The organism is Blautia sp. MSK18_10, assembly GCF_020553185.1.
Classification (GTDB): domain Bacteria; phylum Bacillota; class Clostridia; order Lachnospirales; family Lachnospiraceae; genus Blautia_A; species Blautia_A wexlerae.
The window spans coordinates 57,672-115,342 of the sequence record NZ_JAJCGT010000005.1; the positions used below are offsets into that span (position 1 = coordinate 57,672).

51 protein-coding genes, 1 tRNA gene and 1 pseudogene (1 of these 53 only partly in view) are annotated in these 57,671 nt (G+C 42.8%); 34 read left to right on the forward strand and 19 right to left on the reverse strand.

The window, feature by feature from the left end; translation table 11 throughout:
* The 5 genes from LI074_RS04005 to LI074_RS04025 all read left to right on the forward strand — a co-directional run.
* A protein-coding gene (locus LI074_RS04005) for an adenylyltransferase/cytidyltransferase family protein (RefSeq protein ID WP_118341630.1) crosses the window boundary here: on the forward strand, window positions 1-987 show its 3' portion. The gene continues 321 nt to the left of window position 1, outside the view; only the last 987 of its 1,308 coding nucleotides appear in the window; the start codon falls outside the window, past its left edge; it ends in the stop codon at window positions 985-987.
* The gene (locus LI074_RS04010; protein ID WP_173697780.1) at window positions 984-3,410 is read left to right on the forward strand and encodes a LicD family protein; all 2,427 of its coding nucleotides are present in this window, start codon (window positions 984-986) and stop codon (window positions 3,408-3,410) included. Before LI074_RS04005 ends, LI074_RS04010 begins: the two co-directional genes overlap by 4 nt.
* A 24-nt stretch (window positions 3,411-3,434) precedes the next feature.
* Entirely contained in the window at window positions 3,435-4,595 is a 1,161-nt protein-coding gene (locus LI074_RS04015; protein ID WP_173697781.1) for a LicD family protein, read from the forward strand.
* Window positions 4,596-4,606: 11 nt separating this feature from the next.
* The gene (locus tag LI074_RS04020; RefSeq protein WP_008705384.1) at window positions 4,607-6,349 is read left to right on the forward strand and encodes a thiamine pyrophosphate-binding protein; all 1,743 of its coding nucleotides are present in this window, start codon (window positions 4,607-4,609) and stop codon (window positions 6,347-6,349) included.
* Window positions 6,350-6,498: 149 nt separating this feature from the next.
* Window positions 6,499-7,236, forward strand: a complete 738-nt coding sequence (locus tag LI074_RS04025) for an SDR family NAD(P)-dependent oxidoreductase (RefSeq protein ID WP_008705382.1) — start codon at window positions 6,499-6,501, stop codon at window positions 7,234-7,236.
* A gap of 87 nt (window positions 7,237-7,323) precedes the next feature.
* Here LI074_RS04025 and LI074_RS17735 read toward each other — a convergent pair.
* Window positions 7,324-7,596: pseudogene (locus LI074_RS17735) on the reverse strand (DUF6783 domain-containing protein); the annotation flags it as partial.
* A 98-nt stretch (window positions 7,597-7,694) separates the two neighbouring features.
* Between LI074_RS17735 and rpmG the strand changes: the two are divergent.
* The 8 genes from rpmG (at window position 7,695) to LI074_RS04060 (ending at window position 12,003) form a co-directional block, all read left to right on the forward strand.
* Window positions 7,695-7,844 (forward strand): 50S ribosomal protein L33, encoded by a 150-nt coding sequence (gene rpmG / locus LI074_RS04030; RefSeq protein WP_025578252.1) that lies wholly within the window; start codon window positions 7,695-7,697, stop codon window positions 7,842-7,844.
* 52 nt (window positions 7,845-7,896) lie between these two features.
* Window positions 7,897-8,106 (forward strand): preprotein translocase subunit SecE, encoded by a 210-nt coding sequence (secE, locus tag LI074_RS04035; RefSeq protein ID WP_008705380.1) that lies wholly within the window; start codon window positions 7,897-7,899, stop codon window positions 8,104-8,106.
* Between the two features lie 15 nt (window positions 8,107-8,121).
* Window positions 8,122-8,637 (forward strand): transcription termination/antitermination protein NusG, encoded by a 516-nt coding sequence (gene nusG, locus LI074_RS04040; RefSeq protein ID WP_008705379.1) that lies wholly within the window; start codon window positions 8,122-8,124, stop codon window positions 8,635-8,637.
* A gap of 70 nt (window positions 8,638-8,707) precedes the next feature.
* Window positions 8,708-9,133 carry a 50S ribosomal protein L11 gene (gene rplK, locus LI074_RS04045; RefSeq protein WP_008705378.1) on the forward strand — a complete coding sequence of 142 codons (426 nt, stop codon included), beginning with the start codon at window positions 8,708-8,710 and terminating at the stop codon, window positions 9,131-9,133.
* A 61-nt stretch (window positions 9,134-9,194) separates the two neighbouring features.
* On the forward strand, window positions 9,195-9,887 hold the full coding sequence (gene rplA / locus LI074_RS04050) for a 50S ribosomal protein L1 (RefSeq protein WP_055200248.1): 693 nt from the start codon (window positions 9,195-9,197) through the stop codon (window positions 9,885-9,887).
* Window positions 9,888-10,359: 472 nt separating this feature from the next.
* On the forward strand, window positions 10,360-11,355 hold the full coding sequence (locus LI074_RS04055; RefSeq protein ID WP_265107643.1) for a D-alanyl-D-alanine carboxypeptidase family protein: 996 nt from the start codon (window positions 10,360-10,362) through the stop codon (window positions 11,353-11,355).
* On the forward strand, window positions 11,352-11,417 hold the full coding sequence (locus tag LI074_RS18100; protein ID WP_349826297.1) for a DUF6783 domain-containing protein: 66 nt from the start codon (window positions 11,352-11,354) through the stop codon (window positions 11,415-11,417). Before LI074_RS04055 ends, LI074_RS18100 begins: the two co-directional genes overlap by 4 nt.
* Window positions 11,418-11,658: 241 nt before the next feature.
* On the forward strand, window positions 11,659-12,003 hold the full coding sequence (locus tag LI074_RS04060) for a hypothetical protein (RefSeq protein WP_227295887.1): 345 nt from the start codon (window positions 11,659-11,661) through the stop codon (window positions 12,001-12,003).
* A gap of 92 nt (window positions 12,004-12,095) precedes the next feature.
* Here LI074_RS04060 and LI074_RS04065 read toward each other — a convergent pair whose 3' ends face one another.
* Window positions 12,096-12,641 (reverse strand): NADH peroxidase, encoded by a 546-nt coding sequence (locus tag LI074_RS04065; RefSeq protein WP_008705373.1) that lies wholly within the window; start codon window positions 12,639-12,641, stop codon window positions 12,096-12,098.
* 260 nt (window positions 12,642-12,901) lie between these two features.
* On the reverse strand, window positions 12,902-13,315 hold the full coding sequence (locus LI074_RS04070; RefSeq protein ID WP_008705371.1) for a Fur family transcriptional regulator: 414 nt from the start codon (window positions 13,313-13,315) through the stop codon (window positions 12,902-12,904).
* A gap of 907 nt (window positions 13,316-14,222) precedes the next feature.
* On the opposite strand from LI074_RS04070, the gene metG reads away from it, so the two are divergent.
* From metG to LI074_RS04095, 5 genes are all read left to right on the forward strand, one after another.
* Window positions 14,223-16,289: a methionine--tRNA ligase gene (gene metG / locus LI074_RS04075; protein WP_330597637.1), complete on the forward strand. Its 2,067-nt coding sequence runs from the start codon at window positions 14,223-14,225 to the stop codon at window positions 16,287-16,289.
* A 262-nt stretch (window positions 16,290-16,551) separates the two neighbouring features.
* Entirely contained in the window at window positions 16,552-17,028 is a 477-nt protein-coding gene (gene moaC, locus LI074_RS04080) for a cyclic pyranopterin monophosphate synthase MoaC (protein WP_022379965.1), read from the forward strand.
* A 126-nt stretch (window positions 17,029-17,154) separates the two neighbouring features.
* Window positions 17,155-17,643: a MogA/MoaB family molybdenum cofactor biosynthesis protein gene (locus LI074_RS04085; protein ID WP_022379966.1), complete on the forward strand. Its 489-nt coding sequence runs from the start codon at window positions 17,155-17,157 to the stop codon at window positions 17,641-17,643.
* Window positions 17,644-17,809: 166 nt separating this feature from the next.
* Window positions 17,810-18,238: an MOSC domain-containing protein gene (locus LI074_RS04090; RefSeq protein ID WP_008705366.1), complete on the forward strand. Its 429-nt coding sequence runs from the start codon at window positions 17,810-17,812 to the stop codon at window positions 18,236-18,238.
* 149 nt (window positions 18,239-18,387) lie between these two features.
* Window positions 18,388-19,167, forward strand: coding sequence for a TatD family hydrolase (locus LI074_RS04095; protein WP_173697782.1), 780 nt, complete (start codon window positions 18,388-18,390; stop codon window positions 19,165-19,167).
* Here the strand turns inward: LI074_RS04095 and LI074_RS04100 are convergent.
* Entirely contained in the window at window positions 19,161-20,687 is a 1,527-nt protein-coding gene (locus LI074_RS04100) for a CapA family protein (RefSeq protein ID WP_173697783.1), read from the reverse strand. The two genes, LI074_RS04095 and LI074_RS04100, sit on opposite strands and share 7 nt — an antisense overlap.
* A gap of 342 nt (window positions 20,688-21,029) precedes the next feature.
* On the opposite strand from LI074_RS04100, the gene LI074_RS04105 reads away from it, so the two are divergent.
* Genes LI074_RS04105 through LI074_RS04115 form a run of 3 tightly spaced genes read left to right on the forward strand, consistent with a single transcriptional unit; the run spans window position 21,030 to window position 23,639 of the window.
* Window positions 21,030-21,467, forward strand: coding sequence for a MarR family winged helix-turn-helix transcriptional regulator (locus LI074_RS04105; RefSeq protein WP_022380519.1), 438 nt, complete (start codon window positions 21,030-21,032; stop codon window positions 21,465-21,467).
* 11 nt (window positions 21,468-21,478) lie between these two features.
* Window positions 21,479-22,585 carry a phosphoribosyltransferase domain-containing protein gene (locus tag LI074_RS04110; RefSeq protein WP_173697784.1) on the forward strand — a complete coding sequence of 369 codons (1,107 nt, stop codon included), beginning with the start codon at window positions 21,479-21,481 and terminating at the stop codon, window positions 22,583-22,585.
* Window position 22,586: 1 nt separating this feature from the next.
* A complete protein-coding gene (locus LI074_RS04115) occupies window positions 22,587-23,639 on the forward strand; it encodes a cysteine protease StiP family protein (RefSeq protein WP_173697785.1) in 1,053 nt (350 codons plus the stop codon).
* A gap of 12 nt (window positions 23,640-23,651) precedes the next feature.
* Here the strand turns inward: LI074_RS04115 and LI074_RS04120 are convergent, their stop codons facing one another.
* Window positions 23,652-24,614: an HpcH/HpaI aldolase/citrate lyase family protein gene (locus tag LI074_RS04120; RefSeq protein WP_022380521.1), complete on the reverse strand. Its 963-nt coding sequence runs from the start codon at window positions 24,612-24,614 to the stop codon at window positions 23,652-23,654.
* A 321-nt stretch (window positions 24,615-24,935) separates the two neighbouring features.
* Here LI074_RS04120 and LI074_RS04125 point away from each other — a divergent pair, with 321 nt between their 5' ends.
* The 6 genes from LI074_RS04125 to LI074_RS04150 all read left to right on the forward strand — a co-directional run bounded on the left by LI074_RS04125 (window position 24,936) and on the right by LI074_RS04150 (window position 33,037).
* Entirely contained in the window at window positions 24,936-27,209 is a 2,274-nt protein-coding gene (locus LI074_RS04125; RefSeq protein WP_173697786.1) for a YceG family protein, read from the forward strand.
* A gap of 6 nt (window positions 27,210-27,215) precedes the next feature.
* Entirely contained in the window at window positions 27,216-28,370 is a 1,155-nt protein-coding gene (locus tag LI074_RS04130) for a toxic anion resistance protein (protein ID WP_020993224.1), read from the forward strand.
* Between the two features lie 29 nt (window positions 28,371-28,399).
* Window positions 28,400-28,981, forward strand: coding sequence for a TerD family protein (locus LI074_RS04135; RefSeq protein ID WP_055057770.1), 582 nt, complete (start codon window positions 28,400-28,402; stop codon window positions 28,979-28,981).
* A gap of 97 nt (window positions 28,982-29,078) precedes the next feature.
* Window positions 29,079-29,660, forward strand: a complete 582-nt coding sequence (locus LI074_RS04140) for a TerD family protein (protein WP_008705353.1) — start codon at window positions 29,079-29,081, stop codon at window positions 29,658-29,660.
* A gap of 27 nt (window positions 29,661-29,687) precedes the next feature.
* On the forward strand, window positions 29,688-30,296 hold the full coding sequence (locus LI074_RS04145) for a TerD family protein (RefSeq protein WP_008705352.1): 609 nt from the start codon (window positions 29,688-29,690) through the stop codon (window positions 30,294-30,296).
* A 104-nt stretch (window positions 30,297-30,400) separates the two neighbouring features.
* Entirely contained in the window at window positions 30,401-33,037 is a 2,637-nt protein-coding gene (locus LI074_RS04150) for a cation-translocating P-type ATPase (RefSeq protein WP_173697787.1), read from the forward strand.
* A 130-nt stretch (window positions 33,038-33,167) separates the two neighbouring features.
* Here LI074_RS04150 and LI074_RS04155 read toward each other — a convergent pair whose 3' ends face one another.
* A complete protein-coding gene (locus LI074_RS04155; RefSeq protein WP_173697788.1) occupies window positions 33,168-34,937 on the reverse strand; it encodes a DUF885 domain-containing protein in 1,770 nt (589 codons plus the stop codon).
* A gap of 280 nt (window positions 34,938-35,217) precedes the next feature.
* On the opposite strand from LI074_RS04155, the gene LI074_RS04160 reads away from it, so the two are divergent.
* Window positions 35,218-35,931, forward strand: coding sequence for a C40 family peptidase (locus LI074_RS04160; RefSeq protein ID WP_055200181.1), 714 nt, complete (start codon window positions 35,218-35,220; stop codon window positions 35,929-35,931).
* Between the two features lie 688 nt (window positions 35,932-36,619).
* Here LI074_RS04160 and LI074_RS04165 read toward each other — a convergent pair.
* The 9 genes from LI074_RS04165 to LI074_RS04205 all read right to left on the reverse strand — a co-directional run bounded on the left by LI074_RS04165 (window position 36,620) and on the right by LI074_RS04205 (window position 45,517).
* Window positions 36,620-37,237 carry a V-type ATP synthase subunit D gene (locus LI074_RS04165; RefSeq protein WP_008705345.1) on the reverse strand — a complete coding sequence of 206 codons (618 nt, stop codon included), beginning with the start codon at window positions 37,235-37,237 and terminating at the stop codon, window positions 36,620-36,622.
* 18 nt (window positions 37,238-37,255) lie between these two features.
* Complete coding sequence (locus tag LI074_RS04170; RefSeq protein ID WP_008705343.1) at window positions 37,256-38,638, reverse strand: V-type ATP synthase subunit B; 1,383 nt, start codon at window positions 38,636-38,638, stop codon at window positions 37,256-37,258.
* Window positions 38,639-38,700: 62 nt separating this feature from the next.
* Complete coding sequence (locus LI074_RS04175) at window positions 38,701-40,473, reverse strand: V-type ATP synthase subunit A (RefSeq protein ID WP_008705342.1); 1,773 nt, start codon at window positions 40,471-40,473, stop codon at window positions 38,701-38,703.
* On the reverse strand, window positions 40,466-41,053 hold the full coding sequence (locus LI074_RS04180) for a V-type ATP synthase subunit E (protein WP_025578303.1): 588 nt from the start codon (window positions 41,051-41,053) through the stop codon (window positions 40,466-40,468). The genes LI074_RS04175 and LI074_RS04180 overlap by 8 nt, the downstream gene beginning before the upstream one ends.
* A 162-nt stretch (window positions 41,054-41,215) precedes the next feature.
* Window positions 41,216-41,524, reverse strand: coding sequence for a V-type ATP synthase subunit F (locus LI074_RS04185; RefSeq protein WP_008705340.1), 309 nt, complete (start codon window positions 41,522-41,524; stop codon window positions 41,216-41,218).
* Between the two features lies 1 nt (window position 41,525).
* The gene (locus LI074_RS04190; RefSeq protein WP_008705339.1) at window positions 41,526-41,957 is read right to left on the reverse strand and encodes an ATP synthase subunit C; all 432 of its coding nucleotides are present in this window, start codon (window positions 41,955-41,957) and stop codon (window positions 41,526-41,528) included.
* Window positions 41,958-42,101: 144 nt separating this feature from the next.
* Window positions 42,102-44,042: a V-type ATP synthase subunit I gene (locus tag LI074_RS04195; protein WP_173697789.1), complete on the reverse strand. Its 1,941-nt coding sequence runs from the start codon at window positions 44,040-44,042 to the stop codon at window positions 42,102-42,104.
* A 67-nt stretch (window positions 44,043-44,109) separates the two neighbouring features.
* Window positions 44,110-45,153: a V0D/AC39 family V-type ATPase subunit gene (locus LI074_RS04200; RefSeq protein WP_022380359.1), complete on the reverse strand. Its 1,044-nt coding sequence runs from the start codon at window positions 45,151-45,153 to the stop codon at window positions 44,110-44,112.
* Between the two features lie 52 nt (window positions 45,154-45,205).
* On the reverse strand, window positions 45,206-45,517 hold the full coding sequence (locus tag LI074_RS04205; protein ID WP_055054320.1) for a hypothetical protein: 312 nt from the start codon (window positions 45,515-45,517) through the stop codon (window positions 45,206-45,208).
* A gap of 306 nt (window positions 45,518-45,823) precedes the next feature.
* Between LI074_RS04205 and trmB the strand changes: the two genes are divergently transcribed.
* The 5 genes from trmB to guaA all read left to right on the forward strand — a co-directional run bounded on the left by trmB (window position 45,824) and on the right by guaA (window position 54,024).
* Complete coding sequence (gene trmB, locus LI074_RS04210; protein WP_055057781.1) at window positions 45,824-46,489, forward strand: tRNA (guanosine(46)-N7)-methyltransferase TrmB; 666 nt, start codon at window positions 45,824-45,826, stop codon at window positions 46,487-46,489.
* Between the two features lie 424 nt (window positions 46,490-46,913).
* Window positions 46,914-46,986: transfer RNA gene (locus tag LI074_RS04215), tRNA-Lys, on the forward strand.
* A gap of 530 nt (window positions 46,987-47,516) precedes the next feature.
* Window positions 47,517-48,917 carry a phospholipase D-like domain-containing protein gene (locus LI074_RS04220; RefSeq protein WP_173697790.1) on the forward strand — a complete coding sequence of 467 codons (1,401 nt, stop codon included), beginning with the start codon at window positions 47,517-47,519 and terminating at the stop codon, window positions 48,915-48,917.
* A gap of 220 nt (window positions 48,918-49,137) precedes the next feature.
* Window positions 49,138-51,531: a glycoside hydrolase family 31 protein gene (locus LI074_RS04225; RefSeq protein ID WP_173697791.1), complete on the forward strand. Its 2,394-nt coding sequence runs from the start codon at window positions 49,138-49,140 to the stop codon at window positions 51,529-51,531.
* Between the two features lie 915 nt (window positions 51,532-52,446).
* Window positions 52,447-54,024: a glutamine-hydrolyzing GMP synthase gene (guaA, locus tag LI074_RS04230; protein ID WP_008705330.1), complete on the forward strand. Its 1,578-nt coding sequence runs from the start codon at window positions 52,447-52,449 to the stop codon at window positions 54,022-54,024.
* A 75-nt stretch (window positions 54,025-54,099) separates the two neighbouring features.
* Here guaA and LI074_RS04235 read toward each other — a convergent pair whose 3' ends face one another.
* From LI074_RS04235 to LI074_RS04250, 4 genes are all read right to left on the reverse strand, one after another.
* Window positions 54,100-55,290, reverse strand: a complete 1,191-nt coding sequence (locus LI074_RS04235; RefSeq protein ID WP_173697792.1) for a site-specific integrase — start codon at window positions 55,288-55,290, stop codon at window positions 54,100-54,102.
* 35 nt (window positions 55,291-55,325) lie between these two features.
* On the reverse strand, window positions 55,326-55,520 hold the full coding sequence (locus LI074_RS04240) for a DUF3173 domain-containing protein (RefSeq protein ID WP_009265203.1): 195 nt from the start codon (window positions 55,518-55,520) through the stop codon (window positions 55,326-55,328).
* A gap of 495 nt (window positions 55,521-56,015) precedes the next feature.
* Window positions 56,016-56,255 (reverse strand): helix-turn-helix domain-containing protein, encoded by a 240-nt coding sequence (locus LI074_RS04245; protein WP_005423216.1) that lies wholly within the window; start codon window positions 56,253-56,255, stop codon window positions 56,016-56,018.
* A complete protein-coding gene (locus LI074_RS04250) occupies window positions 56,245-56,676 on the reverse strand; it encodes an RNA polymerase sigma factor (RefSeq protein WP_044925118.1) in 432 nt (143 codons plus the stop codon). Before LI074_RS04250 ends, LI074_RS04245 begins: the two co-directional genes overlap by 11 nt.
* A gap of 498 nt (window positions 56,677-57,174) precedes the next feature.
* Between LI074_RS04250 and LI074_RS04255 the strand changes: the two genes are divergently transcribed.
* Window positions 57,175-57,534, forward strand: coding sequence for a helix-turn-helix transcriptional regulator (locus LI074_RS04255; RefSeq protein WP_005342894.1), 360 nt, complete (start codon window positions 57,175-57,177; stop codon window positions 57,532-57,534).
* Window positions 57,535-57,671 lie beyond the last annotated feature (137 nt).

The following is a 57,671-nucleotide window of genomic DNA, read 5'->3' on the forward strand; positions in this document are numbered from 1 at the left end:
GATGTAGTTTATCTGGAAAGGACCAAGAATATTTCCAGTACAAAGCTTCGCAGTGAAGGTGTTATCTTTAATATGGGAATCGTGACGGATGACATCCGGGATAATGATTTTGTGGAGGAATCCAAATATGTCAGCGGAGTTCATGTGGAACGTGTATTCAGCGAGGATCACGAGACTGCACAGAGATTCTGTGATAAATATGAGTTAGGTTCCTGCTGGAACAGCTATGATGAATTTCTGGCAGATGTAGATATTGTTTATATCAAGACATCGCTGAACCGGAGAGCTGAATATATTGAGCGAGCGCTGAAAAAAGGAAAATATGTGATCAGTGATTCGCCCATGACACTTTCCTCAGAGAAACTGCGCTACCTGTTTCAGGTGGCAAGGGAGAACAATGTGGTTCTCATTGAACGGACCACACTGGTCTACCTGCGGGCGTTTAATCAGCTGGTATGGCTGGTACACAGTAACCTGGTGGGAGATCTGGTAAGTGTCAAATGTGCAATCTCCCAGGATGATTTCGAGGGCGGCAGGACTTTTAATGAGACGGTCTGCACAGCTATCTGCGCAGTACTGAAACTGCTGGGAAAAAAATGCCAGGATATCAACACCAATGCGGTCCGCAATCAGGAAGGCCGTTTTGTATATGATATGATTTCCATGAAATACGCCGGTGCACTGGCGACTATTGAGATCGGAACAACGGTTGACATTGAGAATGAACTTGTGATCATCGGAAGCAACGGCAGGGTAACTATCCCTAATGACTGGTGGAACACCGGATACTTTGAAGCCAATATTTCAGGAAAAGAATTTCTGAAAAGGTACAGCTTTAACTTCGAGGGAAATGGTTTCCGCTATCTGCTGCAGGAGCTGATGATTATGATCAGAGACAAACGGACAGAATGTACCCGGCTTTTCTATGATGAGTCGGTAAAAATAATAGAAATTTTGGAAACAATCAACAGAAAGGACAATTCATGACGGAGAAACAGAAATACCTCCTGAAGCTTTTCAGGGAGGTTGATGAAATCTGCAGAGAACATAACCTCAGATACGTGTTGGCAGGAGGCTCCCTGATTGGAGCTCTCAGACATGAGGGATTTGTTCCCTGGGATGATGATGTAGACCTTTATATGCCACGTCCGGACTGGGAGAAATTCATAGAGATATGCAAAACAGAACTCCCGCCTGACAGAGAGATACAGTGTTCGGAGGTGGACAGAAACTATACAAATTCATTTCCGCGTTACGCATCCACAAATACCTGTGCCATCCATAAGAGCCAGATTATCGGGAAGGACTGCGGCGGAGAAATCATAGACATTCTTACACTGGATCCTATTCCGGCTGACGACAAAGAATACGAGAAATATAGAACACACATGATGATCTACTCAGATCTTATCAATATTTCTGTAGGCTACAGCGACCGCTGGGAGATACCTGCATCCATGTATCTGAAGTATCTTTTTTCTTATATTTTTCTTGGCAAAAAAAGGACACTGGCAAAGCTTGAGAAGATCATGTTCTCTTATAAAGAAGAGGAATGTGACCGTTATGCCATGCGCTGGGGCGGCTGCCCGTTTCTTTTTGATAAGGATATGATGTTCCCTGTAAAGGAGGGCATCTTTGAGGGAAAAAAGGCAATGATCCCAAATAAGTGCAGTGACTATCTGATCTGGCATTATGGAGACGAGTGGTCATATATGCCTCCTCATGATAAGAGGGAGGGTCATGTAGCAGTGTGTGTAGATGATCTTCCTTATCAGGAGCTACGTGAAGAATACATGCCGAAGATCAATAAGGAAAGATTGCGCTGGGACAGTGTGTTCCGAAAGTTCTACAATATGCGCATTGCGAAAAAAAACCATAAGGTCCGCCAGGATGGGCTTGCAATGAAAGCCCGCGCTGTTGCACTGGACCTGCAGAGAGCGATCGATGAATCAGGACTTAAGATCAGAGAGCTGGTGGAAAGCAGATCTTTCCGTAAGCTGAGTGCACTTTTTGGCTCTTATTATAAGAATCAGCTCAGTGCTGACTTTATCGGAAGAGAAGACTATACCAACATTTATGCTTTTTATCATCCAACACTTGTGGAGATACCTGACGATGTATTCTATGCGGCAATGCTTACTCTGTTTTATACAGAACGTGTGTCAAAGGCATATCGGATGATGCAGGTCCGTCAGCAGCTTGACCATTTGAGTCCTGAGATGGAGGGACTGAAAGAAGATATTGAGTTTTTCAGGAAAGCTGCGGATCATTATGAATTCCATCGGATAAAGGAGGCAGAACAGATCGTCAATGAGCTTCTGAAGAAATATCCGGGACATCCGGGATTTATGAAATTTAAGTGCAGGTTTCTGATGGAGGATGCGGGAGAGAACCGGGTCGAAGCAGAACGTTTTCTTGATAAGGCTCTTAAGATGTTTCCTGAGGATGGTTATTTCCTGAAATATAAGGCAGATATCTTCTGGATGGATGGCGAGATGCAGAAAGCGGCAGAGCTTTATCTTCAGGTAAAGAATAAGACAACTAACGGAATTGTATGGATGGAGATGGACAGATTCTTCAGAGGATACAAATCTGAAATCCTGAAAAGCTGTGAAGAGCTTATTGCAAACCACAACAAGAAGGAGGCTCTCGCATTGATGGAGCTGTGGAGTCGTCTGATACCTGAGGATGATGATATCCAGGGAGCATTATATCTGGCAAAAACAGTGTGTGCACGTACGCAGAGCGAGATAGAGAAAGAAATCGGTGAAATCCGGGCTGTGATCGGTACACAGATGATCACGCCAGTCAGTGTGGAGAAAAATCCGGGAAAAAGCAGAAAACAGATAAAATCAGATAGAACATCAGATGAAACATCGGCTGATGATGTGAATAAAAAAGTATCAGATCCGTCAGCAGAAACTGAAGAAGTTAAAGCGCCGGCGGATATACAGGTTAAAGTTTCAGAAGAACATAAGATGTACAGGAAAGCTCTTACAAGAGCATGGAAGCGGCTGGGGTATTCCGATGAGCTTGCAGAACTGCGCACCCAGATCATCTGTACAGGTGAGGAGAGCGAACTGGAGTGGCTTGCAGAACAGGTACGAAACCGTCAGTTCCGCAGAGAAGAGAAAGCCTGCGCTTATAAGCTGGTGGGTGATGTCAGGATGAAACAGGGACAGACCAGGGAGGCTTTTGCAAATTATAGGAAAGCACTGGAATATGAGATGCCTTCTTATGTAAGAACAGAGCTGTACCGTATTTTTATCAATGATCTGAACGATGGCAGCAGACAGGCGAAAAGCTTTGGAAAGAAGACGGATATTACAGTTGTGCTTGATAAATGGCTTGATAAATATGAAAGTATTGAAGATATTAAGAAGATCGTGCAGACTGTAACTGTTAAGTGACATCAATAGAAATGGAGTAAAGAGTTGAACAAAAAACAAAAGGTGATTTTATCATTATTACAGGAAATCGATGAAATATGCCGCCGGAATAAAATAGAATATTACCTCTCTCCACGACTGACACTCTGCGCAGTGGAAGGGCATCCTTTCCCACAGAATCCCATGTTTGGAGTTGTGCTGATGAAAACAGCGGATATGGAACGGTTCCGTCTGGCTGTGGATGAAGATCCAAGGGAAAAGAGAGCACTGGAATCCATGAAGAGCCACAAATGGTTCTCAGGATTTTATCTGAGATACACCAATACAGATACTCTGTGCCTGAATCTGGACAACACCAGAGACTACGCATTCCCGGGAATAGGAGTCAATATTTTTCCGCTCAGAACGCCGGCAGCTTCTGTAAAAGCAGAACGCAGATTATCCAGAGATGAGAATGCATGGACAGAGCTCTGTCATATCAATTATGCAGATAGAAATTTCAGGAGCAGGGTGAACCGTACAATTATGCGGCTGCAGTGCATGATAACCGGACGCCAGGGACAGGCTGCACATTTGTATGACAGACTTGTCAGATCCTGCCAGCAGCCCGGAGTAAATAAATATATCCTCAAAAGAAGAAAACAGACTACCGTTTTCCCTGCAGAAATTTTTGCGGAGAGTAGACGTGTCACTCTGGAAGGTGCAGAACTCCAGGTTCCGGCAAAAACCGCAGAGTATCTTACCATAAGCTATGGAAAGAATTATAAAGATGCAAAGGAACCCCGCTATGTGACACCCATTGCGCTGGTGGTCAGTGCGAGGGTAAGCTATACACAGTTCTGGAAAGAATCCGGAAACTTTGAGAAATACTGTAAAGAGCGAATGAAAAATGCCCGCAAACTTGCCAGAAGCAGGCGGCACAAAGACTACTTCAATGAATGCTGGGATTATGTAGAGTTCTGTGGGGAGCGCATGAATCTGAGTGTTTCCTATGAGAAGCAGAAAGACTACATTAAGAACTTGTATAAGAATGAAGATTATATGACACTTGAGAGGGTATTTCGTCCCTATTTCAAGATGATGCAGAAGAGTCTGCAGAAGAATGAACTCTTTGCAGAGGACGAAGAGATTTTTGACATTTATGTAGACGTACTGGAGAAAACAGGAAAGACAGTACAGAGAAGTAAGATCGGCACGCTGATCTGACGGGAGGGAACATGAAACTTTCAGATTATATTGTTACGTTTTTGCAGAAAAAAGGAATCCGCCATTTCTTCGGCTATCAGGGAACCATGATCGCACATCTGGTAGACTCCATTGAGAGAAATCCGGAGACAGAGAATCATTCCGGTTACAATGAACAGGGGGCAGCTTTTGCAGCCTGCGGATACGCACAGGCGAAGGAAGAATGTGCCTGCGCCTATGCTACCAGCGGACCGGGAGCCATCAATCTTCTGAGTGGTGTGGCAGATGCCTATTATGATTCCCTGCCTGTGATCTTTCTCACAGGACAGCTGAACACTTATGAGTATTCAGGGATTAAGGGGCTGCGTCAGCAGGGATTCCAGGAGACAGATATTGTGGCAATGGCGAAACCGATTACCAAATATGCTGTTCAGATACGAAACCCTGAGGACATTGTGGAGGAATTAAATAAAGCATACCATATTGCAACCACAGGACGCAGAGGACCGGTGCTCATCGATCTTCCCATGAATATCCAGAGAAGTGAAGTGGAGAATCCGGTCTATGACATGACTTTTGAGGACAAACATACAGATGCAGCTGCAGCACAGCAGGCGGCAGATACGATTCTGGAAGCACTGGAACAGGCAAAACGTCCGGTGATCATGCTGGGCCATGGCGTGGACAGCAGCTTCAGCCAGCAGAAACTGATCCGCTTTGCACAGAAGAGACAGATTCCGATCATCACCAGCGTTCTGGCGAAATCAGTTCTGGGATACGACCATCCGCTGAATTTCGGGTGCATCGGCGGTGCCTATGGACACCGTTATGCAAATATGATCGCCAATGCAAAAAGCGATCTGCTTCTCTGCTTTGGCATTTCTCTGTGTACCAGGCAGATCGGAACCAAAGTACATGAATTTGCCAGAGGTGCAAAGATCATACGTATAGATATTGATCCATACAATCTTCAGAGAGATATCCATGAGAATGGTATCAATGAAGTGAAGCTGCAGGCAGAGACAGGTGCAGTAATCGATTGTCTTGCAAAAGCAGCAGCTCCGGATACAGAGGGGATCAGTGACTGGCTGAATGTCTGCACAGAGATTAAGGAAAATCTTCAGGCAGTTGATGATGCCACGCCGGAAAGATATCCGAACCGTATGATCGCAGACCTCAGTGATATGCTGGAGGATACCTCCGCGATCGCAGTGGATGTAGGACAGCATATGGTGTGGAGTTACCAGTCATTCAAGAATCATGAAGGACAGAAACTTCTCTTCTCCGGCGGACATGGAGCTATGGGCTACGGGCTTCCGGCAGCTATCGGAGCGTATTATGCAACCGGAAAACCGACCGCCTGCATCTGCGGAGACGGTGCACTCCAAATGAATATCCAGGAACTGGAGTGGGTGAAGAGAGAGAATCTTCCTGTTAAGATCATGGTTATGAATAATGAAGCACTTGGCATGATCCGTCACCTGCAGAGAGATTATTTTGACTGTCTGTTCGCAGGAACCACAGACGGCTGCGGTTTTGCTTCCTGTAATTTCGCAGAGGTGGCAAAGGCTTACGGCATTCCCGCACTGAGAATGCTCTGCGATGCAGTCAGAGAAGAAGCACCGGAATTTCTGGAAGGGGAAGGTCCGAAACTTCTGGAAGTTATGCTGGAGCATGGAACTTTTGCATATCCCAAGACCTGTCTGGGTGAACCGATCCATAATCAGCAGCCATATGCACCGAAGGAAGTTTATGACAGACTGATGGAATTGTAGGAGTGAAGAATATATTTCGGTAATGTGGAATATATAATTATAGAAGGAATTTTTTTGCAGGCAGTCCGTTTTATGGAAGTGGGGAGACTCCCGCATGACAGAGAACAGATCTGTCTGTATTATAGATGAATAAAAAGAGGGAATATAAAATGAGCAAGGTAACAGTGATCACAGGCGGCACCTCCGGAATCGGACGCGGTATTGTGGAGAAGATACTAGCAAACTCAGCAGAAGATGATCTGATCTTTGCCACTTACGCTCACAATGCATATAAAGCCAATGAATTCTGGGACAGCCTGAAACCGGAAGACCAGGAGAAGCTTATTATTCTGAAAGCGGACATGTCTTCCTATGACGATATGATGAATTTCGTCGGAGAAGTAAAAGAGAAAGCAGGACACGTAGACTGGCTGATCAGCAATGCGGGAATCAGCACTTACGATAAATTTCAGGATTACACTTTCGAGGAATGGAATAAGATCGTAAATACCAACCTGTCTGTACCTGTATTTATGGTCAAAGAATTTATGCCTGTTATGACAGAGGGCGGAAGAGTACTCTTCATGGGTTCCTATGCAGGGCAGCAGGCATACTCCTCCTCTTTGGTATACGGCGTGACCAAGGCTGCCATCCACTTCCTTACCAAATCGCTGGTAAAGGAATTTGAGCCAAAAGGCATCACAGTCAATGCCATTGCCCCCGGTTTCATCCAGACGCCCTGGCATGAGAACCGCACACCGGAAAGCTACGAACGCATCAACCGCAAGATCGCACTGCACAGATTCGGTGAGATCAAAGACGTGGCAGATATGGCGTACAGTATACTTACCAATAACTACATGAATGGAAGTATTGTAGATATCCATGGAGGATATGATTACTTCTGATAAAGTTCAACAGAAGAAAAATATTTCTGGAGAGCTAGAGCGTGTCTGAAAAAGGCTTTCTGCAAGATGTGCGTCACAATTTGTGGGATATTTTGCCCGGATGAGGGCGCCGTAGCGGGCTACGGCAACTGAATTCGGGTGAAATATCCCGCAAAGTGGGGCGTGTAGATTGCGGGAATGATTTTTCAGACACACTCTATGGCAGATTGAAGAAAAGGATATGGGTATTTTCAGAAGAAATACCATACGGCGTCGGATAGCTGCGTTTCCTGTAAAAAATATGCGATGAAATATAGGCATAAATAATAAGAAAAGACTTGACTTAGGCATGCCATGTGTGATAAACTTGACAAGCGACATGGAAGTTAGGTCTTTTTTTTATGCCCGAAAAGATGACGGATACATCGTCCGGCATGAGGAAAATGACCATGCAAATGAAAACACTGGAGGTGGAAGTTGTGCGCGTTAAGATTACATTAGCATGTACCGAGTGCAAGCAGCGTAACTACAATATGACTAAGGAGAAAAAGAACCATCCTGAGAGAATGGAAACTCAGAAATATTGTAAGTTCTGCCGCAAACACACTCTGCATAAGGAAACAAAGTAATCCAAGGTAACTGGACGAAACAGTTACTCACAGAGAATTGTGAGGTCAGGCTATGCAAGGAAATGAAAAATCTGCTGGCAAGAGCCAGAAGAAGAGTTGGTTTCAGGGACTTCAGTCAGAATTCAGGAAGATTGTCTGGACAGACCGCAATGAACTGATTAAGCAGACTATCGTGGTAGTTTGCGTGTCGATCGTGCTTTGCGTACTGATCAGCGTCATGGATTCATTTATTCTCGAAGGCATTAATCTTTTAATGAAATAAGGATAAGGTGATTGTATGTCAGAAGCGAAATGGTATGTTGTTCATACTTATTCCGGGTATGAGAACAAAGTAAAAGTCGATATTGAAAAAACCATCGAAAACAGACACCTGGAAGACCAGATCCTTGAAGTTCGTGTTCCGCTGCAGGAAGTGGCTGAGCTGAAAAACGGGGCTCTGAAACAGGTTCAGAAGAAAATGTTTCCTGGCTATGTACTTCTCAACATGGTTATGAATGACGATACATGGTATGTTGTCCGTAACACCAGAGGTGTGACAGGCTTCGTTGGACCAGGGTCCAAGCCGGTACCGTTGACCGAGGAAGAGATGCTTCCTCTTGGTATCAAGAAAGAGGAAATTCAGGTCGATTTCGCAGAGGGTGATACAGTTGTTGTCACAGGCGGTGCCTGGAAAGATACCGTTGGTGTTATCACTGCCCTTAATGTGCAGAAACAGACAGCAACGATCAATGTTGAACTTTTCGGCCGCGAAACGCCGGTAGAAATTAGTTTCGCAGAAATCAAACAGATGTAACAAGCAAAGGTAACAATATCGTGGGAGGGACCATAAACCCCCGCCAATACCACATAGGAGGTGCCGAAAAATGGCAAAGAAAGTAACAGGATATATCAAATTACAGATTCCGGCTGGTAAAGCAACTCCAGCACCACCTGTAGGTCCAGCTCTTGGACAGCACGGTGTAAATATCGTTCAGTTCACAAAAGAGTTCAATGCAAGAACAGCAGATCAGGGAGACTTAATCATTCCTGTAGTTATCACTGTTTATGCAGACAGAAGTTTCAGCTTCATAACCAAAACTCCGCCGGCTGCAGTTCTTCTTAAGAAAGCTGCTAAGATCAAATCCGGTTCCGGCGTACCGAACAAAACAAAAGTTGCTAAGGTTACTAAAGCTCAGGTTCAGGAAATCGCTGAACTTAAGATGAAAGACTTAAATGCAGCATCCCTCGAAGCAGCTATGAGCATGATCGCTGGTACTGCAAGAAGTATGGGAATCGAAGTAGTTGATTAATTTTATTATTAAATAGTAAGTGGGAGGGCGTTCCCCGCAAATACCACAGGAGGTTATAGAAATGAAACGAGGAAAGAAATACGTGGAAGCTGCTAAAGCAGTAGACCGCGCTACATTATATGATACCGCAGAAGCTATCAGCTTAGTTAAAAAAGCTGCAGTTGCTAAATTTGACGAAACTATCGAAGTTCATATCCGTACAGGCTGCGATGGACGTCATGCAGACCAGCAGATCCGTGGTGCAGTAGTTCTGCCACATGGTACTGGTAAAAAAGTTCGTGTTTTAGTATTCGCTAAAGATGCTAAAGCTGAAGAAGCAAAAGCAGCAGGTGCTGAATTCGTAGGAGCTGAGGATCTTATTCCGAAGATCCAGAACGAAGGATGGTTAGACTTTGACGTTGTTGTTGCAACTCCAGATATGATGGGTGTTGTAGGTCGTCTTGGTCGTGTACTTGGACCGAAAGGTTTAATGCCAAACCCGAAAGCTGGTACAGTAACAATGGACGTTACTAAAGCAGTTCACGATATCAAAGCAGGTAAGATTGAGTACCGTCTTGATAAAACCAACATCATTCATGTTCCGGTTGGTAAAGCATCCTTTACAGAGGAACAGTTAAGCGACAACTTCCAGACGCTGATCGATGCTATCGTTAAGGCTAGACCAAGCACACTGAAAGGTCAGTATTTAAAGAGCGTTGTTATTACTCCGACAATGGGACCTGGTGTGAAGATCAACCCGATGAAATTAGCATAATAGATTTTAGCAATTTAAGACTCTCGGAGATGCTCCGGGGGTCTTTTTGCGTTTCTTTTTGGGGGTGGCGGGTATGGGGACGCACAGGAAAATATTTGTTTTCTGATACGGCTGCGGAGGCAGGAATACTAAGCTTCCGGAAATTTGCTAAAACCATGCCGGAAAAATTCAAACTCGCTTCGCTCAGACAGTGAATTTTTCCGGCATAACGCAAATTCCCGGAAGCTAAGTATTGCTACACCTCCTGTAGATGTATCAGAAAACAAATATTTTCCTGCGCTGTACAATGGTTTCGCGGGCGGGGGAAAACGGAAAGGTATTGGATATAGGGAGAAAGATACAATGTATGGGTGTGCAGGAATGGAAGATTACAGGATTTGGTAAGGGTGTGTTATAGTAGGGGGATGAATTAGAGATTTGTTAGATATATTTTTTCTGAGCAATGTTATAGAGGCAGACAGGAGGCGTTATTGTGGCTGGCAGGAGACAGAAAAAGAGCGGTGGAAGAAGTTATGCGTGGAGATACCGGGGCAGGATTGTGGCTTGTGTGTTTGTTGAGGTGATCATTATCTGTGCGCTGGTTATCATGATCGGATGGAATAAGGGCGTGAAGGAGTGGTTTGAGCAGTTTGAGCAGCCGGTTCTGAAGGAAGTGGATATCAGTGGTATCAACAGTCCGAATGCAATCCTGATGCAGGCCAGGGGAGGTAAGATTCTGGGTGAGATTAACGGGGAGGCTCAGATTTATCCGGCTTCTATGACGAAGATTATGACTGTGATACTGGGGATTGAGAATTTTGATGATCTGGATGAGAAGATTACTCTGACGAATGAGATGTTCTCCGGATTGTATGAGCAGGATGCTACACAGGCAGGTTTTCAGCCGGGGGAAGAGGTCCGGGTGATTGATCTTCTCTATGGTGCGATGTTGCCTTCGGGGGCAGAGTGCTGTATTGCGCTGGCAGATACGATCAGTGGTTCAGAGGCGGATTTTGCGGAGCTGATGAATAAGAAAGCAAGGAAGCTTGGAATGGAGAATACTCATTTCTGTGATTCTACAGGACTGCATAACCCGGATCATTACAGTACGGTTAAGGATATTGCTGTTTTGATGAAGTATTGCATTAAGAATGATACGTTTCGTGAGATTGTGGAGACCTCCAGACATTCTACCGGAGTTACAAATATCCACCCGGATGGAATTACTTACTACAGTACAATGTTTAAAAATCTGTCTGATCCGACAGTCACAGGTGGAAAAATCCTCGGTGGCAAGACCGGCTATACCAGTGAGGCAGGGCACTGTCTGGTGAGTTTTGCGGAGATTGAGGGCAGGGAATATATCTTTGTTTCCGCAGGTGCTTCAGGAGCAGATGGAAATACGATTCCGCATATTCAGGATGCTGTGACTGTTTATAACAGGGTTGGTGCGGCGGTTGAGGCGAAGATGAATGATAATAATAAATAAAATCTCCCACAAATTGTGACGCACATCTTGTGGGGAGCATTTTCGTTACTGTTCACTGGTAATATCCCGCGAGGTGTTTTTTGTGAGCAAAGATCACAGAAAACCCGAGACATACCGCGCGAATTTATGCGATCAGCATAAATTCTGTGCATCGCGAAGCGTGTTACTGCGAACGGAGTGAACAGTAACGCATTTTCCAAATACACTCTAATGTTTATAGATTTTTATAGACATATTTTTATGTATGTGATATAATCAATCACATACAAAAGAACGATACGGGCTACAGAGGAGGTGAAAGTGGTGACAGACAGACAAATACTGGAAGCTGTTTTGACAGAGGTCAGAGGATTTGGAACGCGAATGGATAAATTTGAAAGTCGAATGGATGGATTCGAAAGCCGAATGGACCGAATGGAAGAGCGTCAGAAGCGTTTTGAAGAAGAGACCAGAAATAACTTTGCAGATATCAAACTGCATTTGGAGAACATAACGGATAGGAATATTTCTATCCTTGCAGAGAATCATCTGAATCTTATCAATAAGATGGATGTGTCGGCTACCTGGATGAACAGGATTATGATTAATGAGGTTAAGATGAATGCTTTGACAGATCAGGTTGCCAGACTTCAGGCGAAATCCAGTTAAGCTTCCAGTGATGAAAATACGAACGGATAAAAAGGGAGAACCATTGAGGTTCTCCCTTTAAAAGGTTTATTTTATGCGATTTTCCGATAGAATTATTCTCCGAAGTATCTCTTAAGAAGACCTGCGAATGCTTTTCCGTGTCTTGCTTCGTCTCTTGCCATTTCATGAACTGTATCATGGATAGCGTCAAGGTTAGCAGCTTTTGCACGTTTGGCAAGGTCTGTTTTACCAGCTGTAGCACCGTTCTCGGCTTCTACACGCATCTGAAGGTTTTTCTTTGTGCTGTCTGTTACAACTTCACCTAATAATTCAGCGAATTTAGCAGCATGTTCTGCTTCTTCATAAGCTGCTTTTTCATAGTATAAACCGATTTCCGGATATCCTTCTCTGTGAGCAACTCTTGCCATTGCAAGATACATACCAACTTCAGAGCATTCACCCTGGAAGTTTGCTCTTAAATCAGCCATGATGTCTTCGCTGGATCCCTGAGCAACACCTACAACGTGTTCAGCAGCCCATGACATTTCGCCATCCTGCTTTACGAATTTATCAGCCGGTGCCTTACATACAGGACAGGCTTCCGGAGCTTTCTCACCTTCATAAACATAACCACATACACTACATACCCATTTTGTCATAATTAAAATCTCCTTTTCTTTTTAATGAATTTATTAGGGATGCCAGAAAATAAATTGATTATCTCAGCATCGTTTAGTTCTTACTGCTTTCCGTCTGTGCGGTAGAAAAAGTAAATTTTTAATAATAGTAATTATTACTGTTTTCTGTGATTTAAGATTACCATACTTGATTGAAAAAGTCAAGTTTAATTTTAGCTTTTTTGCAACTTTTTATCATTAGTTGTTATTCCCAATTTGGCCACTAATGATGTAAGCAAAAACTACTTTGAACTATCAGAGTTGCCTTCTGTCTCTTTCAGGCAGTCCTCACACAGGCCGAAGAATCTGGCACTGTAATCAGTAATTTTTCCTTTGAAGTTCTCACCTGCAAGATCCATAATGTGGTGAATTCCCTCGCTCTCAAGGTCGATGATCCGCTCACATCTGATACACATGAAGTGGCAGTGCCTCTCGGTCCGCCCGTCAAAGTGATCCGCTCCGGCGAAAGAGGAAAGCTTCTTAATCTCTCCCAGATCAGCCAGCAGAGATAAGTTGCGATATACCGTACCGAGGCTGATATTCGGATAGATGAGCTTCATATTCTCATATACCACATCGGCAGTAGGATGATCTGTTCTGGTTCTTAGAAACTCTTTAATCGATTCCCTCTGACGGCTGTATTTCAGTGTCGCCATGGTATTCCTCCCTTCCCTGTTTACTCGCAAATGATTTATCATAACTGTTCAGGATAGTTGCAGTTATAATCTATTCAATAACGATAATCATTACTGATATTGATACTATACAATATTGGATTGAAATTGTCAAGATATAAAATTATTATTTTATAGAATTGTTATAGTTTGGCTGCGTTACTGAGAACGGAGTGAACAATAACGATGTGGGTTTACAAATCCACCAAAATGTGCTATATTTTCCCTATAACAGGAAATAACTATTTCCTATAGCTAACAGTGTTCCACGATCACAGAGCGGAGTGCTGTCACGAAATAACACAAACTCATTGAAGAAGAGAGTAGATCCGCAGACCGTATTACAGAGAAATCCCCATGGATCACATATCACAGATTCAAAGGCTGAGAGGGATATGCAAGGAGCAGGTTGAAGATGGCTTCCGAGAGGCACTGCTGAGAGCCAACAGCTTTAGGCAGCGACAGGCACGCCTGTTACAGCGTAGAGGTATCATAACGTACCTCCCAAGGTTTCCCCGCGCGAGCCCGGAAACGAACAGAAGTGGTAACACGGGTAATACTCGTCTTCTCAGATAATCTGAGGAGACGTTTTTTATGTTATAGGAAATTACTCTGTAATGTTCCTATAACAAAAAAAGCCTTCCGGGCAGGATCACACTGCGACAGAGAGGAATTATTTCCCCCAACACCAGTTCCTTCCTACCATGAAGAATTTATGTTTTTCTTCCATAAATAAGGAGCAGTTGTTACCATTTTTAAACATCAGCTTCGGAAAATATAATTGTTTTCTGTGCATTTGCAGGGAGTGTAGCAACTCTTAGTGCCTGGAAATCTGCGTTATTCGAAAAAATCTCACTGTCTGAGCGAAGCGAGTTTGAGATTTTTTCGAATGGTTTTAGCTGATTTTCAGACACTTAGAGTTCCTAGCTCCCGAAACCGCACAGAAAACAATTATATTTTCCGGAGCGTCCACATTCAAAAAAGGAGACAACAAACCATGGAAAAACAGAAATACTACATCACCACCGCCATCGCCTACACATCCGGCAAACCCCATATCGGCAACACCTACGAAGTCGTCCTTGCCGATGCCATCGCCCGCTACAAACGTCAGCAGGGCTATGACGTATTCTTCCAGACAGGAACCGACGAACATGGTCAGAAAATCGAATTAAAAGCCGAAGAAGCCGGAATCACCCCAAAAGAATTCGTAGACAACGTATCCGGTGAGATCAAAAGAATCTGGGATCTGATGAACACATCCTACGACAAATTCATCCGTACCACAGATGAAGACCACGAAAAACAGGTCAAAAAAATCTTCAAAAAAATGTACGCAAAAGGCGACATCTACAAAGGACACTATGAAGGAATGTATTGTACACCATGTGAATCTTTCTTTACAGAATCCCAGCTTGTAGACGGCAAATGTCCGGACTGCGGCCGCCCATGTGTACCTGCAAAAGAAGAAGCATACTTCTTCAAAATGAGCAAATATGCCGACAAACTTATCGACTACATCAATACACACCCGGACTTCATCCAGCCGGAATCCCGTAAAAACGAGATGATGAACAACTTCCTTCTCCCGGGACTTCAGGATCTTTGCGTATCCAGAACTTCCTTCAAATGGGGAATCCCGGTAGACTTTGATCCGAAACACGTAGTATATGTATGGCTTGATGCCCTTACAAACTATATTACAGGAATCGGCTACGACTGCGATGGCGAAAGCACAGACCAGTTTAACAAACTCTGGCCTGCAGACCTGCATCTGATCGGTAAAGACATCATCCGTTTCCATACAATTTACTGGCCGATTTTCCTGATGTCACTGGATCTGCCGCTTCCGAAACAGGTATTCGGACATCCATGGCTTCTCCAGGGTGATGGAAAGATGAGTAAATCCAAAGGAAACGTAATCTATGCAGATGAACTGGTAGACTTCTTCGGTGTAGATGCAGTCCGCTACTTCGTACTTCATGAAATGCCATTCGAGAATGATGGTGTGATCACATGGGAACTGATGGTAGAGCGTCTCAATTCTGAACTCGCTAACACCCTTGGAAACCTTGTAAACCGTACCATTTCCATGTCAAACAAATATTTCGGCGGTGTGGTAGAAAACAAAGGCGTTACAGAACCTGTAGATGATGATCTGAAGAACTTCATTCTCTCCGTACCTGCCAAAGTAAACGAAAAAATGGATAAACTCCGCGTGGCAGATGCAATGACAGAAGTATTCACAATCTTCAAACGCTGCAACAAATACATCGACGAAACAATGCCATGGGCTCTTGCTAAGGATGAAGAGAAAAAAGACCGTCTTGCAACAGTTCTCTACAATCTGGTTGAGGGAATCTGCATTGGTGCGGTTCTGCTGAAATCCTTTATGCCGGAAACAACAGAGAGAATCCTTGCCCAGTTAAATGCACAGGACAGAGAACTGGAAGACCTTAAGACCTTTGGCCTCTATCCGTCAGGAAATAAAGTAACTGAAAAACCGGAGATCCTTTTCGCCCGCCTTGACCTGAAAGAGGTACTTGCAAAGGTGGCAGAGCTTCATCCGCCGAAAGCAGAAGAACCTGCAAAAGAAGAAAAAGAAGACGTAATTGATATCGAAGCAAAACCGGAGATCACATTTGAAGATTTCGGCAAGCTTCAGTTCCAGGTTGGTAAGATCATCAAATGTGAAGAAGTAAAGAAATCAAAGAAACTTCTCTGCTCACAGGTACAGATCGGAAGCCAGGTGCGTCAGATCGTATCCGGAATCAAAGCACACTACAGTGCAGAAGAAATGGTAGGTAAGAGGGTTATGGTAGTCACAAACCTGAAACCAGCCAAACTTGCCGGTGTACTCAGTGAAGGAATGATCCTCTGCGCAGAAGATGCAGACGGAAACCTTTCCCTGATGGTACCGGAAAAGGAAATGCCTGCAGGTGCAGAAATCTGCTGATCTTTGTATTACTGAGAACAAAGCGAATGGTAGCGAAAATGTGTGAAAACTTACGAATATTATCTTGACAAATACACTCTCAAAAGCTATATTAATATTTAGATAAAGGGGAGTGACTGACTCATGAGTATTCATGATGTCGTCAATTTCGGTGGGTAAAGACTCCAACCGTATCGTGATGAACAGGCGAGGCTTTTATTGTATGTTCCCGTACAATAAGAGCCTCGCTTTTTGTAAAAACTTAAACAGGGGGATTTTGATCATGTCACAGGGTTTTAATCATTTTGATGAGAACGGAAACGCAGTTATGGTAGACGTTTCCGGGAAAAATATCACTTACAGAACAGCAGTTGCCACAGGTGAGATTCATGTAGGAGAAGCAATCATGGAGGCTGTGAAAGAGGGTTCTGTGAAAAAGGGAGATGTGCTTGGAGTAGCACGTGTAGCGGGGATTATGGGAGTGAAAAGGACTTCTGAGTTGATTCCCATGTGCCATCCGCTTCCGATCCAGAAATGTTCCGTAGACTATGAACTGGATGAGATAAACGGAATTATCCGCGCTTTCTGTACAGTGAAAACAGAAGGCAAGACCGGTGTGGAAATGGAGGCACTGACAGGGGTTCAGGTGACGCTTCTGACGATTTATGATATGTGTAAGGCAATTGACAAGCATATGGTAATGTCCAATATTCATCTGGTTGAAAAGACGGGTGGTAAGAGTGGAGATTTTCATTTTTGATATCCACAAATTACTTTGCGATTTGCAAAATATTTGTTGGGTAAAATGAAAGAAATGTGTATAATGGAAATACAGAATGGCAGATAACGAAAAAAATTATCTGCCCGACAGGGAGGTTTTTATAAAATGAAAAGAGTAGCGATCATTACATCCAGTGATACGGGATATCGCGGAGAACGTGAGGATTTAAGCGGACCTGCGATCCGAGAGATTGTTGAGAAGAATGGATATGAGGTTGTGTCTGAAGATGTTCTGCCGGATGACAGAAAGATGTTGTCAGAGAGAATGGCGGAAATTGCAGACAGCGGCACAGCGGAACTGATCCTGACAACAGGCGGAACCGGTTTTTCACCCAGAGATATTACACCGGAGGCAACGGAGGATATTATTGACAGACGTGTACCGGGGATTCCGGAGGCAATGCGTGCGTACAGCATGACTATCACGAAACGCGCCATGCTCAGCCGTTCTACGGCAGGTATCCGAAAAAAAACACTGATCATCAATCTTCCGGGAAGTCCGAAAGCTGTAAAAGAGAGCCTGGAGTATATTATTGATGCGCTTGGACATGGCATTGAGATCATGACAGGGGAAGCAGGGAACTGCGCAAGATAACTGATGGCGATAACAGGGATAAGAAAGCAGAGTAGCGTCAGAATGTACTGACGAAAAGAGAAATCGGTGAGCCAAAGCAGAGAAGATAAGCTGACGGCAATAAACGGAAGAGCAGATACGAAAACAGTATCTGAAACTAAAACAGGAAGGTAAAAGGGATAATCTTATGGGAAAAGTAATTGCGGTTTGTACAAGTGAAAGAAAGGGAATACAGAAGACAAGTGTTCCGGAGATTAAAGTAATTGAGGATTGGGGAATCGAGGGTGATGCCCATGCCGGCAAATGGCACCGTCAGGTAAGTCTGCTCTCTTTTGACAAGATTGAAGATTTTCGCGCCAGAGGTGCAGAGGTAGAAGACGGGGCATTCGGAGAGAACCTTGTGGTTCAGGGAATCGACTTTGCCACACTTCCGATCGGCACGAAATTCCAGTGCAATGATGTAGTCCTGGAGCTGACACAGATTGGAAAAGAATGCCACAGCGGATGTGCGATCTTTAAGAAAATGGGAGAGTGCATTATGCCGAAACAGGGAGTTTTTACGAAGGTTCTCCACGGAGGTGTGATCCACCCGGGGGATGAGCTGGTAATTTTGTAACAGATCTTTTAACCGGATTATAGCAATCCTCATAAATAATGTATATTGATCCGGCTTATCAGAGCGCGAAATCCTGCGTCAGATATCCTTGACGTGTGTTGTTTACAGGGAGTGCTATAAATTAAGATTACATGAGGAGATTGGAAAAAATGATTATTGATACACATGCGCACTATGATGACGAGGCCTTTGACACAGACAGGGAAGCGCTTCTTATGTCTATGTACGATGGAGGGATTGAGAAGATTGTGAATGTCTGTGCATCTGTAGGCGGTTTTCAGGATACTGTGAAGCTGATGGAGAAATATCCTTTTGTATATGGAGCAGTGGGAATCCATCCGGATGATGCAGATAAGATGACACAGGAGACTCTGGATGAGATTCGCAGATTATCCCATATGGACAAGATGGTGGCAATCGGTGAGATCGGGCTGGACTATTACTGGCATAAGGAAGAAGAGGAACATCAGATCCAGAAGAAAATGTTTCGCGCCCAGCTTGACATTGCCAGAGAAGAGAAGCTTCCGTTTATGATCCACAGCAGAGAAGCTGCCGAGGATACTCTGAATATCGTCAGAGAATATATGCAGGGTGGTATGTATGGCGGTATCATTCATTGTTTTTCATACAGCAGGGAGATTGCGGCAGAATATCTGAAAATGGGACTGTATCTGGGAATCGGCGGAGTTGTCACTTTTAAGAACGCAAAGAAACTGAAAGAGACGGTTCAGTATGCACCCCTGTCTCAGCTTGTTCTGGAAACAGACTGTCCCTATATGTCTCCAGAGCCAAACAGAGGTAAGAGAAATTCGTCATTAAATCTGCCTTATGTAGCACAGGCAATCGCAGAACTGAAGGGAATTACAGCAGAGGAGGTTATTGATGTGACCAGACAGAATGCAGAGAAACTGCTGGGAATTCATCAATAACCACTGTCATATTCGTTTGAAGAATCATCTGAATTTTCATCCGAACTTTCGTCCGAACTTTCATCTGAACTTTCATCTGAACTTTCGTCCGAACTTTCATCCGAACTTTCATCTGAAGAGCTGTCAGAAACGTCGGAAGAGTCTTCGGTTCCGTCTGATGTGTCTGCCTGATATTCCCAGGAGTGGATGGATTCTGTATCTTCCACTACATTTCCGGTAGTTTTGTCGATCATGTTGCCCTCCCAGTCAAACTTGACGTTCAGCAGGTTTGTATTTGTGGAAGGCTTCACATTCATGGACATGATTTCCTTAAATTTAGCTTTCAGGTTATCGAGAGTAAACTCATCACCGATCACATTTCTTACACTGTGGGAAGAAGCAAGTTCTTCTGTATAATCATCCAGCATATATGGTCCGTATTCTCCGTTATCGTGATTATAATGCATGACCATAGGTTTCACTTCCGGAGAAAGGATCTGGATGGTTGATTTGCCGTTCAGAGTTGATTTCTGTATGGTAAAACTTGCCATTCCTTCCAGAAGTTCCGGGAGTTCCTGCTGGGTGGAAACGAAGTTTCCGAGGGAGTAGAATATGGTGGTATTGTGTCCCTGGTCATCAGAAAGCTGTCCGTAAGGCTGAAGCACATGCGGATGACCGCCAATGATCACATCAACACCCTGCTGCATCAGAAAAGCGGCCCATTGTTTCTCGTATTCATTTGGCATGGTTTCATCTTCTGTTCCCCAGTGAGCCACAAAGATGATGCAGTCGCTGATTTCTTTGGCTTTCTGGATCATTGTGGTGATCTTATCCTTATCAAAGATATCGATCATGTACTCATATCCTTCGCCTGCACCGGAATTATTGGTGCCGTATGTATAGTCAAGAAAAGCAATCTTAATACCATTCACTTCTTTTACTTTGACAGTGTCTGCATCTTCCTGGGTGGCGTGGATGCCAAGTACAGGAATATCCGGATAATTGGTGCTCCAGAAATCCAGAGTACTTTTCAGATAGTCATATCCATAATCATCGGCGTGATTTGTGGCAGATTCCACTACATCAAACCCTGCTTTGATAATGGCATCTCCCACTTCCTGGGGAGTGGCAAAAGAAGGATAAGTGCTGACAGCATCGTGGCTTGGAGCAAAAACCGTTTCCTGGTCGATCATGGCTACGTCTGCAGCCTGGATCTGGTCCAGAACATGAGTGTAGATATGGTCATAATTCCATATGCCGGAGTCATTTTCGCCGGATTCATACAGCTTGCTGTGATAAAGATTATCTCCAACAGCAATTACACTTGCAGTGGAGATGACAGGTGTTTCAGCTTTGATCTTATCCTGCTGTTCCTTGAGAGCCGCTGCTTCTGCTGCTTCTTTCTGCGGTTTACGGATCAGGGTGTAATCCATCTGATGCATCACCAGAACGAGCAGAACCAGAACAATAACAGAACACAGAAGACTGATCCGGGAGTTGATTCTCTCCCGTAAATTAAGTGGCATATTATTTTTTTTCATAGAAAATTCCCTTTAACTAAAATAGTTCTTAACAGTGAGAGTGCTGAACAGTTACAGCAATCTGCAGCCTGTATTGCTGTCCTCAGTACCGTATCTCAAATTCATTGCAGACTGCATACGGAAATGAGACAGGAGCGTATGAACTGTAATCTATCTATTCATTATAACAAATTTCATGGTTCAAAGAAAGAATTAAGAGAGAAATTCTTTGAAAACCTGCCAGAAATGCTTTGTGAGACAAAGTATTTTAGTGTATAATAGGTAGCAATATAACCATAATGTACAAACATGCTACAGCAATGCTATATGGAATTGCTTAAGCAAAAAGAGGGAGGTAACCGGATGAACCATTATGAGGCAATTAATGATGTACTGGTCAATTTATTTAATGAGATTCTGGACCTGGAAGAACGGGCATTGATTACGGGAGAATATAAGAATATTTCCGTCAATGATATGCACATTATTAATGCAGTAGGTATCCGGGAACAGAAGAATATGTCAACAGTAGCCAGAGAACTGAATGTGACTGTGGGTACATTGACGATCGCTGTGAATAATCTTGTAAAGAAGGGATATATCCAGCGTATGAGAAGTCAGGAGGACCGAAGGGTTGTGCTGATCTCCCTGACAGAACAGGGGAAGAAAGCTTATTACCATCATAAAGATTTCCATGAGAAAATGGTACTGGCTGTACTTAAAGGCCTAAATGTGGAGGAGACAGAGGCATTGACGAAAGCTCTGACCAAGCTGCAGGCATTTTTCAGATCATATCAGTAGAAGGAGTAAAGATGGAATATACTGAGAAGGATTTAGTAAAGATCGCAAAAAGGGAAAATAATACGAAGAGAAACTATCTGGTAGTGGATCCGCTTCAGGGAAAGCATATTCCGGTAGTGCCATCAAAGGCACTGGATTTATTTGCTGCTCTGGCAGATACTTTCAGGGAGAAATACAAAGATGAAAAACTTTTGCTGGTGGGCTTTGCGGAGACAGCAACTGCCATAGGTGCTCAGGCAGCGATTACTGTGGGGGCAGATTATATTCAGACCACCAGAGAAGTTATTCCCGGCGTGAATTATCTGTTTTTTTCCGAGGAACACAGCCATGCCACAGAGCAGAAGCTGGTAAAAGATGATATTGACAGAGCAGTGGCGGAGACGGATCGGATCATATTTATCGAGGATGAAGTAACTACCGGAAAAACAATTCGGAATATCATCAGTATTCTTGACAGGGAATATGACGGAAAATTTAAATATTCAGTAGCATCTCTGTTCAACGGAATGAGCGAGGAGAATCTGGAATGTTATAAGAGACAGGGGATTTCCCTGTATTATCTGGTAAAAACGGATCACAGTACTTACGGAGACAGAGCAGAAACATTTAAGGGAGACGGATTTTATTATAAATGTCCGGATAAGGTCGCAGAGTATACAACGATTTATGTTAAAAACCGGATGGATGCCCGCAGACTGATTGATTCCGGGAAATATGAAGAAGCATGTGAGAATCTGTGGAGAGAAATCCGGGAGAAAACCGGAAATATGGCTGATAATATATCTGGCAAAAGAATACTGGTGATCGGCACTGAGGAGTTTATGTTCCCTGCACTTTATATCGGAAGAAAGATGGAAAAAGAGGGAGCCGAAGTAAGGTGCCATTCGACTACAAGAAGTCCCATTGCTGTGAGTCTGGAAAAAGAGTATCCCCTTCACAGCAGATATGAACTGAAAAGTTTATATGATCCGGACAGGAGAACGTTTATTTACGATATAGGAAAATATGACAAGGTATTGATTGTCACAGATTCCCCGGAAATAAAGGAGAGTCAGGAAACGCTGATAAATGCTGTCCGGATGCAGAACAAGGATATTACAGTTGTAAGGTGGTGCTGATTTGAGAAGTTCCTATTCAGAAGAAGATGTGATTTTATTATTGAAGGATATTACCGGGCTGGTAGAACCTCAGCCTGCCAAAGTGCGGGAGAAACTGATTCAGTCCGGAAAACATTACAGCGAGATGCTGCCTGTTGAATATGTTCCTACAGATCAGTATATGCAGGTATATCATAATGCGCTGAAACATTATGCGAAGCCGGTTGCCAATGCAGTAGGAATGCTGGCAGATAAGATCATAGAGAATAAGGGAAAGAAAATTGTCCTGGTATCCCTTGCCAGAGCGGGAATCCCAATTGGTATCCTTGTGAAGCGATACATCAAATTCAAATATGGTATAAATGTGCCGCATTATTCCATTTCAATTATCAGAGGAAGAGGGATTGACGATAATGCCATGAAGTATCTGCTTGAAAAGTACAGACCGCAGCAGATTTTATTTGTGGACGGATGGATTGGCAAGGGTGCGATCCTGAATGAATTGAAGAAAGATATCTCTGCATATGAAGGGGTTTCTGCTGACATAGCGGTAGTGGCAGATCCGGCAAATGTTACGGAGCTTTGCGGAACACATGAAGATATCCTGATCCCAAGTTCTTGCCTGAACAGTACAGTATCCGGCCTTATCAGCCGTACTTTTCTGAGAGATGACATAATAGGCAGAGATGATTTCCATGGGGCAGTCTATTACGGAGAACTGACAGATTCTGATTTGTCATATGACTTTATTGAAACCATTGAAAAGAAATTTAATATGGAGAATACACCTGATCTGGAAGAAAGAGTGGAAAGTCAGGGTATTGATGAGGTAATAAATATAGGAAAGAATTTCGGTATTGACGATATTAATCTGATCAAACCGGGGATCGGAGAGACAACAAGAGTATTACTGAGGAGAATTCCCTGGAAGGTGCTGATCGATGAGCGATATAAGGGAAATCCTCAGTTGAAGCATATTGTCAGACTTGCCGAAGAGAAACATACACCTGTAGAATACTATCCACTTACACATTATAAATGCTGTGGAATCATTAAGAAGCTTGCGGATGCATGAGAAGGGTAATACTTATTCTGTTATTCCGAAAACTTCTGAAAGATAAACTGTTTTCTTAGCCCAGTTCAGATGGGTTTTATATTCATTCATTCTTTCTCTGGTTTTGCTTCCTGCAACAAGGGAAGCAGAATCAGCATTCCAGTTTAAAATCGCCCGTGCGTCAAGGTAGTCATTTCGTGAAACCTGATAAGCTCTGTTTACTACAGGGATCTGTGAAGGGTGGATAACGGTTTTTCCGATGAAACCGCAAAGTCTGTCCTCCCGGATTTCCTGAATCATTCCTTCTTTCCAGCTGTCACCGGCATAATATTCCCATACAGGACCGGAAATCACATAATCCATACCATATACAGTGATAATATCTGAGAAAATATCTGAAACAGGTCTGATGCTGTGAATAGATTCATTGGCATGTCTGCGAAACCCAAACATATGGCACAGATCATTTCCGCCAACACGTATATTCAATATAAGATCTTCAATTCTGGCTAAAGAATCCCTTAACAAATAGAGAATATCAATTCTGTTTCGCAAATCTATAATGGAAGGACTTTCGTAAATAGGCATCATGTAAAGCTTTTTTGCGACAAGTTCATTGACGAGGATCATCTGCTCAATATAACTTTGTGCGTTATCCGGGCTGAATTTAGGGACGATGAAACCGGTAACAATCTTAATGGATTGCCCAAGAGCTTTTGTTAATCTCTGAATCTGCTGTGGATTCCGAACCCGGATAAATATTTTGGGCAGATAGAATGGCTTTTGTTCATGCTGTATGAATATCTGGCTGAGAGAAGAAATCAGTATCTGCTCGGCTTCTTCAACATGATCGTCGTTTATGGTATCTTCAAGACAGAGAGCAAGAGAAAATCTGTTTCCGAATCTTTCATTTATCAGAGAATCAGTGATGGATATTCTGTTGGCAGGACAATAGAGTAATGGACCTACACTGTAATATAAAACATTATTTTTCATAACACTCCTTCTGACATATCTACAAAAATTCCCGTAAATAGGGTACCTTATAGAAATTCAATAAAATACTGCAGGTAATCCGGTCCATCACAGTGTGAAGGACCGAGTCAGCAGCTACATCATAGCACATTTCAGGGGAATAAGCCATAGAAAGAACAGGGGAATTTTCTTGAAATATAAATAGCAATATGATACAATTTTGAGGTAGAATTTATACGAAAATTTGGAGAAAATTATGGTTCCGCATTATTTTATGAAATTACTGTAGAACTTATCATGAACAGAAATAAGATAAGCAGATATTGAAGGTGAGATACTTATATGTTGGAACACAAAAAAATTCAAAACCTCAGTGATTATTTTGTCGAACTGAACAGCAGGCGGGAGAAAGGTGTTTATTTCTACCGTATCAACGGATATTCTGAAGAAGTCGGCGAATTTATAAAGAAATATTATGATACAGCAAGAAGAACCGGAGTGGTTATCGAAGGGAAGATACCTAATCCCGATGAGGGGAATCTTGCATATTATAATGAAATAATGGGAATGGATTTTCAGATGAGTATGGATTTTATCCATGTCAGTCTGAGAAAATGGCTGCCAAGGATGAATGAGTTTCAGAGACAGAATGTGGCAGCCTCCATTTATGACTCTCTGGATTCCCTGCGAAAAGCCGGGAAAACCGAGAATATGCTCAGGAACGCATATATCAAGTTCATGTGCTGGCTGTATTATAAATTTGAACGCATTGTAAATCAGCTTGGAGAGAACCATATCCCTAAAATATTATATGAAGGGCAGATAAGCAATTATGAGTTAATGCTCATATCGATTCTTTCCAATGCAGGCTGTGATGTAGTACTGCTTCAGTATGCAGGGGATCAGGGATATCTGAAAACAGATCCGGGTTCCGTTCTTTCAGACAGTTTGCAGATGGAAGGTTTGCAGCCATTTCCGCAGGGATATTGTGTGAAAAAGGTCAGAGATGAGATTCAGAATGAACTTAACAATGAGAGACTGTATGGAATCAGACCTTCGCTTACAAATTGTACAAATGCATGGATAAAGGGAAACGGCCTGGATGATATCCGCGAGAGCATTCTGTTAAGGGGAAATGACAGCCGTTTTTTTTATAACTGTTTCTGCAGGATAAACGGGGCAGAAGATAAGCTTACTTATGCAAATGAACTGTTCAGATTGCAGCAGGAACTGAGAAATTCAAAGAGAAATACGGTGGTCGTAAGTAAAGAGATTCCAAGACCAACGCCGCAGGAAATTTCAGAGATAAAGAGGTCAAACTATACATCCGGAGATCAGATGCTCCTGGGACTTGCGTGTAATATACAGTATGGAGCCAATCCGGAGCTTCAGCGGATCCTGCATAAAACATTTGTGGATGTTATGCTGGCTGAATCTCAGAAGGAAGGGGAAAATCTTAACAGACTGACAAACAGGGCAGTGTATCTGCTGTGCTGGATGAGAAGATATCTGCCGAAGCTGTTCATAAACTGGAAATCACCGGAGATTGGATGCTTTATTTATCTGGGGGGCTGCCGGAATGAAAACGAAGCTCTGTTTATGAGTTTCCTTGGGCGGCTGCCACTGGATGTGCTGATCTTATGTCCTGATCTGAACATTAAGTGCTGTCTGGAAGATAAACTTCTGTATGAGGTCAACTATCCGGAGAGTCTGGCGATCACAGAATATCCGGAAGAGAGTTCTCAGGTAAAGATTGGAACAGCCGCTTATCATGCGGAAAGAGAACTTGATACTCTGATGTATCAGGACAGTGGGATATACAGAAATCAGCAGTATGTGAAGGCGAATGTTATCAATCTGCAGACCATGTATGAAGAGATAAAACTACTGTGGGATCAGGAATTGAAATACAGACCTAATTTCAGCACAGTTAACGGTGTGGTAAATATTCCGGTTATTTTTTCAAAAATCTCAGGAGTGAAGGATGGAAGTGTTTCTCAGTACTGGGAATCAATAGCAGCACTGATCACAGAGGATACTGTTGTTGTGAAAAGTGCTCCGTACATTGAACCAACTGCCTCCGGTCCAATGAAAGCCTTTGCCGTAGAATTTTATAAAAACGGAAAGCTTCTGCGGAATAAAATAAAGAATCATCCCAGATATCCTTATCATCTTCTTCGGGAGGAAATGCAGGAATTTATACTTGACAAGCTGCAGCTTCTGATCGAGCGGAAACTGATAAAGGGTATTGGGGAAAATGGTACAGAATATACAGTGATCGCGCAGATTCTGGATCTGCCGAAGGAGATTCTGCGTCTGATCCAGAAATTTGATTTTACAAAAAAGAATCCGAAACTGATATATATTAATACAGGGGAGACGATGATTTCACTTCAGGATTCGATTCTTGTAACATTCCTGAACCTGGCAGGATTTGACATTCTGTTTTTTGTCCCTACAGGCTATCAGAGTGTGGAGAACTACTTTGCAGAAAAACTGATGGAAGAGCACCAGATCGGGGAATATAAATACGATATGCAGGTTCCGGATCTGAATAACATTTCGACAAACAGTACCCGCCCCTCATGGCGGAGAAAACTTTTCAGGAGAGGTTAGTAGATTATGGGACTTGATTTCGGTAAATCATCTATGGGAAATCCTGCTCAGGCCGGTAATGGTCTTCAGGAGAAAAATGAGATTGAAGTTGTGGAGAAATATGATATTGTCGCTGACAGGCAGCAGATGAATGCTGAGCTGGTCAATTCAAAAGAAGTGGACGATATTGTCAGCACGATCGAAGTTTACAATATGGATACCATTGTATCTTTTGGTGCGAAAGCAGCAGAGGAGATTTCCAAGGCATCTGATGTGGTCCTCAACAGCATGAATATGTCGCAGCTTAATGAGACAAGCGAGATGCTTAAATCGCTGGCAAAGATCATGGATCAGTTTGACATTAATGAAATTAAGGATAATCCGGGACTTTTCGGAAAGCTTTTCGGAAATTTCAGAAAACAGCTGGATAAGATACTGGCCAAGTATCACACAATGGGCGAAGAAGTTGATAAGATTTATGTTCAGCTTAAAGGATATGAGTCTGAAATCAAACAGTCCAATAAAAAGCTGGATACCATGTTTAAGACCAATGTGGATTATTATCATGAACTGGTGAAATATATCCTTGCAGGAGAACAGGCATGTAAAGAGATTGAAGCCTACATTGCCCAGAGACAGCAGGATATGGAGAATACGGGAGATCAGTCTATTCAGTTTGAACTTACCAGTCTGAATCAGGCACTGATGATGTTGGAACAGAGGACACAGGATCTGAGAACAGCAGAGAATGTGGCAATGCAGTCCATTCCCATGATAAAGACTATGGAGTTCAGCAATTACAATCTGGTGAGAAAGATCAATTCTGCGTTTATCGTTACGCTTCCTGTATTTAAGCAGGCACTTGCGCAGGCAATTCTTCTGAAAAGGCAGAAGATACAGGCAGAATCTATTGCAGAACTGGATAAGAAAACAAATGAGATGCTTCTTAAGAATGCCCAGAATACAGTAGATGTATCGAAGATGACAGCTAAAATGGCATCCGGAAGTTCCATTCAGATTGAGACTCTTGAGAAGACATGGGCAACCATTACAAATGGAATCGAAGAGACAAGAAGGATCCAGGAAGATGCCAGAAAGAAACGCCAGGAGGATCAGGTTCGTCTGGAGGCAATCAAACAGGATTTTAACAAACAATACAATGTGCCACCGGTAAGAAAATAAAAACACAGAAAAAAGGGAGGATGAATGATATGCCTATTAATTTATCAAAAGGACAGAAGGTAGATTTAACAAAGAAGAATCCGGGACTTAAGAAGATCATGGTAGGACTTGGATGGGATGTAAACGCTTTTGATTCAGGTTCGGATTTTGACCTGGATGCAGCAGCATTTATGCTTGGTGCCAACGGAAAATGCCCTACAGAGAAAGAATTCATTTTCTATGGCAATCTGAAGCATGCCAGTGAATCAGTCATCCACATGGGAGATAACCTTACCGGTGAGGGTGAAGGTGATGATGAGCAGATCATGATTGATCTGTCAAAGGTTCCGGCAAATATTGAGAGAATTGCGTTTACAGTTACCATTTATGATGCAGAAGCAAGACGTCAGAACTTCGGACAGGTTTCAAACTCTTACATCCGTCTGGTAGATGAATCCAATGAGGTGGAACTGATCCATTATGATCTTGGGGAGGACTTCTCCATTGAAACAGCAGTAGTTGTAGGAGAACTTTACAGACATAACGGAGAGTGGAAGTTTAATGCCATCGGAAGCGGATTCCAAGGTGGACTTGCAGCGCTCTGCGGTCATTATGGTATTGAAGTAGCGTAATATAAGAGACAGTCGGCTGTTTGGTAAAAATACTAAACAGTTATCAGGTATGGAGCTGTATAGCGAAGCGGATAAGACAATATGGGAGGAAAAATATATGCCAGTTAGTTTAAAAAAAGGACAGAAGGTCAGTCTTACAAAAGGTAACCCGGGACTTAAGAATGTAGTTGTAGGTATCGGATGGGATATCAATGCTTTTGACACAGGCGGGGATTTCGATCTGGATGCAGCAGCGTTCTGTCTGACAGATTCCGGAAGGGTTTCTGATTCGAACGATTTTGTATTCTATGGAAATCTTGTACATCCGTCCGGAGCAGTCCAGCATATGGGAGACAACCTTACAGGTGCCGGAGACGGAGATGATGAGCAGATTAAGATCGATCTGTCAAAGATTCCTGCCAATATCACAAAGATTGCATTTACAGTTACCATCTATGATGCAGAGGCAAGACGCCAGAATTTCGGACAGGTTTCTAATGCCTTTGTGAGAATCTTCAATGAAGTGACAGGAGAAGAAATCCTCAGATATGATCTTGGAGAAGATTTCTCTATTGAAACAGCAGTTGTATTTGGTGAACTGTACAAGAATGGTGACGAATGGAAATTTAATGCCATTGGAAGTGGTTATCAGGGTGGTCTGGCTGCTTTGTGCAACAGTTATGGTGTAGACGTAGAATAGTGCCGGAGGGCAACAGGAGGGACGAAAATGTCAGTAAGCTTACAGAAAGGACAGAAGGTAAATCTGTCAAAGGAGCATGCAGGATTAGCAAAGGTGATCGTGGGACTTGGCTGGGATGAGGCAAAGCCATCCGGCGGTGGTGGATTGTTTGGTGCATTATTTGGTTCTTCATCACATCAGGCAATCGACTGCGACGCTTCTGCAATCATGTTGAAAAATGGTAAATTTACAGATAAAACAGACCTGGTATATTTCGGCAACCTGAAACATAAATCCGGGACAGTCAATCATATGGGAGACAATCTTACAGGAGCAGGCGAGGGAGATGATGAGCAGATCGTTATTGATCTGTCAAGAGTTCCGGCTGAATATGATAAGATTGTCATTGTTGTCAATATCTATCAGGCAGTAAAGAGAAAACAGCATTTTGGAATGATCCAGAATGCATTTATCCGTCTGGTTGATGCCAGAAACAATAAAGAAATGTGCAAATATAATTTAACTGAGAATTATTCAGGTATGACTGCGATGATTTTTGGGGAAATATACAGGTATAACGGTGAATGGAAATTCAACGCCGTAGGAAATGGCACAACAGATCCCGGACTTGGGGAACTCTGCCAGAGATTTGTGTGAAAATAAAAAGAGGAGCTGTTATGGTTCCTCTTTTTATATAAAATCCGGTAACTGTCTGTCCATGATTGAACAGTTGCAAAACCCGAAAGAGGAGGTTAATTATTATGAATGAAATAAACAAAGAGGAGCGAATGCAGGGCCTGTCCGGACAGCAGGTCAGCGAGAGCAAGGCGAAGTACGGCACCAATGAGCTGGCGAAGAAAGAGACTGAATCACTCTGGTCCATGTTTATCGGTGCATTTGATGACATCTGGATTAAGGTATTATGTGCGGCTCTGGCTCTTAAAGTTATCCTGGCTGTGCTGGGAATCTTTGTCCCTGCATTATCCGGCGGAAATGATGTTGTGGAGATCATCAGTATTGTGATCGCAATCGCACTTGCTACCGGTTTCAGTACCCTGTCAGAGTACAGAAATACTTCAAGAAGTGAGGCGCTTCAGGAAGAATACAGCAAAACTTATGCCAAAGTTGTAAGAGACGGAAAGCTGGTCAATATTCTTACCAGTGAAATCGTTAAAGGTGATACGATCCTTATCCAGGCAGGAGATAAGGTTCCGGCAGATGGTCTGTTATTTGAAGGTAAGATCAAAGTATCTCAGGCGGCATTAAACGGTGAATCAAGAGATGAGAACAAAGCAGCAGTCACCAATATGGACGAGGCAGAATCTACGGATTACTCCTCACATGGAAAAGTCTTTATGGGTTCTGTTGTGACTTCAGGCGAAGGTTACATGATCGCAACTGTTATCGGAGACAGTTCTGAATTAGGAAAGATAAACAAAGCTCTGACAGATACCTCCGAGGAAGAAGAGCGAAAAGATACTTCCAGCCTGAAGCTGGAGGGTGTGGCAGCAGGTATCGGTAAACTGGGTGTGTCAGCTGCAGCGATCGCAGGTATCCTTCATGTTGTCCTGACTCTGATCAGGGCAGATCAGGCAATCACTGTTGTTTCCGTTCTCCTTGTAATAGCGGAAGCAGTTATGCTTATGGCTTCTATCGTGATCATGGCAGTTCCAGAGGGACTCCCGATGATGAACAGTTTGGTTCAGTCAATGAATACAGAGTCCATGTATAAAAAGAATATTCTTGTCAGCCACAAGGCGGCATTTTCAGATTCTGCTTATATGAACGTGCTGTTCAGTGATAAAACCGGAACGATCACACAGGGTAACCTGTCACTGGTAGAATTTATCACAGGTAACGGTGAGATTGTGGATTCCATTCAGAGCAGGGAGTTTATAGAAGCTATCACTCTGAATAACCTTGCAAAGATTTCCTCAGAGGGAAAGGCAATCGGAAGTAACAACATGGACAGAGCACTGCTCTCTTATGCCATTGATCATGGTTATAATGATTCTGACAATGATCCGGAGAAGGTAGAAGAGATCAGTGGATTTGATTCTGAGAAGAAATGTGCCACTGTAAAATTGAAAAACGGACTTGTTTACTGGAAGGGTGCTACAGAGAATATCATTGATAAAGTAACACATTACATGCTTCCGGACGGGGAAGAAAGAGAGTTTACAAAGGCAGATAAAGATAAAGTAGAAGAGCAGATGCATGCACAGGCAAAGAGAACCATGAAGCTTCTCTCCGTAGCGAAAATCAGCGATGGAAAGACTGTTCTTATGGCAGTTCTGTGTCTGCGTGATAATGTCAGAACAGATGCGGTTGAGACTGTTCAGATTCTCAATGATGCAGGAATCCAGGTAGTTATGGTTACCGGTGATGCAGAGGAAACTGCAGTAGCCATTGCAAAAGAGGCAGGTATTCTTGCAGATGAGAAGAAGGATGTGGTTCTTACCCATGAAGAAATGGAGAAATTATCAGATGAAGAGCTGAAGAAAGTTCTCCCGAACCTGAGAGTGGTAAGCCGTGCGAAACCGCTTGATAAGAAAAGACTGGTATCTCTTTCACAGCAGATTGATAATGTCTGTGGCATGACCGGTGACGGTGTGAACGATGCTCCCGCATTAAAACAGGCAGACATTGGTTTTGCAATGGGAGATGGTACAGCAGTTGCACAGGAGGCAGGAGATGTTGTTATCCTTAATAACAGTCTGACTTCCATTAAAGACTGTGTGCTTAACAGCAGGACTATGGCGAAATCTGTTGGAAAATTCCTCATTTTCCAGCTTACTGTAAATATCAGTACTCTGTTAATGAATATCATTGCACCGATCCTGGGATGGACAGAGCCGTTTTCCATTGTCCAGATCCTCTGGATCAACCTGATCATGGATACACTGGCTGCCATGGCGTTCGGTGGAGAACCTATTCTTGACAGATATATGAAAGATCAGCCGGCAAAGAGAACAGATAACATTCTGACTCCGTACATCAAGTCAGCGATCGGAGTAAGTGCAATATTTATTACCCTTGGTTCTATCCTGATACTTGAGAATATCGGCGGCATTACCAGTTGGGTAATCCCTGCGGGCTGTGCAGATCCGGAGCTTTATGAGAAAACATTTATGTTTGCGTTCTTCATTTATGCGATCATCTTTAACAGTCTGAATACCAGATCTGAGAAGTTTAATCTGTTTGAGCATATCGGGGAGAATAAGAACTTCGTACTGGTAATGGGAGCAATCTTTGTTCTTCAGACCATTATCATTGAAATCGGCGGAAAAGTATTTAGCACAACTCTGCTTGAGCCAAAGGCATTACTGGTATCCATGGTACTTGCAGTACTTATTATACCGGTGGATCTTATCAGAAAAGCAATCATGAGCAGGTAAACAATACGTATGAAATAATAATTATGGGGCTGTCGCAGGTAATAACAGTGCGGCAGTCCCATTTTTGTGAGCACACATATTACAGTCAGGACATTTTATGGAATTACTATAGAAAAGCTATATGAAGCTGTTAATTCCATTGCTTCATGTATTTTTCCAGAACCGGAAACTGTACAGGTCCGATGTCCAGAATCCGGCGGTGAAATTCTTTCAGGTCGAAATCATCTCCAAGTTTTTTCTGACAGACTGTTTTCAAGTCAAGGAAATTCAGATATCCCCAATAGTATTTCAGATAGTTACCGGGAGTTTCCACAATATACTGATAGATTTCGGCAGCAGTGGAAGCATTGTTGATGCCAAATGCTTTCAGAAAGACAGCAGTGCGGGCTGCATCCCAGCCCCTGTAATGAATGCCGATATCGATCAGGGAGTAAATGCACAGATTCATACTCCTGTTTAACCAGGCAAGCCGGACAGCATTTTTGGCAGAATCCGGATCCTTCATGAGGGAGGCGGCATATTCATAGCCGTAGGATTCCACGTAGGTTGCCCAGCCTTCCACGTAACCGGAGGAGGTGACCAGATATCTGATGTTAGAGGGATTGTTTTCGGCAAAAGAAACTGTCTGGTAAAGATGGCCGGGAAATCCTTCATGTGCCAGTGTGCCGAAAAGTTCCAGAGAAGAGGTACGTCCGGAATCGTTGATATAGATTACGTTGGGGGTTCGGGTATCCACAGGCGGCGTGAGGTAAAAAGCAGGACTTAAGAATTTTTTCATGGAAGGATGAACGGTGCGGAGTTCGTAAGAGGCATCTTTCAGTTCCGGGAAATCTTTTTTCATCAATTCCGGAAGCTTCTCAAGCATCTGAGTCGGTGTCAGCGTAAGTTCACCGGAACATTGATTCAGCCTGTCGATCAGGGAGGAATTCTGTTTCAGCAGGGAAGATATCTCCCGATAGTCGGACAAAAGCTGAGCTGACAGTCTTTTTTCAATTTGTCCGACAGGTACATAGGTTCCTGTCTGGCTTTGCAGCAGGTAGAGGTAATATTCACGCCCACCCTCAAAAAATGCCAGGCCCCGGCTGCTTTTGCCTGTACCGCGAAGACTTTCCAGACTGTCTGCCAGTTCCTGATAAGCAGGGATCACTTCGGTTAAGATCAGTTTATGATGATATGTACAGAGTTTTTTCTGATCTTCGCTGCTAAATGCAGGGTTGGAGAAAGCTTTCAGTTTCTGCGCGAAAATATCATCCATGTAGTTGGAATCAGGATTCGCGACAAAAGAATGACATTGTTTCAGGATACGGTCCAGAGTTGTGTCGCTCATGAAAAGCCCTGACTGGGATTTCTGCTTTTCCAGTTTTATAATACTTTGAAAATATGGCCTGACGGTACTCAGAAGTTTCAGATAATCAGAGATATCTTCTTTTGTCCGGAAAGTATATTCCGCCAGAAGAATGGGAAGTTGTGCCTGCACACCCAGGCCTGGTCCCAGCGGCTCATCCAGGGCGCTGTTTTTTCCAAGGGAGGCTCTGGTGTGAAAATAGAGAAGAAGCATATCACAGGTAAGCCGGTTTTCTTCGGAGAGCTTGGAATAGGCAAAGGATTTCAGCTCTTTCTCATATTCCTGACAGAGACTGGTGGTCTTAGCCGGGTCAGAAAGTGCAGTTCCAAGAGTTGCCTCGGGCTTTCTGATACCTTTTTTTTCAGGGTGTGCAAGAGTGTAGTGAAGGGTGAGGGTATTGCTGCATACTTCGGACCGGAATAATTTTTCCGTAAAGGTCTGAAAACGGGAGTTTTCAGAAACAAAGTGGTCGGAGAGAACACCCATGCTGATGCCAATGGCAAAGACCAGACACAGGCTGAGGATTCTTTTAGGGATATTTTTATAAATACGCATATCCACCTCGGAATCTGCTTTTTACTATCTTATTGAAGGAAGGCATGAAGTATGCTTTCGGTAACATCATTACTGTTCACACACCATTATCCCGCGAGGTGTTTTGGCATAAATATGCCAAAATCCTGAGACATACAAGCCAAAATTCATTCCAAATGCTCGTCACACTTTTTTCATTTGACAAAATTGGGATGTTATGTTAACATACACAAATGCGTAACAAAACGTAATAAAAATGTAATAATTTTACAACGATGTATAACAGGAGTTGATTAGTAAAATGAATAATAAAATAAAGACAATTTTGATGGCAGCAATTATGAGCTCTGTGGTTCTGACACAGGGGGTATGTGTAAGCGCAGCACAGTTTGATGATGGCGCATCAGCGTTTTCTGATGGAACAGGAAGTGTAAGTGCTCTGGCAAGTACACTGGCGAAGCAGACAGAGGAACAGACACAGGAGTTTGTTGCGAAAGAAGAGGAAGCAGCTCAGATTCGTGAAGAACGAAGAGTAGAGAAAGCGGAAAAGGCTTCTGAGAAGGCAGAGCAGGAAAAAACAGCCGCGCTGGAGAGTATTCAGCAGACAGTTGAGGATACAAAGAAAAAAATTGCCGAAGAAGCAGAAGCGAAACGTCTGGCAAAGAGACAGGAAGTGGTAAACTTTGCGCTGCAGTTTGAAGGAAATCCTTATGTTTATGGCGGAACAAGTCTTACAAACGGTGCAGACTGCTCAGGATTTGTAATGTCTGTATTTGCCAATTTCGGTTACAGTCTTCCACGTGTGGCTGCAGCGCAGTGTGATGCCTCCACAAAGAAAGATATCAGCCAGCTTGAGCCGGGAGATCTGGTATTCTACGGAAACGGATATATTGATCATGTGGCACTTTATATCGGAGATGGAAAGATTATTCATGCCAGTAATGCTGCTACAGGAATCAAGATTTCCGATTATGATTATGAGAAGCCGGCAGCTGTAGGTACGTTCATGGAATAGCTGTAACGCCTAAAATTATATGATTCGACAAATTGCACAAAGAATGTCGAGAGGTGGGAAAAGTGGATAAAGTCATACACACTCTATCCACATACCCGGTTATTGAAAAATCCCGTAAATTAAAGTTATACACAAAGTTATCCACATTATCCACATTTTATGTATGTGGAATACTCGATTTACATAAGGAAAAAAGAAACAGATGTTTTGTGTAAAATGATAAATCGACATTTTTGGACGAAAAAATCCACAAATCTATTGACTTTTTTATATTCTAAAAAACATATAATATTGTACAAAAAATACAAAATATAACAATATATATAAAAATAATCAGAATATTCAAAAAGATATTCTACTAAAAAATACAACAACAATGAAAAAAAGAATACATTTGACAGAAACAGGAAATTTCCACATAGGAGAGACAGATGTGGATGAGAAATGCACAAAATGAATTCGGGTGGGGATAACTTTTCACAGATATTATCCACATAACATGAAGTCCTGTGTCAGATATCTTTGCCGTGCGTCAGCACGCCTGCAGATATCTTCCTTGTCTTTCGCACTCTGCTGAACTGTCTTAAATGTATTATTTACGAGGATTGCTATAGATATCTTTATCATACGTCAGATAAAATCAGCCGGATGAATAGTAAATATTCATCCGGCTGATTTCTGATATATACTATTTTTGTTTCATCCGTTTGATGACTTTCAGACGGGTAAATTCCTCACGTTCTTTCTCCTCCAGTGCATTCTGGATATCTTTGGTCAGTGCCTCGTACTTCGGAATAGTGATATTCTTCAGAGCATTGGCACGTTTCTGAGTTTTCTTGATATTGGCTGCAAGGCGGATGGCTGCATTTTCCACCATGGACAGGCGGATGGACAGCTCTTTTACCTTTTCAAAGGCAGCCTTGGCTTCGTCCAGAGACATCTTTGTGCTGTAGTAGGCATAGGTGGGAGTGTTAGTGGTTTTGTCATATTCCACCAGAGGAATTTCCGTACCCATAACACTTCGGGTTTTAATGCGTATAGAGTTCTCGACAGGAACCGTACACGCGATCTGCTGGACAAAGGCGATACCAATCTCCATATTGGCTTTCTGCAGTGCTGTATAGGCAGTGCGGAAAGTCACATCAATCTGTGTCTGGATATCCTTTGCCTGATCGATCAGCTCCATCATTTCACGAATCAGGATGTTACGCTTCTTGTCCATCAGCTCATAGCCCTGACGGGAAAGCTTCAGTGAGTTCTTTGCAAGTATCAGGTTTCCCTTGGTGGGAAAGGTATTCGGATCCATGTAATCACCTCGCTTCTTTTAGCGTACTGTTTCGTGATAGTACTTGTCGAGGATCTTCGTATCAATTCGGTCGAGCTCTTCTTTCGGAAGAAGTCCCAGAAGCTCCCAGCCCTTATCCAGGGTTTCGGTGATGCTTCGGTTCTCGGTTTCGGACTGGCCGACAAATTCACTCTCAAAGGCTTTACCAAATACCAGATAGCGTTTATCCAGCGGGGAAAGCTCATCCTCACCGATAACGGAAGCAAGGGCTCTGGCATCTCCAACCTTTGCATAGCAGGAGAAAAGCTGATTTGCCACGTCCTGATGGTCTGCTCTTGTATAGCCTTCACCGATACCGTCCTTCATCAGACGGGAAAGAGACGGCAGTACGTTAATAGGCGGATAGATTGCCTGTCCATGAAGCTGTCTGTCCAGAACGATCTGACCTTCGGTGATATAACCGGTAAGGTCAGGAATCGGGTGAGTGATATCATCGTTTGGCATGGTCAGGATCGGGATCTGGGTTACGGAACCCGGTTTGCCTTTTACGATACCTGCACGTTCGTACAGGGTTGCAAGCTCACTGTACAGATAACCCGGATAACCTTTACGGGACGGAATCTCACCTTTGGAGGAGGAAACCTCTCGCATGGCCTCGCAGAAGGATGTGATGTCTGTCAGGATGACCAGGATGTGCATTCCTTTTTCAAAAGCAAGATACTCTGCGGCAGTGAGGGCGATCTTCGGTGTAAGAAGACGTTCAACAACCGGATCATTTGCAAGATTCAGGAACATAACTACATGGTCTGCAGCACCGCTTTCCTCGAAGGTACGGCGGAAAAATTCCGCTACGTCATATTTGACACCCATTGCTGCGAAAACAATGGCAAAATCTTCATCAGAGTCCTCTCCCAGAGAAGCCTGCTGTACGATCTGTGCAGCCAGCTTGTCGTGTGGAAGACCATTTCCGGAAAAGATCGGAAGCTTCTGTCCTCGGATCAGGGTGGTCAGTCCGTCGATTGCGGAAATACCGGTGTTGATATAGTTTCGGGGATATTCACGTGCTACCGGGTTCAGTGGCAGACCATTGATGTTTAATTTTACATCCGGGGTGATGTCCCCCAGACCGTCGATGGGCTGTCCGATACCGTTAAAGGTTCGTCCGAGGATTTCCGGGGAAAGCCCGATCTCCATGGGACGTCCGGTCAGCCGGGTATGGGTGTTGCCTAAGGACATACCGTCTGTTCCTTCAAAAACCTGGATAACAGCCTTGTCCTCATAAATCTCAATAATACGGCCGATCTTGCGAGTCCCGTCATCCATGTGAAATTCAACGATTTCCTCATAGGAGGCATTCTTGACGCCTTCCAGGACCACCAGAGGTCCGTTTATTTCGCTTAAGCCTAAATATTCAATTGCCATAAACTTCTCCTCTCTGTTACGACTCATAGCCGGTTATGGCTATGAATGTAACTGTTCCGGCATCAGCCGTTTTTTTCCATTATGTTATCATAGAAAGTATCAATGTCCTGCTTGTATTGGTCGAATTTATCAAGCTGATTATTTGCCACATCATATTTAATGGAAATAATTTTTTCAAAAATGTTGTTCCCCTCTTTCAGTACGGAAACCGGCATTCCACGGTTGATGAGTGCACGGCATTTTTCATAAAGATAGAGGATCGTTTCCATCATTTTAAACTGTTTTTCCATTGGTACGCAGGTGTCTTCTGCGTGAAAAGCGTTCTGCTGGAGGAAGCCCAGACGGATGACTCTGGCAATTTCCAGCGTCAGTTTCTGGTCATCCGGAAGAACGTCGCTTCCGATCAGCTTGACGATCTCCATCAGGGAGCTCTCCTGATTCAGGATTGCCATGAGCTGATTCCTGTCTGCTACAAATTTCGGGGAAACATGTTCTCTGTACCATGGAGTCAGGTCTTCCAGATATTCACTGTAGCTGGTGAGCCAGTGGATTGCCGGGAAGTGACGGGCATAGGCAAGGGATTTGTCCAGTCCCCAGAAGCAGCGGACGAAACGTTTGGTGTTTTGTGTGACAGGTTCTGAGAAGTCACCACCCTGTGGAGAAACTGCTCCGATAATGGAGACAGAGCCTTCGGTTCCGTTTAAGTTCTGCATCATTCCTGCACGTTCATAGAATGCGGACAGCTTGGATGCCAGATATGCAGGGAAACCTTCCTCTGCAGGCATTTCCTCCAGACGGCCGGACAGTTCTCGAAGAGCTTCTGCCCAACGGGAAGTGGAGTCTGCCATGATAGCTACGTCGTAACCCATATCCCGGTAATATTCCGCAAGAGTTACACCTGTATAAATAGAAGCTTCACGCGCCGCAACCGGCATGTTGGAAGTATTGGCGATCAATGTGGTTCTGTCCATCATCAGGTTTCCGGATTTCGGGTCGATCAGTTTACTGAAATCTTCCAGAACCTGAGTCATCTCGTTTCCACGTTCTCCGCATCCAATGTAGATGATAATGTCTGCGTCAGACCATTTTGCAATCTGATGCTGAGTCATGGTCTTACCTGTACCGAAACCTCCCGGAACAGCGGCTGTACCGCCCTTTGCGATAGGGAAAAGAGTGTCCAGGATACGCTGGCCTGTGACAAGCGGGACGCTTGCGGGGAAACGTTTGTGGGTTGGTCTCGGGATACGGATCGGCCATTTCTGTGCAAGTGCCAGATCTTTGGTGGTTCCGTCTGCGAACTGAATGGTTACGATCGGTTCCAGAATGGTGTATGCTCCGTCAGATGCCGCGTGGATAACTGTGGCTTCTGTAAGATTCGGAGGAACCATGGATTTATGGAGAATGGAGTCTGTTTCCTGAGTTTCTGCGATAACAGAGCCGGGACCTACAACATCTCCTTCTTTTACTATGATGTGAGTGTTCCATTTCTTTTCTGTGTCAAGAGAATCAACGCTGACACCTCGTGAAATATATTTGCCTGAGGCTTTGGCAATCTCTTCCAGAGGGCGCTGGATACCATCAAAAATATTGTGGATGATTCCAGGTCCCAGAAGTACAGAAATGGCATCTCCGGTTCCTGTAACTGTATCGCCCGGTTTCAGTCCTGTAGTCTCCTCGAAAACCTGTACGGTGGTCATGCCTTTCTTCAGGCCGATGATCTCACCTACCAGATGTTCCGGACCTACATAGACCATCTCGGAAATCTTAAATCCGCTGTCGCCCTTCAGATAAATGACGGGGCCGTTGACACCGTAGATAATACCTGTATTACTCATGTTCTGGTCCTCCGTCAAACTTGAATTCTTTGTATGCTGCCTCAAAATTTCCTGCAAAAGAGTGATCGATCAGGATGTTTTTCTGAGGAATCGTAGCGCGGATACCGCCAAGAAAAGAGTCCTTTGCAAGCTGGATAGCAGTACCTGTTGTATGCTGAAGTTTCTCTGCAAGAGATCTGTCCTCCGGAGAGAGATAGATGGTAATCTCATCATTTCCCGCGAAATCCAGAGCTTCTTTGATCTTAGCAGTTAAATAGTTCTCATACTCCGGAGTTTTGGTAAAGGATTCCAGAAGTCCTTTTACTTCGGAGAAAATTTTCTCTTTTAATTCGTTTTGTTTTCTGGTCCAGTCACGCTTGATCGTGAGCTGTTCTGCGGAGAGAGCCTTGTTTATTTCACGTCGGGCGCTGGCAGTTTCCGCTTTGATCTGTGTCTGGGCGTTTTCTTCACTGAGAGTTTTGTGTTCTTCTGCCATTTTCTCCAGAGCCGCTTTATGCTCATCGAGAATGGCGGCAGCTTTTTCGTGGGCTTCCTCTACAGTGATATCATAAAAATGGCTGAGTTTTTCATCAATTGTCATGTTAACACCTGCCTGTAATATTTAGATTGTAACTGTTCACTCCGTTCACAGTAACGTAGCCAAAATTCATTCCAGATTGCCTGTGGCAATGGGATTTTGGCTTGTATGTCTCGAGATAGTGGTGTGTGAACAGTAACATTAGATTTACTATTGGTAACTGTTTTACAGTTTTAAACCAATAGCTTCATTCACATATGAAGTGATAAAATCCGGTTTGCGGCCAGTACCGTGCCTGTCGGGAATTTCGATAATCAGAGGGGTCTTGTGATGAAGCTTTACATCATCTATAATTTCGGGAAACTCCCGGCCGAATTTCTCGGTCAGGAGTATGATTCCGATTTCTTTATTGGAGATAGCTTTCTGCAAAGCATCTTTTAATTCATCATGTGTGTGTACGACCACGCCCTCTACACCTGCCAGTCTCATCCCTGTGTAGGTATCGATATTGTCGCTGATCAAAAACATCTGCATCTTATAACTGTCCCAGGATCATGAAGGAGATGATCAGTCCATAAAGGGCAACACCTTCTGCAAGACCTACGAAAATAAGGGATTTACCAAGGATACTCTGATCCTCGCTGATAGCGCCTAAGGCTGCGCTTGCCGCACTGGCAACGGCAATACCACCACCGATACAGGAAAGACCTGTTACAAGAGCTGCTGCGATATAACCCATACCTGTTGCAAGTGTGCCTTCAGAGCCTGCAGCAGCCTGTACGGAAGAAGCACCTGTGAACATAACTGCAATGGCGATAAGCATGGTTCCAAAGAAGAAGAATGCGTTTACACCGAGAGCTGTTTTGTAACGTCCGCGGTTTTTTTCACCGATGAGATAGTAGCCAAATGGAAGAATGATGCTGAGTACCAGTGCGATTGCTAAAATGATCTGTGCGATTGTTGTCATAATTAAATCTCCTCTTAGTTCTTGATTTTGCTGTTCATATATATCATATTTATTCGGCTTTGAATATCTGGCTGACCGACAGATATGGGTTTCCCGAGGATGATATATAAATGAAAATAGTATAATTTCTGATGATCTTTCTGTCTATTTTACAGAGCGGAACGGCTCAAATTTACGTCCTGTACCTTTGTAGAAGCGGCTGAACATTTCATAATATTCCAGACGAAGCACCTGGATACCGACGATCAGGCCCTCCATACCACATACAAAAAGGTTTCCCAGAACTACTACTATCCAGTTCAGGTTTCCGCTTTCTGCGCCTGCAAGCATGAGAACGACTTCCATCATCGCTGCATGGCTGACTGCGAAAGCTCCGATACGGACGAAAGAAAGGGTATTGGAGAAGTAGCTTAACAGGACTTCAAACATTTCAAAAAGTCCCTGTACAACGAACATTCCCTTCTCTTTTGGCATAAATTCTGATTTCTTCTCAATGAGGGCTGTAAGTGGCTCTTTCAAAAAGATCAGGATCAATGGTACGCCGAACATGATAAACAGTACGATTCCGCCGGGAAGTGTTTTGCCATTCAGTATAAGTGCAATGGAGACAACTGCAGAGCCGTAGAATACCAGACCAGCTACTGAGTTTGTATCAAACCAGATGTGTTCTACATCTCCGGCTTTCCAGGCATTCAGGATGTTAAATACCATACATAAAAGGATCAGGCACATACCAAAACCAATGGCAACAATAAATACTGTATTCAGCTTTCCGATAAACGGAACTGACATCATATTGTTCATCGGGCGAAGCCACAGGGCTGGTATCACATCTTCGAATCCGAAGATACTTCCGAACATAAATCCGAAGATTGTGGAGAACACACCTGCACAACTGATAATGCCTGCCAGTGTGATATGTTTGAATTTATAAAGCAGGAAACCACCGATAAAGAGCAGCAATCCCTGCCCCACATCACCGAACATTGCACCGAAAATAAAGGAATAAGTCAGTGCCACAAACCATGTTGGATCCATCTCGTTATAGGCCGGAAGACCATACATTTTGATGTACATTTCAAATGGTTTAAACAGTTTCGGGTTCTTCAGTTTCGTTGGCGGCTGCTGGTGTATACCTGGCTTCAGATGTTCGTCCTCTTCACCGTCAATAATACAGAAAATGCGGCTGTCGTCTTTGATATCATTCTGGAAAGAATGGGCATCTTTCTCTGTCATCCATCCACATAAGATATAGAAAACGTCTTTATCCCCATGTGTACATGCTGCAAGTCTGCGCACATCAAAGTTACCGGAAAGCTGTGCGATAGCATTGCGGGAGGCAACAATATCTTTCTGGTTTCTAAGAAGAAAATCTGCTTTTTTCTGATCGGCAGATGCCAGATCAGCAGCAGCTCTGTTGCGTGTTTCAGTCAGTTGTTCGAAAGCTTCTTTTGCTGTTCCCTCATAAGTATCCGGCATATAAATACGCTCGAAGTGCATGGAAGAATAGACGGCTTTTACTTTCTGGGCTTCGTGCTCCGGGACAAAATACAGACCCCAGACATACTGGTCATCTTCATCACATTTAATGAAAATTGTGTCCAGATTTTCGTAAATATACTTTTCAAATTTCTGGTAATATTCCTTCTCAATCCTTCCGAAACGGAAGTGGATGAACTGGAATTTCAGGATTGAGGAAATATTGTAATTAATATTTCTGAACGGGCGGATCACTCGCAGAGATTCATCCAGAGCTGCAAGCTGACTTTCCAGATCAGCACGTTTATTGCTTAGTTCCTGATAATCAGACTGAATCCGGCGGATTGTATTTAAAGCCTGTTCAGTATCCATGGGTTTGGCAGAAATCTTCTCCGGATCTGCCAGTTCATCATAGAAACTGTTGGCAGTAGAGAGTGCTTCCTTATATGGATTGATTTCCATAAACGGAGAAAGACTCTCTACTGCGGTCAGCTCGGAAAGGGCATTTTCCAGATGAATTTCGTACTTGGAAAGATAGGTGTTTACCACTCTGTCAATATCGGTCTTAGGACCGGTAATGCTCAGGAACTTCATTTTCTCAATCATAAATTCACCTCCTGGTTAATGTTCTTTAAACTGCGAAGCAGTTATTCAGTTATGCGCCATATAGAAATCAACTGTTGCAAATATAACGCATGGCTTCATCATGCTGCACACCGTAACGTACGCATTCAATGGCGATAGTCAGGCGGTTTACTTCGTGTTCCTTGTTATACAGATAAGAATAGATCACTGCTACAGAATATGGATTTCTGTGGGATTCCTTCTCAAGGATTGAGCGGTGGATGTGGTTGTAGAATTCTTCCAGATTGGCTACGGTAAGCTGTTCATATTTGTTTCCGTACCATGTTTTCTGGAAAATTCTTCGACCTTCTTCGTATGAAGGTGCTTCCACCAAAGCTGTGATCTCTTCTTTCTTTAACTTATAATTTACAGGGATCAGCAGGGCATAAATACTTGCCGGATCCATGTTGTAATACCTTTTGGAACGCTGGATAAACTGCAGGTTCAGCATATCAAATTTCTCGCCGTAAGTGCAGGTAATCTCTTCCAGATCTTTACCTTTAAACAGCTTCTTACGGATGTTCCAGATCTGGGTAAAATAGTACAGATCCAGTGCCATACCATAGTCGAAGAGAAGTGCTGTTTCATGCTCCTGGATCTTCGAAAGCGGGATATAAAATTCGTTTCCTTTGAGGCAGGAGATCAGTTCCTCCATGGTGGAACAGGTAGTGATCCGGTCTACATCAATATTGGAATGCAGACGGAAAAATTCACGGTACGGAGAAACATCTACAGGATCCGTGTCGCGGTGATCGAAGATATTTGTCATGACTTCCTTCAGTACACGGATTTCATATCGCTTGGAATACAGATCCAGAAATTTACGCTGCTCCGGGTTGGCAAAGTGATAAATTCTGGAGAAATTCTGGAATATGGATTTCTTCAGAAGCTTCTCAATCTGGCCACGGTGCAGGGTATTTTCATCCAGTGCATCCCACCTGGAAGAGTATTCCGGCATTCGCTTCAGATAGGCGGCTACCTGCGTGACATCGGAGAGTTGGAGGATTTCCTCGAACTGATCCATGGTAGTAAGCCTGCTTTGCATTGCGCGGATTTTCGTGGAAAGTCCGCTGTAGGAGAGTACGCCTCCCATTGTTTTTCACTTCCTTTCCTGATGTCATCTAGAGTGTGTCTGAGACAGATCTTTACATAGTTAGTATTTTCTCAAACAATTCTCTGGAAAGTTGTGAGTGCTGCTGTTCGTAATGAGCATCCAGTGAAGAAAAGGTAGCGTCTGTGTCTGCACGTAACTGTGCCAGGCGAGAATCTTTTTCTTCTTCCAGTTGCTGACGGATCCGTCGAATCTGCTCTGCTGTCCGGGTCTCCAGCTGCTCGTCATAATTTTTACATTTCTGTTCTGCCTCTTCAGAAAGCTGTTGCTTTTGCCGGTCGCAGTCTTCCATGATGCGTTGGGCTGTAAGCTCGATTTCAGATAATTTGTTAAGTATCTGCTCCATCTTCAACCTCCTTAGTTGTCAAAATTTTACAAAAAAACCAGATTTACTATGCACAAAATAGTAATATCTGTTAGATATCATACACCCTTTTGTTTAAAAAAACCATCTAAATTTTTTTCAGAAATAAAAAAATTGTTATTTTTTAGACAAGTTAAAGAAATCTCCTGCGAATATCTGTCCGGGATGTAATTGACGTTAGGAGTATGGTATGGTAGTTTATTGGTGGCAGGAAATTGCACGCACATCTTGCGTAAAGCATTTTTCAAACACGCTCTGGAGATATAAGAAAAGGAACAGGAGATTTTTATGAGATTAAGAAATATTCCGGGAGCTCAGGATGCAATTCTGGAGAGCTCTTATGTGGTGCAGGAACCACAGACAAAGAAAGGACACTGGGGGGAGGTTTTTGTGAAAAAGCAGCCTCTTCATATTGAAGTAGGGATGGGAAAAGGAAGATTTCTTATGGATCTGGCCCGGCTGCATCCGGATATCAATTATATAGGAATCGAGATGTATGACAGCGTTCTTCTTCGCGCATTGCAGAAGAGAGAAGAACTGGAGGAGAATGGAGAGGTTTATTCTAATTTATTTTTTATGAGAGTGGATGCCAGACTTCTGCCGGAAATCTTTGAGAAAGGTGAAGTAGATAAGATTTATCTGAACTTTTCCGATCCATGGCCAAAAGCCCGCCATGCAAAACGTCGCCTGACATCCAGAGAATTCCTGGCACGTTACGACCAGATTCTGGTTCAGGATGGAAAAGTGGAATTTAAGACAGATAATAAGGAACTGTTTGAATTTTCCCTGGAAGAAGTGGAGGAAGCCGGATGGAATCTGGAAGCTTCTACCTTTGATCTGCATCATAATGAAGAGATGGTACAGGGAAATGTTATGACAGAATATGAAGAGAAATTTTCTTCTATGGGAAATCCAATCTGTAAGATGGTGATTTCCAGAGGGTGTCACAGATAAAAAAGCAGAGCAATCATCTGATTTATAGCAATTCCGTAGTGAAGTGGATTGCGATTATTCATTTGATTATCTATTGTGGCTGGCAGTGCATATTATGGTATAAGAAAATTTCGGGGCGCTTCGCGCCCCGAAGGAGTCAGCCAGTGAAACGAAAAAGTTTTTTCCATAATAAGATGCTACAATTCCGCTATGAACACAAAAACTTTGATAATACCTTCAGCCGCCTGCGGAAATCCGCAGAAGAGGTCAATAAAACACTTAACAAAATGTCCCAAAACGACGAAAAAAAGGAAAAATAAATGAAATAAAAAAAAATCTGATTTTTTTTGAAAAAACCTATTGACATTTAAACGACTATTATATATAATATCACTTGCGTTGAAGGTGATGCAAAACTTCAACACAGAGAAAAACAAAAGAATATGCGCTTTTAGCTCAGTTGGTAGAGCACCTGACTCTTAATCAGGGTGTCCAGGGTTCGAACCCCTGAAGGCGCACTAAGAACACTGTTTTTGCGGACAAAGCGATTGCCGCGGGGACGGTGTTTTTTATGTTTTACGGGAAAGTGAAAAATAAAGGTGTCTGGGAAATAGATAGAAATGAAATATTTACGCCCTTGCGGAGAAAGTTCCACAAGGGCGTAAAAGTATTTTATGCTGCTGATAGCGCTTGAAGAACACAGGGTCAAGCTGGTAAATATCTTCATGCAGGAGAGAAGACTGCTGTGCAAGATGCAGATAAACTCTCTTTATAACCAGTCATCACACTTTATACAAACCATCCTGATAACATTGAAATCCCTCCCTGTTGGAAAGAGTTGATGACATTGAATTTTTATAAGTCGGAAACATATAAGACATTGCAAGAAAAAGAAAAGGGTTTGTGAAAAGATTTTAACGCTTTTCGTATCAAAAGATGCACTATGGCTTCTGATTATGTTATACTCTATACTCAGTGTATTGTCGAAAGAAGAGGAATAAGTCAAATATCTGGGTTCCGGTCTGGTCAAAGGAGGTTACGGTATCGAATGAAAAAAATACTAAAAAGAACAGGAAAAATATTTTGCCTTTTCCTGCTGATCGTGGTGCTGGTAAATATACTTTCACCTCTTTTTTGCAGGAAACCGGACGAAAAATATGTGGAAAGTCTGAGAAAGACAGAATTTACATCAGAGACAGCAGGCGTAGAAAGAATTTGCTGCATTGACGATAATGAAGAGGCACTTTTGTGGAGGCTTCGTATGATTGGCACTGCGAAGGAGAGCATTGTACTGTCTACCTTTGACTTACGCGCGGATGATAATGGCACTAAAATTCTTGCCGCATTGAATTGCGCTGCGGCAAGAGGTGTGAAGATTCAGTTATTGATCGATGGAATTTATCAGCAACTGTTTCTGGCTGGAAGCAACGATTTCCAGGCTCTGGCATCATATGAGAATGTGGAAGTGGGAGTTTACAATCCGGTGACACCGGTCAATCTGTTTAAGGTGAATTATCGCATGCATGATAAATATCTGATCGTGGATGAGAAAATGTATCTGCTGGGCGGACGCAACAGCAATGATATCTTTCTGGGGAATCAGACAAAAGGCATTAATGAAGACAGAGATATCCTGGTGTATGATACATCAGAAGGACAGGGAGAGTCTCTGAACCAGCTTGAGAATTATTTCCATAAAATATGGAAGGAAAGCTGTGTGAGCATTAAAAAAGGCAAACAATCTTCCAGATATACGGATGCATACCGGCACATGGAAGAAATTTACATATCTCTGCTGAAAAGGTACAATGATATAGAAACCTACAGTGCATGGGAAAAGGATACGATAGAAGCAAACAAGATCACTCTGATCAATAATGGAATTGAGGCGGGGCGAAAAACACCGCAGGTTCTCCAGACAATTCAGTATCTTACTGAAAATGCAGATCATGTAATAATACAGACTCCTTATGTGATCTGTAATGGTTACATGTATGATGTATTGCAGGGGATTTCAGATCATGCAAAACTTCAGATCGTGCTGAATGCAGTGGAAAAAGGCTCTAATCCATGGGGCTGTACAGATTATCTTAATCAGAAAAAGAAAATTCTGGAAACAGGGGCAGATGTGTATGAACTGATGAATGATTATCCGGTTCATACAAAAGCTGTGCTGATAAATGACCGTCTGTCAGTAGTAGGTTCCTATAATCTGGATATGCGAAGTACTTATCTGGATACGGAACTGATGTTGGTAATTGACAGCGAAAAACTGAGTCAGCAGATTCACGAAACAGAATCAGATTATATGGAAAAAAGCAAAGAGGTACTTGCAAACGGTCAGGAAACCGAAGGCGCAAAGTACCAGGGGAAAGTGTTGAATCGGAAAAAGAAGTTATACTACGGTGTGCTCAGGATTATCATTCGTCCTCTTCGGCAGCTGCTTTAGAGTGTGTTTGGAAAATCATTCCCAAAATCTCCTGCAAATTGTGACGCACATCTTGCGTAAAGCATTTTTCAGACACGTTCTAGAAAATAATATCACAAGTATATGTCATATAAATGTTCAGTAGCTGAAAAAAAGCGTTGTCAATCAGACTACAGAAGATTAAAATAGACATAAAAGCAGCTGTTACAACTGTTGTTGATGTAAAGGAGGAAAAGCTTTTATGGACTTAAAGAAATTTGTACTGGAAGGTAATCCTGTATGCAGAAAGGAAGCTGTGATCGTGGGCGATCATTTCAGGATTACAATGCTGACAACTGCCCTGATCCGTTTTGAGTACAGCGAAGACGGAGGATTTGAGGACAGAGCAACACAGATGGTATGCAATCGTGATTTCCCGGTGCCGGAATTCAGGGTGAGTGACAGCGGTGAGGAATTACATATTTATACCAAAGACCTGGAAATTCACTATGACAGGCAGAAATTTTCTCCAAGCGGTCTGATGATACGTGTTGCGGGTGGAAAAGCCAGCGAGCGCGTGTGGCATTATGGTGATGAACCAAAAGATCTGCTGGGAACAGCCAGAACCCTGGATGAAGCGGACGGTGAGATTCCGCTGAGTCATGGAATTATGTCCAGAAACGGTTTTTCAGTGCTGGATGATTCCCACACAATGGCTATGGGCGAAGATGGAATGGTAGAGCCACGTCAGGGAAACAGAGCAGACTTTTATTTCTTTGGATATGGTCACAGATATGTGGAATGTCTGCAGGATTTTTACAGATTATGTGGAAAAACACCTCTGCTTCCAAGATATACGTTCGGAAACTGGTGGAGCAGATATCACAAATACACAGAGACAGAGTACAAAGAACTGGTAGAGCGTTTTGAGAAAGAAGAAGTGCCGTTTTCTGTTGCAGTTGTAGATATGGACTGGCATCTGGTAGAGGATGTACCTCCTGTATATGGAAGCGGATGGACAGGATATACCTGGAATAAGAAGTTTTTCCCCAATCCGCCTGAATTTATGGACTGGCTGCACAAACATGGATATAAGATCACACTGAACGTACATCCGGCAGATGGAGTGCGTGCTTATGAAGAAGCCTATCCGAGAGTTGCAGAGAAGATGGGAATTGATCCTGCAAGTAAGGAACCGGTACTTTTTGATATGACAGATCCGAAATTCATTGAGACATATTTTGAGGAACTGCATCATCCGATGGAAGAAGAGGGAGTAGACTTCTGGTGGCTTGACTGGCAGCAGGGAACTGTAACCAAGGTTCCGGGACTGGATCCGCTCTGGATGCTGAACCACTATCACTATCTGGACAGCAAGTGGAAAGGAAAACGTGCGCTGACTTTCTCAAGATATGCAGGTCCAGGAAGCCACAGATACCCGGTTGGTTTTTCCGGTGATACGTTCATTACCTGGGAGAGTCTGAAATTCCAGCCATATTTCACAGCAAATGCCAGCAACATCGGTTTTGGATGGTGGAGTCATGATATCGGTGGACATATGTTTGGATACAGAGACGACGAGCTCACTGCAAGGTGGGTACAGCTTGGAGTCTTTTCACCAATGAATCGTCTGCACAGCACAGATAACCCGTTTAATGGAAAAGAACCGTGGAAATACAACCAGATTGTAGAAACAGTAATGAAGAATTTCCTGAAACTGCGTCATAAGCTAGTTCCGTATCTTTACACCATGAACCGTCGTGCAAGCAGAGCGGGACTGCCGCTGGTACAGCCGATGTATTATCTGGAGCCGGAGCGTGAGGAAACCTATGAAGTACCGAACAACTATTATTTCGGCACAGAGATGATGGTATCTCCAATCACAGATAAGCTGGATCCGGTAACAGGACTTGCAGGCGCAAAGACATGGATTCCGCAGGGAATCTGGTATGATTTCTTTAACGGAAGAGCATATAAGGGCGGCAGAAAAGTGGATCTCTGGAGAGATATTTATGAGATGCCGGTACTTGTGCGTGAAGGCAGCATCATTCCACTGAAGGACATGGAAGGATATGATAATTCCATTGAGAATCCTGAGAAACTGGAAGTACTTGTATATCCTGGAGAATCAGGAGAATTTGTACTCTGGGAAGACGGTGGGGACACACCGGAAGACCTGGATGAGAATTGGGTATCCACCAGAATGACGAAGACTGCAGATGAGAATGGAACAGTATTTATTGTAGAAGCTGCACAGGGAAATACAGCAGTGATCCCGCAGAAACGTTCCTGGAAGATCCGCTTCTGCAACATTCAGGACAAACCGCAGGAGGTTACTGTAAACGGACAGGTATATAAGGATGCAGAGTTCGCAGAGGATAAGAAGCTTCATGGAACAATAGTGATCCTCAAGGATGTGCCGGCAGATGCACAGGTGAAGGTTACTTTTGCGGCAGATGCAGCTGTTTATCAGAGAGACTATGCAGAAGAGGTCTATGAGATTCTGGAAAAAGCACAGATTACCTATGCACAGAAGACAGACGTTTATAAAGTAGTGAAAGAGCTGGGTACAGAGGCAGTGCCAGTTCTGGTATCCATGAATTTGAATCCGTCATTGCTTGGGGTACTGATGGAGATTCTTACAATGGGAATTTAACCGAATCAAGCTAGTGTGCCAACAAGTTGATTTCTCGAACAATCTTGCGTCTAAATTTCTTATTTCCGCGTTGTCGTCGGTCGCCGTAGCCACCGCTACGCCTCCTTCCTCCGCCTTGAAATAAGAAAATTTATCCTGCAAGATTGTTTCAAGAATCAACTTGTCGGCACACTAGTTCTCTGCGGTAACACAAAAATCCCGCTCACAGTTGTGTCTTACTGTGAGCGGGATTTCACATTTTAAAAGAAGGAGTGCCGGATCTTGCGATCCGGCAAGTATGAAAAAGAAAAAGTTTTATTATAAATAAAGCGTTTGCTTTATTTGCTTATTAATATACAGGGAAAATGTGTGCAAAATGTGATGGACTGTTGAAGAAATTGTGATTAAATTCTAAAAAACTTATAAAAAAGAAAAAAAGACCTGCAAAGGTCTGTAAAAAGAAGGAGGGCCGGACCTTGCGGCCCGGCATAAGTATGAAAAAGAAAAAAGTTAAAAATCTATGTGAAAAAGCATTTGCAACCTGTTTGTAAAGCATTTGCTTTATTTGCTTATTAATATACAGGGAATTTGTGAGCAAAATGTGATGGACTGTTGAAAAAAACGTGATTAAATTCTAAAAAACTTATAAACTGGAAGGAAGATTACTGTTCACACACCACTATCCCGCGAGGTGTTTTGGCATGAATATGCCAAAATCCCGAGACATACAAGCCAAAATTCCATTGCCGCAGGCAATCTGGAATGAATTTTGGCTACGTTACTGTGAACGGAGTAAACAATAACGTAGGAAGAAAACACAAGATGGAAAACTGAAAATAAGCATTGTAAAAATCCGAACTGTAATTTATAATAAAATTCAATGGTAACGGTTCAATATCTTTACAGTTACAAATAATGAGAAACAAGGAGGAAAACATGAAAAGAGAAACAGTCGTCGTACTGGATTTCGGCGGTCAGTACAATCAGCTGGTTGCCAGACGTGTGAGAGAATGTAACGTATACTGCGAAATCTATTCATACAAGACCGATCTTGAGAAAATCAAGGCAATGAATCCTAAGGGAATCATCCTTACCGGTGGTCCGAACAGCTGCTATGAGGCAGATTCACCTACATGCAATAAAGAATTATTTGAGCTTGGTATTCCTGTTCTGGGACTCTGCTATGGCGCACAGCTTATGATGCATGTTCTGGGCGGAAAAGTTGAAAAAGCAGATGTGAGCGAATATGGAAAGACAGAGGTTCTGGTAGATAAGACAGATTCCAAAATCTTCAAAGATGTATCTGACAAAACAATCTGCTGGATGAGCCACACAGATTACATTTCCCAGGTTGCACCAGGATTTGAGATTGCTGCTCACACAGCAGATTGTCCGGTAGCAACTGCACAGAATGAGGAGAAGAAGCTGTATGCGATCCAGTTCCATCCGGAAGTGCTTCATACAGTAGAAGGAAAGAAGATGCTTTCCAACTTCGTACTTGGTGTATGCGGATGTGCCGGAGACTGGAAAATGGATGCCTTTGTTGAGCACACTATCAGAGAAATCCGCGAGAAGGTCGGGGATGGAAAAGTTCTTCTTGCCCTGTCAGGTGGTGTTGACTCTTCCGTTGCAGCAGGACTTCTTTCCAGAGCAATCGGCAAGCAGCTTACCTGTGTATTTGTAGATCATGGTCTTCTTCGTAAAGATGAGGGAGATGAGGTTGAGGGTGTATTCGGACCAAATGGTCAGTTTGACCTGAACTTTATTCGCGTCAATGCACAGCAGAGATACTATGACAAGCTGGCAGGTGTTACAGAGCCTGAAGCAAAACGTAAGATCATCGGTGAGGAATTTATCCGTATTTTTGAAGAAGAGGCCAAGAAGATTGGTGCGGTAGATTTCCTGGCACAGGGAACTATTTATCCGGACGTTGTAGAGAGTGGTCTGGGCGGAGAGTCCGCAGTGATCAAATCTCACCACAATGTAGGCGGACTTCCGGATTTCGTTGATTTCAAGGAAATCATTGAACCGCTCCGCGACCTTTTCAAGGATGAGGTTCGTAAAGCAGGTCTGGAGCTTGGAATTCCGGAGAGACTGGTATTCCGTCAGCCATTCCCGGGACCGGGACTTGGAATCCGTATTATCGGTGAAGTTACTGCAGAGAAGGTTCGTATTGTACAGGATGCAGATTTCATTTATCGTGAAGAGGTAGACAATGCTGCAGCTGAGTATAAGAAAGAACATGGTGAAGATCCTTCATGGATGCCGAACCAGTACTTTGCAGCACTGACAAATATGCGAAGTGTAGGCGTTATGGGTGACTTCAGAACTTATGATTACGCTGTAGCGCTCCGCGCAGTGAAGACTATCGACTTCATGACAGCCGAATCTGCTGAGATTCCGTATGCAGTACTGAATAAGGTTATGAACCGCATTATTAACGAAGTTAAGGGCGTTAACCGCGTATTCTATGACCTGACCAGCAAGCCACCGGGTACGATTGAGTTTGAATAGTTGGAGCTAAGCTGTAAAGCCTTTGTTTACAAGGGTTTTACAGCTTTTCCTTTATAGGATTGCATTTTCATTGCATTATTTTTCTTCAACTGTTCTGTGATAGATTGCTGTATGTTGATTGCTGGTATAATTAGCAATGCTTTCAGTAGCAGATTGTACTTGTAATATTCCAGTCAGCTTTTTAGCAACTTCAAGATTAGTATTTGGATACAGATGACCATAAGTGCCGAGTGTTGTCTGTATTTTTTCATGTCCTAAACGTTCCTTGATAAGTAAAGGATTTTCGCCCATGCTGATAAGCAATGAAGCGTGAGAATGTCGCAAGGCATGAATTTTAATACGATGAACACCTGCTAAATTTGACAACTTTTCCAAAGCTCTGGGAAGCGTTGTTTTACTGGTTGGAGTTCCGTTATAACTTAGTACAAGTGGACAATCGGGAAGAACCTGTTGTTGAACACTTTGCCAAGCCTTTAGCTCATTGAGTGTATCTGAATCAATATAAATAGTACGGATACTTGCCTGTGTTTTAGGCTCAACGAATTTATAGTCCGTCATTGTTCGGTAATATAATGTTTTGGTAATGCTAAGCAAGCCTGTTTCAAAATCTATGTCTGACCAATGTAATGCTGACGCTTCGCCAATTCGCATACCCGTCATAAATAATAACCAGAACGATATAAACAGATAATGTTCATAATAGTCTTTCTTATAGAGTAAGGAAATAACCTTTTGAAATTCTTCTAATGTCCAGAAATCAACTTTGGTTTTCTTGCTTTTGATATTGCCTATCATACGAGAAGGATTTTTCTTCGCAATTCCAAGAACAATAGCTCTGTCGAATGCGATAGAAAGCATTCCCTGTACGATACGAATGTAATTAGGGCTAAAATCTTTTGCAAGTTTCAACTGCCAGTTTTGAACATGGATAGGTTCGATTTCGTCTGTTTCCATTTTGTAGAAATAGGAAAAATGTTTCTTGATGGTAGTAGCACGATTAAGATAAGTGCTTTCTTTTACCTGTGTTTTATACCATGGCAGGTAGGTTTCTTCTATAAATTGCTGAAAAGAAACGCCATCTTTTTTTGTTGTTAATTCTTCGGTAGAAGCTAATACCAGTTTTGAATATTCTTCCTTTGCTTCTTTTTTCGTTCTGAATCCACTTCGGTATTTCTGTATCTGTTTTCCGGTAATGGGATTGTAGCCTAAATTAGCTCTGAAATAATAAGTTCCGTTATCTGCTTTCTTAATAGGGTCTTTTGCCATGATTTCACTCCTTACATGATATGCAAGAAGTACAATCAATCGTTTGTGTCTGATAATGTAATCCCTAATAATTCTTCCACGGCTTCTTTGGGTACTCTGTCCAATTTACGGGATTGGTAATAAGTATGCCCTTTTTCAATCATAAGTTTTTTTGCTTTTCTTATGATGTCTGCCGAGAAAGAAGTTCCATAACCTAGTGCTATGAGGTCTTTTTTTGTTACGGTAATCATAATCCTCCTTTCCATAGACCAGATAAGGAAATCTCAATATCTTGTCTATCAGTATATCAAATGATGAGCAAAAAAGCTCTATTAAGATGATTTTTTCTTGCAAAATCGTTGTTAGATAGTTTTACAAGCAATCAGACGGCTTCGGCAAGCTCCGCTGGTATCTCAACCATTCCCATTCCTGTGGGCTGAACCGTGTCATACGGGTGTATCATTATCCTGTGTTGCAGGTCATGGCAGAACGACTTTTCCAACGGTCGCTCCCAGATCATTGCATGAATCGCTATCTCCCGATTGGAAAAGTCACGGCGTACAACCTCTGATGGCTCACTGCAAGCACAAACGTATCTGACTGCTTTATTCACTTGTCAAAGAACTGTTAGGCTCTTGTCAGCCTGTATCAATTCATTTTTACAAATGGACTGATACAGAATGATAAAAAAAAAGCGGAACAGGAAAGAGGGGAGTTTATTAAATCATGCTCCGCTCAAATATTACTTAATGTTCGTCTATTTCAAATTCACATATCATTTTCAAAAGGGCTTCTCTGATACGTCCCTTTAATTCCATATCAACCACAATGTATACGTTGCCGTATTCATCGTAAAACGGGCGTAAACAGCATTTTGATATATAGGCTTCATAGAACAGCAACAGCTTTTCTATGGCGTTTTCGTTACCGTCCACGGCTGATGATATGAGAAAAAATGATGGAAGTGTGTGTTGCTTATTCTTCATTTGTTTTCTTCTCCTTTAACTGCTTTCTGATTTCTTCAAGTGAATTTCTTCTGTGCCTATATGATGTGCTTCGGTTGATATTCAGCTTTTCGCCTATCTCCGAATCGCTCATATCCAAGAAGAAAAACATCAATACAATGTTCCGGCTTTGCTCCGGCAACTGTTTCAGTGCTTCTGCAAGTTCTTCATCAAGTACACGGATTTCTGTACCGCACACATCGAACGTTGTATATTCACTTTCGTAATCGTCCCATACAATCAATTTCTCAACAACAATCTCTGGAAGCTCACAAAAGGATACTTCCTTTGCCTGTCGTCTGGCTAATTCCTTGCGGTAGTTACGGACAATGCCTTTCACAACCTTTTTGAGCTTACAGTCAAACTGACATTGTATTGTCTTTTGGAAGTCTGATGGTTTCAAAATCACACCCCCCTTTCGCTATGAAGTGAAAAGTATTTATCCCTCTTTCCGCACCATATCTGTACGGCAAGGTGTGATTTGTTGCAGGATTGAAAAAAATTTTTGTAAATATGAAAACAGCCTATTTGCATCAATAACAAATAGACTGTTTTTAAAACATCTGATATATGAGTTTTTAATTCATGTTCAAGGACTGATGATGTACTAAGAAAAAAATGGAATAAATTCGGTTGTTGGTATAGACTGCCTGTTTTACTTAGAATCACAAATTGCTCCTTGACCAGAGCAATCCTGTGAAAATAGAAAAAGGACAGCTCTGGTTATACCAAAACCGTCCCTATATTTTTGGACATTATAAAAGAGATTACCCACAGAACGGTTTTTTTTATTTACCGAACTAGGTAATACTTTATTTGAATTTATAGTGCATATAATATGAGTTTTTAATACATTCTAATCGCACAACATGAAGTATAAACTCATGCTAGGTGATTAAAAATGAGAAAAAAGAAAGATACACACAGCTTTGATTTTCGTCCTTTAGGACTGGCAATCAGAGAAGCCAGAGAGAAAGCAGGGCTTTCCAGAAATGATTTAGGCGATAAAGTCTTTTACGGAGAACGTCATATCGCAGATATTGAAAATATCGGAAAACACCCTAGCTTTCAGTTATTCCATGATTTAGTTACAATGTTCAATATATCTGTTGACGAGTATTTCTATCCAGCGAAGAATGTTGAGAAAAACACAGCCCGCCGTCAGATAGATTCGTCACTTGATTTATTGAGTGATAATGAATTAAAAATCATTCAAGGTACGATTGACGGTATCTTGAACAGCAGAGAGAATAAGAAGTGATTTGCTTCTTGTTTTCTCTGTTTTCCTATACAGATTCTTCAACATTTATTTGTTGATCTGCTCCGCAGGCAACAAATAAGAGCCGACTATCCTTATTTCTTTATCGTAAATTTACTTGTTACACAGTAATGAAAAAA

What these genes read in the sequence shown, in the direction of transcription:
- LI074_RS04025 (WP_008705382.1), top strand. Translation starts at nt 6,499, where the DNA reads ATGAGCAAGGTAACAGTGATCACAGGCGGCACCTCCGGAATCGGACGC.
- LI074_RS04130 (WP_020993224.1), top strand. Translation starts at nt 27,216, where the DNA reads ATGGGACTTGATTTCGGTAAATCATCTATGGGAAATCCTGCTCAGGCC.
- LI074_RS04140 (WP_008705353.1), top strand. Translation starts at nt 29,079, where the DNA reads ATGCCAGTTAGTTTAAAAAAAGGACAGAAGGTCAGTCTTACAAAAGGT.
- LI074_RS04190 (WP_008705339.1), bottom strand. Translation starts at nt 41,957, where the DNA reads ATGACAACAATCGCACAGATCATTTTAGCAATCGCACTGGTACTCAGC.
- secE (WP_008705380.1), top strand. Translation starts at nt 7,897, where the DNA reads ATGCAAGGAAATGAAAAATCTGCTGGCAAGAGCCAGAAGAAGAGTTGG.
- LI074_RS04145 (WP_008705352.1), top strand. Translation starts at nt 29,688, where the DNA reads ATGTCAGTAAGCTTACAGAAAGGACAGAAGGTAAATCTGTCAAAGGAG.
- LI074_RS04185 (WP_008705340.1), bottom strand. Translation starts at nt 41,524, where the DNA reads ATGCAGATGTTTTTGATCAGCGACAATATCGATACCTACACAGGGATG.
- LI074_RS04245 (WP_005423216.1), bottom strand. Translation starts at nt 56,255, where the DNA reads ATGAAGAATAAGCAACACACACTTCCATCATTTTTTCTCATATCATCA.
- LI074_RS04100 (WP_173697783.1), bottom strand. Translation starts at nt 20,687, where the DNA reads ATGAAAAAAAATAATATGCCACTTAATTTACGGGAGAGAATCAACTCC.
- LI074_RS04165 (WP_008705345.1), bottom strand. Translation starts at nt 37,237, where the DNA reads ATGGATCCGAATACCTTTCCCACCAAGGGAAACCTGATACTTGCAAAG.
- LI074_RS04200 (WP_022380359.1), bottom strand. Translation starts at nt 45,153, where the DNA reads ATGGGAGGCGTACTCTCCTACAGCGGACTTTCCACGAAAATCCGCGCA.
- LI074_RS04235 (WP_173697792.1), bottom strand. Translation starts at nt 55,290, where the DNA reads ATGGCAAAAGACCCTATTAAGAAAGCAGATAACGGAACTTATTATTTC.
- LI074_RS04220 (WP_173697790.1), top strand. Translation starts at nt 47,517, where the DNA reads ATGAAAAAAATACTAAAAAGAACAGGAAAAATATTTTGCCTTTTCCTG.
- LI074_RS04135 (WP_055057770.1), top strand. Translation starts at nt 28,400, where the DNA reads ATGCCTATTAATTTATCAAAAGGACAGAAGGTAGATTTAACAAAGAAG.
- LI074_RS04110 (WP_173697784.1), top strand. Translation starts at nt 21,479, where the DNA reads ATGGAATATACTGAGAAGGATTTAGTAAAGATCGCAAAAAGGGAAAAT.
- trmB (WP_055057781.1), top strand. Translation starts at nt 45,824, where the DNA reads ATGAGATTAAGAAATATTCCGGGAGCTCAGGATGCAATTCTGGAGAGC.
- LI074_RS04150 (WP_173697787.1), top strand. Translation starts at nt 30,401, where the DNA reads ATGAATGAAATAAACAAAGAGGAGCGAATGCAGGGCCTGTCCGGACAG.
- LI074_RS04255 (WP_005342894.1), top strand. Translation starts at nt 57,175, where the DNA reads ATGAGAAAAAAGAAAGATACACACAGCTTTGATTTTCGTCCTTTAGGA.
- LI074_RS04105 (WP_022380519.1), top strand. Translation starts at nt 21,030, where the DNA reads ATGAACCATTATGAGGCAATTAATGATGTACTGGTCAATTTATTTAAT.
- nusG (WP_008705379.1), top strand. Translation starts at nt 8,122, where the DNA reads ATGTCAGAAGCGAAATGGTATGTTGTTCATACTTATTCCGGGTATGAG.
- LI074_RS04125 (WP_173697786.1), top strand. Translation starts at nt 24,936, where the DNA reads ATGTTGGAACACAAAAAAATTCAAAACCTCAGTGATTATTTTGTCGAA.
- rplA (WP_055200248.1), top strand. Translation starts at nt 9,195, where the DNA reads ATGAAACGAGGAAAGAAATACGTGGAAGCTGCTAAAGCAGTAGACCGC.
- guaA (WP_008705330.1), top strand. Translation starts at nt 52,447, where the DNA reads ATGAAAAGAGAAACAGTCGTCGTACTGGATTTCGGCGGTCAGTACAAT.
- LI074_RS04160 (WP_055200181.1), top strand. Translation starts at nt 35,218, where the DNA reads ATGAATAATAAAATAAAGACAATTTTGATGGCAGCAATTATGAGCTCT.
- LI074_RS04225 (WP_173697791.1), top strand. Translation starts at nt 49,138, where the DNA reads ATGGACTTAAAGAAATTTGTACTGGAAGGTAATCCTGTATGCAGAAAG.
- LI074_RS04205 (WP_055054320.1), bottom strand. Translation starts at nt 45,517, where the DNA reads ATGGAGCAGATACTTAACAAATTATCTGAAATCGAGCTTACAGCCCAA.
- LI074_RS04120 (WP_022380521.1), bottom strand. Translation starts at nt 24,614, where the DNA reads ATGAAAAATAATGTTTTATATTACAGTGTAGGTCCATTACTCTATTGT.
- rplK (WP_008705378.1), top strand. Translation starts at nt 8,708, where the DNA reads ATGGCAAAGAAAGTAACAGGATATATCAAATTACAGATTCCGGCTGGT.
- LI074_RS04240 (WP_009265203.1), bottom strand. Translation starts at nt 55,520, where the DNA reads ATGATTACCGTAACAAAAAAAGACCTCATAGCACTAGGTTATGGAACT.
- LI074_RS04070 (WP_008705371.1), bottom strand. Translation starts at nt 13,315, where the DNA reads ATGGCGACACTGAAATACAGCCGTCAGAGGGAATCGATTAAAGAGTTT.
- LI074_RS04155 (WP_173697788.1), bottom strand. Translation starts at nt 34,937, where the DNA reads ATGCGTATTTATAAAAATATCCCTAAAAGAATCCTCAGCCTGTGTCTG.
- LI074_RS04175 (WP_008705342.1), bottom strand. Translation starts at nt 40,473, where the DNA reads ATGAGTAATACAGGTATTATCTACGGTGTCAACGGCCCCGTCATTTAT.
- LI074_RS04195 (WP_173697789.1), bottom strand. Translation starts at nt 44,042, where the DNA reads ATGATTGAGAAAATGAAGTTCCTGAGCATTACCGGTCCTAAGACCGAT.
- LI074_RS04170 (WP_008705343.1), bottom strand. Translation starts at nt 38,638, where the DNA reads ATGGCAATTGAATATTTAGGCTTAAGCGAAATAAACGGACCTCTGGTG.
- moaC (WP_022379965.1), top strand. Translation starts at nt 16,552, where the DNA reads ATGTCACAGGGTTTTAATCATTTTGATGAGAACGGAAACGCAGTTATG.
- LI074_RS04085 (WP_022379966.1), top strand. Translation starts at nt 17,155, where the DNA reads ATGAAAAGAGTAGCGATCATTACATCCAGTGATACGGGATATCGCGGA.
- LI074_RS04090 (WP_008705366.1), top strand. Translation starts at nt 17,810, where the DNA reads ATGGGAAAAGTAATTGCGGTTTGTACAAGTGAAAGAAAGGGAATACAG.
- LI074_RS04095 (WP_173697782.1), top strand. Translation starts at nt 18,388, where the DNA reads ATGATTATTGATACACATGCGCACTATGATGACGAGGCCTTTGACACA.
- LI074_RS04180 (WP_025578303.1), bottom strand. Translation starts at nt 41,053, where the DNA reads ATGACAATTGATGAAAAACTCAGCCATTTTTATGATATCACTGTAGAG.
- LI074_RS04065 (WP_008705373.1), bottom strand. Translation starts at nt 12,641, where the DNA reads ATGACAAAATGGGTATGTAGTGTATGTGGTTATGTTTATGAAGGTGAG.
- metG (WP_330597637.1), top strand. Translation starts at nt 14,223, where the DNA reads ATGGTTTTAGCTGATTTTCAGACACTTAGAGTTCCTAGCTCCCGAAAC.
- LI074_RS04020 (WP_008705384.1), top strand. Translation starts at nt 4,607, where the DNA reads ATGAAACTTTCAGATTATATTGTTACGTTTTTGCAGAAAAAAGGAATC.
- LI074_RS04010 (WP_173697780.1), top strand. Translation starts at nt 984, where the DNA reads ATGACGGAGAAACAGAAATACCTCCTGAAGCTTTTCAGGGAGGTTGAT.